At 75.6% G+C, this 45,871-nt stretch carries 38 protein-coding genes; 19 read left to right on the forward strand and 19 right to left on the reverse strand.

The features are described 5' to 3' along the window. The first annotated feature begins 77 nt into the window (after positions 1-77). The 3 genes from ACFWIC_RS33645 (at position 78) to ACFWIC_RS33655 (ending at position 4,095) form a co-directional block, all read left to right on the forward strand. Positions 78-785, forward strand: coding sequence for a response regulator (locus ACFWIC_RS33645; RefSeq protein WP_380520746.1), 708 nt, complete (start codon positions 78-80; stop codon positions 783-785). A 299-nt stretch (positions 786-1,084) separates the two neighbouring features. Then, entirely contained in the window at positions 1,085-2,575 is a 1,491-nt protein-coding gene (locus ACFWIC_RS33650; protein WP_329950477.1) for a diaminobutyrate--2-oxoglutarate transaminase, read from the forward strand. 71 nt (positions 2,576-2,646) lie between these two features. Continuing rightward, complete coding sequence (locus ACFWIC_RS33655; protein WP_380357003.1) at positions 2,647-4,095, forward strand: pyridoxal phosphate-dependent decarboxylase family protein; 1,449 nt, start codon at positions 2,647-2,649, stop codon at positions 4,093-4,095. Positions 4,096-4,138: 43 nt separating this feature from the next. On the opposite strand, the gene ACFWIC_RS33660 is transcribed toward ACFWIC_RS33655, so the two are convergent. From ACFWIC_RS33660 to ACFWIC_RS33680, 5 genes are all read right to left on the reverse strand, one after another. Further along, positions 4,139-4,936, reverse strand: a complete 798-nt coding sequence (locus ACFWIC_RS33660) for an inositol monophosphatase family protein (protein ID WP_329880663.1) — start codon at positions 4,934-4,936, stop codon at positions 4,139-4,141. 194 nt (positions 4,937-5,130) lie between these two features. Next, positions 5,131-6,348, reverse strand: coding sequence for a type III PLP-dependent enzyme (locus tag ACFWIC_RS33665; RefSeq protein WP_380520747.1), 1,218 nt, complete (start codon positions 6,346-6,348; stop codon positions 5,131-5,133). After that, positions 6,345-8,066, reverse strand: coding sequence for an IucA/IucC family protein (locus ACFWIC_RS33670; protein WP_380520748.1), 1,722 nt, complete (start codon positions 8,064-8,066; stop codon positions 6,345-6,347). Before ACFWIC_RS33670 ends, ACFWIC_RS33665 begins: the two co-directional genes overlap by 4 nt. Before the next feature lie 158 nt (positions 8,067-8,224). Continuing rightward, positions 8,225-10,219: an IucA/IucC family protein gene (locus ACFWIC_RS33675; protein ID WP_380520749.1), complete on the reverse strand. Its 1,995-nt coding sequence runs from the start codon at positions 10,217-10,219 to the stop codon at positions 8,225-8,227. Beyond that, on the reverse strand, positions 10,216-11,475 hold the full coding sequence (locus ACFWIC_RS33680; protein ID WP_380520750.1) for an ATP-grasp domain-containing protein: 1,260 nt from the start codon (positions 11,473-11,475) through the stop codon (positions 10,216-10,218). The genes ACFWIC_RS33675 and ACFWIC_RS33680 overlap by 4 nt, the downstream gene beginning before the upstream one ends. A gap of 1,008 nt (positions 11,476-12,483) precedes the next feature. Between ACFWIC_RS33680 and ACFWIC_RS33685 the strand changes: the two genes are divergently transcribed. The 3 genes from ACFWIC_RS33685 (at position 12,484) to ACFWIC_RS33695 (ending at position 14,844) form a co-directional block, all read left to right on the forward strand. After that, on the forward strand, positions 12,484-13,449 hold the full coding sequence (locus tag ACFWIC_RS33685) for a (2Fe-2S)-binding protein (protein ID WP_380520751.1): 966 nt from the start codon (positions 12,484-12,486) through the stop codon (positions 13,447-13,449). A gap of 34 nt (positions 13,450-13,483) precedes the next feature. After that, positions 13,484-13,885: a VOC family protein gene (locus tag ACFWIC_RS33690; protein ID WP_329880582.1), complete on the forward strand. Its 402-nt coding sequence runs from the start codon at positions 13,484-13,486 to the stop codon at positions 13,883-13,885. A gap of 188 nt (positions 13,886-14,073) precedes the next feature. After that, on the forward strand, positions 14,074-14,844 hold the full coding sequence (locus ACFWIC_RS33695; RefSeq protein ID WP_380520752.1) for a dienelactone hydrolase family protein: 771 nt from the start codon (positions 14,074-14,076) through the stop codon (positions 14,842-14,844). A gap of 15 nt (positions 14,845-14,859) precedes the next feature. On the opposite strand, the gene ACFWIC_RS33700 is transcribed toward ACFWIC_RS33695, so the two are convergent. After that, positions 14,860-15,567 (reverse strand): VOC family protein, encoded by a 708-nt coding sequence (locus ACFWIC_RS33700; protein ID WP_329950482.1) that lies wholly within the window; start codon positions 15,565-15,567, stop codon positions 14,860-14,862. A gap of 70 nt (positions 15,568-15,637) precedes the next feature. Then, on the reverse strand, positions 15,638-16,183 hold the full coding sequence (locus tag ACFWIC_RS33705; protein ID WP_380520753.1) for a GNAT family N-acetyltransferase: 546 nt from the start codon (positions 16,181-16,183) through the stop codon (positions 15,638-15,640). 465 nt (positions 16,184-16,648) lie between these two features. Here ACFWIC_RS33705 and ACFWIC_RS33710 point away from each other — a divergent pair, with 465 nt between their 5' ends. Further along, positions 16,649-18,565, forward strand: a complete 1,917-nt coding sequence (locus ACFWIC_RS33710; RefSeq protein ID WP_380520754.1) for an SMI1/KNR4 family protein — start codon at positions 16,649-16,651, stop codon at positions 18,563-18,565. Here ACFWIC_RS33710 and ACFWIC_RS33715 read toward each other — a convergent pair. The 3 genes from ACFWIC_RS33715 to ACFWIC_RS33725 all read right to left on the reverse strand — a co-directional run bounded on the left by ACFWIC_RS33715 (position 18,517) and on the right by ACFWIC_RS33725 (position 21,238). After that, positions 18,517-19,113: a GNAT family protein gene (locus tag ACFWIC_RS33715; protein ID WP_329950484.1), complete on the reverse strand. Its 597-nt coding sequence runs from the start codon at positions 19,111-19,113 to the stop codon at positions 18,517-18,519. The genes ACFWIC_RS33710 and ACFWIC_RS33715 overlap by 49 nt on opposite strands. A 124-nt stretch (positions 19,114-19,237) precedes the next feature. Beyond that, positions 19,238-20,269, reverse strand: a complete 1,032-nt coding sequence (locus ACFWIC_RS33720; protein ID WP_380520755.1) for an ABC transporter substrate-binding protein — start codon at positions 20,267-20,269, stop codon at positions 19,238-19,240. 192 nt (positions 20,270-20,461) lie between these two features. Next, the gene (locus ACFWIC_RS33725; protein ID WP_329880567.1) at positions 20,462-21,238 is read right to left on the reverse strand and encodes a MerR family transcriptional regulator; all 777 of its coding nucleotides are present in this window, start codon (positions 21,236-21,238) and stop codon (positions 20,462-20,464) included. A 216-nt stretch (positions 21,239-21,454) separates the two neighbouring features. Between ACFWIC_RS33725 and ACFWIC_RS33730 the strand changes: the two genes are divergently transcribed. The 3 genes from ACFWIC_RS33730 to ACFWIC_RS33740 are packed head-to-tail and all read left to right on the forward strand — an operon-like array spanning position 21,455 to position 24,989. Beyond that, positions 21,455-23,077 (forward strand): flavin-containing monooxygenase, encoded by a 1,623-nt coding sequence (locus tag ACFWIC_RS33730; protein WP_380520756.1) that lies wholly within the window; start codon positions 21,455-21,457, stop codon positions 23,075-23,077. Beyond that, a complete protein-coding gene (locus ACFWIC_RS33735; RefSeq protein ID WP_380520757.1) occupies positions 23,074-24,099 on the forward strand; it encodes an alpha/beta fold hydrolase in 1,026 nt (341 codons plus the stop codon). The genes ACFWIC_RS33730 and ACFWIC_RS33735 overlap by 4 nt, the downstream gene beginning before the upstream one ends. Beyond that, positions 24,096-24,989, forward strand: coding sequence for an SDR family oxidoreductase (locus ACFWIC_RS33740; protein WP_329950488.1), 894 nt, complete (start codon positions 24,096-24,098; stop codon positions 24,987-24,989). The genes ACFWIC_RS33735 and ACFWIC_RS33740 overlap by 4 nt, the downstream gene beginning before the upstream one ends. A 55-nt stretch (positions 24,990-25,044) precedes the next feature. Here ACFWIC_RS33740 and ACFWIC_RS33745 read toward each other — a convergent pair whose 3' ends face one another. From ACFWIC_RS33745 to ACFWIC_RS33760, 4 genes are all read right to left on the reverse strand, one after another. Further along, positions 25,045-26,244: a serine hydrolase domain-containing protein gene (locus ACFWIC_RS33745; protein ID WP_380520758.1), complete on the reverse strand. Its 1,200-nt coding sequence runs from the start codon at positions 26,242-26,244 to the stop codon at positions 25,045-25,047. Positions 26,245-26,249: 5 nt separating this feature from the next. Next, on the reverse strand, positions 26,250-27,188 hold the full coding sequence (locus tag ACFWIC_RS33750) for a DUF6895 family protein (protein WP_329880562.1): 939 nt from the start codon (positions 27,186-27,188) through the stop codon (positions 26,250-26,252). After that, positions 27,185-28,045: a hypothetical protein gene (locus ACFWIC_RS33755; RefSeq protein ID WP_380520759.1), complete on the reverse strand. Its 861-nt coding sequence runs from the start codon at positions 28,043-28,045 to the stop codon at positions 27,185-27,187. The genes ACFWIC_RS33750 and ACFWIC_RS33755 overlap by 4 nt, the downstream gene beginning before the upstream one ends. Before the next feature lie 225 nt (positions 28,046-28,270). Next, positions 28,271-28,471 carry a hypothetical protein gene (locus ACFWIC_RS33760; RefSeq protein ID WP_329880560.1) on the reverse strand — a complete coding sequence of 67 codons (201 nt, stop codon included), beginning with the start codon at positions 28,469-28,471 and terminating at the stop codon, positions 28,271-28,273. 182 nt (positions 28,472-28,653) lie between these two features. Between ACFWIC_RS33760 and ACFWIC_RS33765 the strand changes: the two genes are divergently transcribed. Together ACFWIC_RS33765 and ACFWIC_RS33770 are read left to right on the forward strand one after the other, a co-directional pair. Beyond that, positions 28,654-29,430 carry an SDR family oxidoreductase gene (locus ACFWIC_RS33765; protein ID WP_329950490.1) on the forward strand — a complete coding sequence of 259 codons (777 nt, stop codon included), beginning with the start codon at positions 28,654-28,656 and terminating at the stop codon, positions 29,428-29,430. Between the two features lie 184 nt (positions 29,431-29,614). Beyond that, a complete protein-coding gene (locus ACFWIC_RS33770) occupies positions 29,615-31,471 on the forward strand; it encodes an ABC transporter ATP-binding protein (RefSeq protein ID WP_329880558.1) in 1,857 nt (618 codons plus the stop codon). Between the two features lie 130 nt (positions 31,472-31,601). On the opposite strand, the gene ACFWIC_RS33775 is transcribed toward ACFWIC_RS33770, so the two are convergent. Continuing rightward, a complete protein-coding gene (locus ACFWIC_RS33775) occupies positions 31,602-32,270 on the reverse strand; it encodes a lysophospholipid acyltransferase family protein (protein ID WP_329880557.1) in 669 nt (222 codons plus the stop codon). Between the two features lie 283 nt (positions 32,271-32,553). Here ACFWIC_RS33775 and ACFWIC_RS33780 point away from each other — a divergent pair, with 283 nt between their 5' ends. Next, the gene (locus ACFWIC_RS33780; protein ID WP_329880556.1) at positions 32,554-32,766 is read left to right on the forward strand and encodes an EF-hand domain-containing protein; all 213 of its coding nucleotides are present in this window, start codon (positions 32,554-32,556) and stop codon (positions 32,764-32,766) included. 100 nt (positions 32,767-32,866) lie between these two features. Here the strand turns inward: ACFWIC_RS33780 and ACFWIC_RS33785 are convergent, their stop codons facing one another. Next, entirely contained in the window at positions 32,867-35,083 is a 2,217-nt protein-coding gene (locus tag ACFWIC_RS33785) for a CDP-glycerol glycerophosphotransferase family protein (protein ID WP_380520760.1), read from the reverse strand. Positions 35,084-35,802: 719 nt separating this feature from the next. Between ACFWIC_RS33785 and ACFWIC_RS33790 the strand changes: the two genes are divergently transcribed. Beyond that, positions 35,803-36,072 carry a hypothetical protein gene (locus ACFWIC_RS33790; RefSeq protein ID WP_329880554.1) on the forward strand — a complete coding sequence of 90 codons (270 nt, stop codon included), beginning with the start codon at positions 35,803-35,805 and terminating at the stop codon, positions 36,070-36,072. A 239-nt stretch (positions 36,073-36,311) separates the two neighbouring features. Then, positions 36,312-36,755, forward strand: coding sequence for a secondary thiamine-phosphate synthase enzyme YjbQ (locus ACFWIC_RS33795; RefSeq protein ID WP_329950492.1), 444 nt, complete (start codon positions 36,312-36,314; stop codon positions 36,753-36,755). Positions 36,756-36,843: 88 nt separating this feature from the next. Here ACFWIC_RS33795 and ACFWIC_RS33800 read toward each other — a convergent pair whose 3' ends face one another. Further along, the gene (locus tag ACFWIC_RS33800) at positions 36,844-37,509 is read right to left on the reverse strand and encodes a DUF1990 family protein (protein ID WP_380356981.1); all 666 of its coding nucleotides are present in this window, start codon (positions 37,507-37,509) and stop codon (positions 36,844-36,846) included. 153 nt (positions 37,510-37,662) lie between these two features. Here ACFWIC_RS33800 and ACFWIC_RS33805 point away from each other — a divergent pair, with 153 nt between their 5' ends. Next, positions 37,663-37,926 carry a hypothetical protein gene (locus ACFWIC_RS33805; RefSeq protein WP_380520761.1) on the forward strand — a complete coding sequence of 88 codons (264 nt, stop codon included), beginning with the start codon at positions 37,663-37,665 and terminating at the stop codon, positions 37,924-37,926. 55 nt (positions 37,927-37,981) lie between these two features. On the opposite strand, the gene ACFWIC_RS33810 is transcribed toward ACFWIC_RS33805, so the two are convergent. After that, positions 37,982-41,098 (reverse strand): AAA family ATPase, encoded by a 3,117-nt coding sequence (locus tag ACFWIC_RS33810; RefSeq protein WP_380520762.1) that lies wholly within the window; start codon positions 41,096-41,098, stop codon positions 37,982-37,984. Continuing rightward, positions 41,095-42,264, reverse strand: coding sequence for an exonuclease SbcCD subunit D (locus ACFWIC_RS33815; protein ID WP_380520763.1), 1,170 nt, complete (start codon positions 42,262-42,264; stop codon positions 41,095-41,097). Before ACFWIC_RS33815 ends, ACFWIC_RS33810 begins: the two co-directional genes overlap by 4 nt. Positions 42,265-42,467: 203 nt before the next feature. On the opposite strand from ACFWIC_RS33815, the gene ACFWIC_RS33820 reads away from it, so the two are divergent. From ACFWIC_RS33820 to ACFWIC_RS33830, 3 genes are all read left to right on the forward strand, one after another. Further along, entirely contained in the window at positions 42,468-43,721 is a 1,254-nt protein-coding gene (locus ACFWIC_RS33820; RefSeq protein ID WP_380520764.1) for a hypothetical protein, read from the forward strand. A 208-nt stretch (positions 43,722-43,929) separates the two neighbouring features. Then, positions 43,930-44,547: a hypothetical protein gene (locus ACFWIC_RS33825; protein WP_329880544.1), complete on the forward strand. Its 618-nt coding sequence runs from the start codon at positions 43,930-43,932 to the stop codon at positions 44,545-44,547. Positions 44,548-44,987: 440 nt separating this feature from the next. Further along, complete coding sequence (locus ACFWIC_RS33830) at positions 44,988-45,788, forward strand: SGNH/GDSL hydrolase family protein (protein WP_380356997.1); 801 nt, start codon at positions 44,988-44,990, stop codon at positions 45,786-45,788. The last annotated feature ends 83 nt before the right edge of the window (positions 45,789-45,871 follow it).

The following is a 45,871-nucleotide window of genomic DNA, read 5'->3' on the forward strand; positions in this document are numbered from 1 at the left end:
GGGGGCGTGGGGGGGGGCGCGGGGCGCCGGCGCGCCCCCGGGGGGCCCCCCCCGCACGGCCCGAGATCACGGTCCTGGTGGTCGAGGACGACCCGGTGGCCGCCGCCGCCCACGCCCTGTACGTCGGGCGCGAACCCGGGTTCCGGGCGGTCGGCACCGTCCACGGCTGCGCCGACGCGCTGCGCTTCCTGGAGCGCGCCCGCGCCGCGGGGAGGCCCGTGGACCTGACCCTGCTCGACCTCTACCTGCCGGACGGGCACGGGCTCCAGCTCTGCGGCACCCTGCGCGCGGCCGGGCACACCACCGACGTCATCGCCGTCACCTCGGCCCGCGACCTCGCGATGGTCCGCCAGGCGGTCTCCGCAGGGGTCGTCCAGTACCTGCTGAAGCCGTTCGGCGCCGCCGCGCTGCACGACCGCCTGGAACGCTACGCCCGCTACCGCGACACCCTCGCCCGGGCCGGCGAGGCCACCGGTCAGGACGAGGTCGACCAGGCCCTCGCGCTGCTCCGCACCCCCGAACGCACCGCGCTGCCCAAGGGGTTGAGCGCCCCGACGCTGGACACCGTCGCCGCCGTCCTGCGCGAGGCCCGCACCGGTCTGTCCGCCGCCGCCGCCGGTGTCGCGGCCGGGGTCTCCCGCATCACCGCCCGCCGTTACCTGGAGCACCTCGTCGACTCCGGGCTCGCCGCCCGCGAACCCCGGTACGGCACCGTCGGCCGCCCGGAGCTCTGCTACCGCTGGACAGGCGGGGGCGGGGAGGGGATCGGGCCGGGATCGGCATGACCCGCTCGTCGCGGGGCGGCCGGGACCGTGCCGTCGCGGTGGCGGCGACTGCCGCGTCGATCGCGCACTCGTGACCGTGCGGCCCGGGGCCGCCGGCGGGCCGGGGGGCTTCGCCCGTCGGGCCCGCACTTCGTCGGGGGGTCCCCGTAACCTCTTGGCGGCCTTGGTCGTTGAGGTCTCGGGCGGTCACCGGCCGAGGGGGATCCGTCACCGGTTCGGGTGGTTCTGACGGCCCCAGGGTGAGGTCGGATCGGCCTCCGTTCTAAAGTTAGGCTTACCTAACTTCCTGGGAGTTCGCCTTGACGCTCGCCGCCGAGCCCGCCACCGGTCCGACCGTCCCCACCGTCCCCGTCCCCACCGTCCCCGTACCCACCGCTCCTGCCGCACCGTCCGCCGTCGCCGCGGCGGACGCCGCACCGGCCGCCGCGGCCGTCCTGCGCCGTCAGCGCGTCCGCGAGTCCGCCGCCCGCACCTACGCCCGGTCGTTCCCGATCGTCCCGGTGCGCGCCAACGGCATGACCGTCGAAGGTGCGGACGGCCGCCGCTACCTGGACTGCCTCTCCGGCGCCGGCACCCTCGCGCTCGGCCACAACCACCCCGTGGTGCTGGAGGCGATCCGCCGCACCCTGGACAGCGGCGCGCCCCTGCACCTGCTCGACCTCGCGACCGCGGAGAAGGACGACTTCACCACCGCCCTCTTCGACAGCCTCCCGCCCGGGTTCGCCGACGGCGCCCGGGTGCACTTCTGCGGGCCGGCCGGAACCGACGCCGTCGAGGCCGCGCTCAAACTGATGCAGACGGCCACCGGCCGCTCCGGCGCCCTCGCCTTCACCGGCGCCTACCACGGCATGACCGCCGGCGCGCTCGCGCTCACCGGCAACGTCGCCGTCAAGGAGCCGCTGCCCAGCGGTGGCGAGGTCGCGCGCCTGCCCTACCCGTACGGCTACCGCTGCCCGTTCGGGGTCGGCGGCGAGGCCGGCGCCGAGCTGTCGGCCACCTACGTCGAGCGACTGCTCGACGACCCCTCCGGCGGGGTCGTCCGGCCCGCCGCCATGGTCCTGGAGGCCGTGCAGGGCGAGGGCGGCGTCGTCCCCGCCCCCGACGGCTGGTTGCGGGCGATGCGCCGGATCACCGCCGAACGCGGCATCCCGCTGATCGTCGACGAGGTCCAGACCGGCGTCGGCCGCACCGGGGCGATGTGGGCGGTCGAGCACAGCGGGATCGTCCCCGACGCGATGGTGCTCTCCAAGGCGATCGGCGGCAGCCTGCCGCTGGCCGTCGTCGTCTACCGCGAGGAGTACGACGGCTGGCGCCCCGGTGCGCACACCGGGACCTTCCGCGGCAACACCCTGGCCATGGCCGCCGGCGCGGCCACCCTGCGGTTCGTCTCCGCCCACGGCCTGGCGGAGCGGGCCGCGGTGGTCGGCGCGCGGATGGTCGAACGGCTGCGCGCGCTCGCCGGGGAGCTGCCGGTGATCGGCGACGTCCGCGGACGCGGGCTGATGATCGGCGTCGAGCTGGTCGACCCCACCGCCGAACCGGACGCCTGCGGGGCCCGCCCGGCCGCGCCCGAGCTGGCGGTCCGGGTCCGCGAGGCGTGCCTGGCGCGCGGACTGATCGTCGAACTCGGCGGGCGGCACGACGCCGTGCTGCGCCTGTTGCCGCCGCTCACCATCACCGACGAGCAGGTGGCGGCCGTGCTCGACCGGCTCGCGGACGCCGTCGCGGCGGCTTCCGCCGCTTCGGCGGCAGGCACCGGTGCGGGACCGCGCGTGGCGGGGTCCGCGTGAACGCGGCCGGAGCGGACGGCGGGCCCGGGGCCGGCGGCGGACCCGTCGCCCCGGGCCCGGCGGCCGACGCCCTGTCCGGCGGCGTCGGCGGCCCGGCCGCGCTCGGCCCGCTGCTGGCCGCCGTCCTGGACGCGCTGGAGACCGGAGCCACCCGGCGGGGCGGGCCGCTGCCCGCCGGCCGCCCCGCCGACACCACCGCCAGGGTCACCGCCGCGCTGGCCGCGGCGCCCGGCCCCGACGCGCTCGCCCGGCTCACCGACCTGCTCGCCCACGGCGCCGCCGACCCCGCGGACCCGTACTGCGCCGCGCACCTGCACTGCCCGCCGCTCGCCGTGGCCGTCGCCGCCGACCTCGCCGTCAGCGCGCTCAACCCCTCCCAGGACTCGTGGGACCAGGCCCCCGCCGCGACCGCGCTGGAGACCGCGCTGCTCGCCGAACTCGCCGCCCTCGTCGGCTACGACCCGGCGCACGCCTCCGGCGTCCTCACCTCCGGCGGCACCGAGTCCAACCTGATGGGCCTGATGCTCGCCCGCGACCAGGGACTCGACGGCATCGTCGAACTGGACGGCCTGCCGCCCGGCGCCACTCCCCGGATCTTCGCCTCCCGGGCCGCGCACTTCTCCGTCCAGCGTGCCGCCGCCCTGCTCGGGCTCGGCGAACGGGCCGTGGTCCCCGTCGCGGTCGACCGCGACCTGCGGATGGACCCGGCCGCGCTGGCGGACGCCCTGGCCGGGGCGAGCTGGGCCGGGCACACCCCGATCGCCGTCGTCGCCACCGCGGGCACCACCGACACCGGCGCCGTCGACCCGCTGCCCGCGCTCGCCGACCTGGCAACCCGCTACGGGGCCTGGCTGCACGTCGACGCCGCGTACGGCGGCGGCGCCCTGCTCTCCGACCGGCTCGCCCCGCTCCTCGACGGCATCGCCCGCGCGGACTCCGTCTCGCTGGACTGGCACAAGCTCGGCTGGCAGCCCGCCGCCGCCGGTGTCTTCCTGGTCCGCCGCGCCGAGTCGTACGTCTCGCTCGCCCGCCGGGCCGAGTACCTCAACCCGGCCGACGACGAACGGGCCGGCTACCCGAGCCTGCTGGGTCAGTCGCTGCGCACCACCCGGCGCGCCGACGCCTTCAAGATCGCCGTCACCCTGCACACCCTCGGCCGGGCCGGCCTCGGTCGCCTGGTCGACGCCTGTCACGACCTCGCGCGGGCCGCCGCGGACACCGTCCGGGCCGAACCCGAGCTGGAGCTGCACGCCGAACCGGTCCTCACGGCCCTGCTGTTCCGCTACCGCCCGCCGGGCGCCGACGGCGAGCCGGCGGCGGTCGACGAGGCCAACGCCGAGCTGCGCCGGGTGCTGCTGCGGGAGGGCCGGGCCGTCGTCGGGCGGACCGAGCTGCCCGGCGAGGGGCCCGGCCGGGTCCGGCTGAAGTTGACGCTGCTCAACCCGCACACCACCCCGGAGGAGGTGGCCGGTCTGCTGCGTGAGGTCGTCTCGGCCGGCCGGGAGGTGTGGCGCGGCTGACCGCGCAGGCCCGGCGCGGGCTCCGCGGTGCCCGCCCCCGGTCCTACCGGGTGAGGAGGATGTCCCGGGTCCGCTCCCAGGTGGCGGGGTCGGCCGCGACGAGGAGGCCGTCCTCGCAACCCGGGGCCTCGGGACGGTAGGGGGAGCCGTCGAGGCGGGCGGAGACCCCGCCGGCCTCGCTGACCAGCAGGGACCCGGGCGCGTGGTCCCAGGGCAGGGTCCGCCAGTAGAGGATGAAGTCCAGCGCGCCGTCGGCGATGTCGGGGTACTCGATGCCGGCGGCGTGGCGCCCGGCGGTGATCTCGCCGAAGGCGATGGTGTTGGCCTCGACCGTGCGGCGGCGGTCCGGGTCCAGGAATCGGCTCTTCACCGAACCGCGCCACTTGGCGGGGTCGGCGGCGGCCGGGGCGCGGGTGAGGCGGTGGCCGTCGCGCCAGGCGCCCGCGCCGAGTTCGGCGGTGTAGGAGGTGGCGGTGGCGGGCTGCCAGATCCAGGCGGCGACGGTCCGGCCGTCACGGACCAGGGAGACCATCACGGCGTACTCGGGGCGGCCGGCGATGAAGTTCGAGGTGCCGTCGACCGGGTCGACGAGCCAGGCCGCGGGCTCGGAGTGCAGGGCGAGGGCGAGGGCGGGGTCGGCGGCGACGGCCTCCTCGCCGACCACGGGGAGGGGCAGCAGTTCGCGCAACCGCCTGGCGATGATCACCTCCGCCTCGCGGTCGGCGACGGTCACCACCTCGCCGGGGGCCTTCTCCATCACTTCTCCGGCGGCCAGCGCCCGGAACCGGGGCTCCACCACCTCGGCCGACGCCTCGACGAGGATCTTCGCCACCTTGTCCATCAGCACGTATCCGCTCCCTTCACCGGCTACCACTTTCGCACGTCAGTACGGTGACGGCCTGCGCCGTCCCCCCGTGGGAAGGCGCGGACGACTTTCGGGTGACGGATTCCGCAGTCTGTCACCTGGAAGTCGCCGGCCCGATCGGTCGCCCGTCACCCGGCGGCCGTCACCCGCCGCCCGGCTGCCGGTGCGCGTCACCCCAGATGGTGGAACCCGGGGCGCGGGTGCATCAGGAACTCGTGGTGGGAGATGTTCCAGGCGTACGCCCCGGCCATGTCGAACAGCACCCGGTCGCCCGTCCGGAGCCGGGCCGCGGCCGGGGCGGCGTGCGCGAGGACGTCCTTCGGGGTGCAGAGCTGACCGGCCAGCGTGGCGCGCCCGCCCGTGACGGCGGGGCGTGGCCAGGCGTGCGGCCAGGCGTCGACCGGCAGGACGGTGAACGGCTGGTCGTGACCCCGGGTGGCGGGGGTGCGCAGGTGATGGGTGCCGCCCCGGACGAGTGCGAAGTCCTCGCCGTGGCTCCGCTTCACGTCCAGCACCTCGGTCGCGTACCAGCCGCAGTACGCGGTGAGCGCCCGGCCGGGCTCGATCCGCAGCGTCAACCCGGGGTGCCGGTCGAGCAGCTTGCCGAGGCCCTCGCCGAACGCCGTCCAGTCGAAGCGGGCGGCCGGGTCGGCGTAGTCGACGGTCATGCCGCCGCCCACGTTGACCTCGTCCAGGGGGAACGCGTGCCGCTCCGCGAGCCGTGCCGACCAGCCGACGATCCGCCCGGCCAGGGCCAGCTGTTCGGCGGCCGCGAGCCCGCTCGCCAGATGGGCGTGCACGCCGCGCAGCCGCAGGCGGCGGCGGACCGGACCGAGCGGGCCGAGCGGGTCGGTGAGGAGGCGGACACAGGCTTCGGCGCGGTCCGGGTCCAGCCCGAACGGTGTCGGGCGGCCACCCATCGCCAGCGCCGCCGAGCCCAGCGAGCCCGCGTCGACCGGCAGGTTCACCCGCAGCAGCACGTCCACCGAGGCGTCCGGCCGGTCGCCGAGCACGACGGCGAGCCGCCGCAGCTCCTGTTCGCTCTCGACGTGCCAGCGGTGCACGCCCGCGTCGACGGCGGCGGCGATCTCGTCGGGCGTCTTGCCAGGCCCGCCGAACGCCAGCGGGGCGTCCGGCACCGAGGCCCGGACATGCGCCAACTCGCCCGCGCTGGAGACCTCGTAGCCGTCCACCGTGGCCCGCAGCGCGGCCAGCACCGGAGCGTCCGGATTGGCCTTGGCCGCGTAGTACAGCTCGACCCGTTCGGGCAGTGCGGCCCGGACTCCGGCGGCGTGCGTCCGCAGCTCCGCCAGGTCGTAGACGTAGCAGGGAAGTCGGTCGGCGGCCAGGTCGGCGACGTGGCGGCGGACGCGCTCGGTGGCGGTCATCGGGTCCTTCCGGCGGGGACGGGCGAGGCCTGGGCGGGGTTCGGGACGCGGGCCGCCTCCGCGAGGACGGAGCGGGCCAGCGGCGAGGGCAGCCGGACGTACCCGGCCTCGCGGTCGCGCCTGCGTTCCCAGCGGGTCAGCAGGTTGGCCTTGGCGGGCAGCGGCACGCCGGCCAGCAGTGCGCGCAGCCGGGGCGGCCGCCCGTGGACGGCGGCGTACTCCTCCAGGACGCGGCGGACGGCGTCCCAGAGCGCTCCCTCCGCCTCCGGGTGCAGATCGGCGAGCGCGGCGAGCAGCTCGGCGACGTGGTTGACCAGCAGGCAGTAGACCACCCGGTCCCAGCCCCGCGAGGCGTCGTACGCCATCGGGCCGGCCACCTCGGGCGGCAGGGCGGCGAGCGGCGCCGCGTGGTGGTCGGGCACGAGCTTGGTGCCCTCCAGGTCGCGGAAGAGCACCTGGACGGGCCGCCCGGCCGGGTCCACGCCGATCAGGACGTTCTGCAGGTGGGGTTCCAGGACCACGCCGTGGTCGAAGTAGGCGGCGAGCACCGGGGGGACGAGCAGCCGCAGGTAGGCCGTCCACCAGTCCAGCGCCCGGCCGGCGTCCGCGGAGCCCCCGAGCAGCCGGGAGACGTGCGCCGAACTGGTCGGGTACTCGTCGGCCACGGCGGCGGCCAGCAGCGGGGTGACGCCGGGGCGCAGCAGTCCGCCGAACCCGTCGCGGACGATCAGGCCGAACCCCTCGTACAGCGACGGGTCGGGCCGGCCGTCGGCGCCGGGCAGGGCGAGCGTGCGGAACGCGGGTTCGCGGAGCATCACCGCGTCCGGGAAGCGGGCGGCGAGGTCGGCCAGGGCCGGGGCCAGCAGCCGGGTCAGGGCGACGGCTCCGGCCAGCTCGTAGGCGGCGTTCTTGCGCAGGCAGTTGGTGATCCGGACGTTGAGGCTGAACTTGAGGAACGCGTCCGCGCCGTAGAGGGTGCGGACCGAGGCGGTGGCGGCGAACGGCGCGCCGCCGGGGCCGAGGTCGAGGACGTCGCCGCGCCGCAGTGCGCCCGACAGCAGCGGGTGGTCGCCGACGAGTCGGTGCTGCCAGGGGTGGGCGGGGAGCAGCCGGTAGCCGTCCGGGGCGTCGCCGAGCCCGTCCAGCAGGGCGGTGGCGGCCGGGTCGGTCGACGACCCGGCGAGCAGTTCCTCCCGGACCGCGAGGTGGCGCAGCCGGAACACCGCCCGGGCCTCCGGCGCGTAGGCCCGCCAGTCACCGCTCTCCGCGGAGCGGGACTTGGGGGCCGGGTGGAAGCGGTGCCCGAAGAGCAGGGCCTGCTCGGACTCCAGGTAGCGGTCCGGTCCGGGGGCGGGTCGCTCGGACAGCCCGGCGGTGACCGCCCGGTGGCTGGAGGTCAGCTGGTCGAGGAACTCGTCGTTGACCGTGCCGGTCCGCAGCTCCAGCTCGTCCTGGACGCACCCGGCGAGGTCGAGCCAGTCCAACGCGCGCCAGCCGTCGGCGTGTTCCTCCTCGACCGGACCGGTGAACCGGTGTGCTCCGAGCAGGGAGGTGCGGCGCAGTGCCACGCGCAGTAACGTGCCGCGCCGGGGCAGGCGGACCAGCAGACGGCCGCCGGCGACGGCGGTCTGGTGTTCCGGCGCGGAGACCTCGCGCAGCAGGCAGTTGAGCAGGGTGTGGGCCACCGCGTGGTCGGCGGTGGGCATTTCGTCGGTCATGGGCGACTCCAACGCTGGCGGAAGGGGAGGGCTGGTGCGGCGGCGGCCACGGCGTCACCCCGGGCAGCGGGATCGAGGGCGCCGGCCGTCCGCCCGGGTGTCCGGCCCCTCCGACCGACCGGCCGGCGCCGCGGCCGGGGCGCCGGGGTGGCGGGCCGTCATCTGCCGCTGTCCCGTGGGGGCGGGAAGCTCTGCGGAAGAAGGTAGTTGGGGCCGGTGGTGTAGTGCTTGTTGATGTCGGCGGCGCCCGACCGCTGCTTGCTGAGCAGGGTGCCCGCGGTGACCATCGCCTTGACCGGAAGCCGCTCGGCGTCCAGCAGGGCGGCGCGCAGCGGTCGGCCCGCGGGGCCGATCCGGTCGATGGCGTCGGTCAGCCGTCGGCGCAGCAGGGCCAGCAGTGAACCGAGTTCGGCGCGACCGTGGGCGGCGAGCCCGAAGGCGAGGGAGCCCGTGCAGAGGTGGGCGGTGATGGTGGTGAACAGGTCGGTGAGCGGCCCGTCGTCGGCGGCCCGGATCCTCGCGTCGTCGAACTCCGCGGCTGCGGATCCGGGTTCGCCGCCGGCGGCGAACCGGGCGGTGAGCCGGCCGGTGTGGACCCGCGGGCCGTCGTCGTCCTTGAAGAGCAGGCGCAGACCGCCGTCCTCGTCGAGGACGAGGGAGATGTTCTGCTGGTGGGATTCGAGGGCGATGCCGTACCCGAAGAGGGTGGTCTGCCAGTCGAGCAGCAGGTCCAGCAGCGCGTCGTAGAGGGCGACGGGGTCGCCGCCGAAGAAGCGGTCCGCGAGGTGGTCGACGACGAGGCGTCCGCCGCGCGGACCGGACGGGGCGCCGGAGGGGTTGCCGGACGGTCTGCCGGCCGGGGCGCCCGGAGCGGGCGCGAGCAGGGCGGCGAGCGGGACGGTCACCGACCGGTCCAGCCCGGCCGGGTAGCGGCGGAGCAGCACGGCGAGCAGTTCGTGGCCGGCGTGCGCCCAGGTCTGTTCGTCCGTGTGCAGGATCCGGTCGGCGAACCGGGGTTCGGCCGCCAGCACGGCCTCGAACAGCCGCTGGCCGGCGGCGCCGTCGAGCAGCGTGCCGGGCTTGATGGTGCGGCGGTTGAGCCGGCCGAGCGTGGCGGTGGCGAGCGGGAGCTTGAGGTGGTGGGCGGGGTCGTCGGCGACGGCGACGGTCCGCATCGAGAGCGTGGGCACGACGGTCAGGTACGGCCGGTCCGCGAGGACGGCACGGTCCGCCAGACCGGTGGCGCGCAGGGCCTCGTCCAGGGAGGCACCGACGGTGAGCGGGTGGACCGGGAGGGTCTCCCAGGCCCGGTCGCCGCCGGGCAGGTCGAGCCCGAGCCAGCTCGGGGTGGGCCACCAGCTGGGCAGCGGTCGGTCGCCGTGCCGGACGAGCGTGCCGGCCGGCAGGGCGAGCCAGCGCAGCTCGAAGGCCGCGTGGAACTCCGGTGCGTGGGCGCGCAGCTGGGCGTCGCCGAGGCCGGCGCGACCGCGTGCGGTCGGGTAGACGGGGTGGTCGAGGTAGGCGGCGAGGGTGTCGTGGCCGAGCGCGGCGGCGGGCCCGGTCCAGTGGGCCGGGTCGGCGCCGTACAGGTCGGTGAGGGCGGTGTGGACGTCGTCCCGGACCCGTTCGTGCAGCTCCATCGTGGCGAGGGTCTGCCGGCACTCCTCGGCGAAGGCGGCCCAGCCGGGCCGGTCCTCGGCGCCGGCGAGGTCGGAGAGCGCGGCCAGGATGTCCGCCAGCCCGTCGATCGGGCGGCCGTCGAGGGAGAGCAGGGGCAGCCTGGCCGCGTACTCGCTCTGGAAGCCCTCGGCGGTGACCGGCACGGCCAGGACGGCCGGAGGCGCCTGTGGGGCTCGTGGGTCTTGTGGGGCCTGTTGGGCTTGAGGCTCGGCGGGCCGGGAGGCCACCAGCCACGGGCCGTCCGCGCGGTGCTCCACCGCGCCGTGGGTGCGGAGCCCGAGCACGTCCTCGCGCAGCAGCGCGGAGAGCACCCGGAGGGCGAGCCGGTCGGCGACCGGCAGGTCGGCGTCCGCGGGACGGGCAGGCCCGGGGCGGTCGGCCGCACGGTGCCCGGTGGAACGGTGCCCGGGCGCGCCGTGGGCGTGCGGGTGGCGTCCGGCTGCGGCGGCCTCGTGCGGGGGGAGCTCGCTCACGGGGTGATCTCCCAGCGGTTGGCGGCCACGAAGCGGGCCACGGCGGTGTCGACGGCGGCCCGGTCGGGGCCGATCGCCCAGATCACGCCCAGGTAGTCCCGGTTGGTGCGGTAGTGCTCGTGCCGCTCGCCGACCGCGCGCAGCGGTCGGTAGGCGAGCCGGACGCCGTCCCGCCGCTCGTCGGACGGCCCGGGCGCGGCGGTGAGGGTGCCGGCGCGATCGGCGCAGACCGGTTCGTTGCGGCCGCGCAGGGCGGAGGCGGCGCACTGCTCACCGAGGTCGGCGGGGAGTTCACGGCCGAGGTGGACGGCGAGGATGTGTTCGAACAGGGGGATGCCGAGGAGCTCGGCCAGCATGAGATCGCAGTGGTCCCCGATGGCACGGTAGTTGACCTCGATGATACGGGCGCGGCCGTCCGGCTGGACGACGAACTCGGTGTGGCAGGCGCCGAGGCCGACACCGAGGGCGTCGAGCTGGGCGAGTACCTGGGCGACCACGGCCGGCGGGTGCGCGGGCACGAACTCCAGCATCTCCTCGACGAAGTGCGGGGGAGGGGAGATCCTCGTCCGGAACCCGCCGAGGACGTGCCGTCGCCGTCCGTCGCCGAGCGTCTCCAGCGTGCACAGCTGCCCGTCCAGGAACTCTTCGACGACCAGGGCCGCGTCCGTCCGGCGGCGCCGGACCTCCTCGCAGCGCCGCACCAGCTCGTCGCCGTCGGCGACCAGCGAGACGTCCTCGCTGGCGACCCCCTCGCGCGGCTTGACGACCAGGGGGAAGGGCAGATCCAACTCACCCAGGCCGGACGGGTCCTGGCCGGGGGCGAGTTCGACCGAACGAACGGTGTCCAGGCCGGCGGCGGCGAGGTGGCGCCGCAGCTCGCCCTTGTTCTTGGCCCGGAGCGTGGCCTTCCAGTCCTTGGCCGGCAGCCCGAAGTACTCGGCGACCAGGGCGGTCTGGGTCTGCAGGTGGTCGCTGTTGCTGAAGACCGCGAACGCCGCGTCCGGGCCGCCGGAGGCGTCGGCCGGGTCGGCCGGGTCGGACGACCGGTGTCGGGAGATCAGCCCCACCACCTCGCGGAAGTCCCGGACCTCGCACTCCAGCACCTCGGTGGCGCACTCCAGGTCTTCGTAGGCGAGCCGGTGGGGTTCGGCCCGGTCCGTGAGCACGGTGACGGGGAGCCCGAGCCGGGCGGCGGCCGGGAGGAATCCCAGGGTCACCGAGTCGGTGGGGTTGAGGGCGAGCAGGTAGAGCCGCATGGCGACGCGGGGTCCTCTCCGGTTGGTGGGGAGCGGGCGGCGGGGTGGGCGCGATGTCGTCCGGCCCCGGCCGGAGGTGCGGTACTCGGTCGAGCCGATGCCGATGCCGATGTCCGTGGCCTCGGGGAGGTCGCCGCGCGCCGCCCCGGCGACCCGGACGCCGCCGCCGGACGTCCTGGCCTCGTCCCGGCATGGTGGACACTTCGCCGTCAGGAGTCCAGGGACTCCCGAGCGGGGTGCCCCGGTTCGGCAGGATCCCGCCGGTCCCGGCCGGGCCGACGGTGACGAGGGCGGCTGCGGCGTCGGGCGGGTCCGCCCTGGCCTCCTGCCTCCTGCCGTATCGAGGTGTCGACGTCTGGGGTACCCGGGTCGGTCGGGTCGGCGTCGTTCAGCACGGCACTGCGGGGCGACACCCCCCGGCGCCGGCCGGCCGGGCCGGCCGCGAGGCGGGCCACCGACGCGGTCGGCATGCTGCCGCCGTTCTTCGCCCCGGTCGTGGAGCCGGGCTCGGCGGCGCGGGTCTCGGGCCCGGCCGGCGCCTTCGCCGCCCCGGGCTCCCCGCCGAGTGTGCGTGCGGCGGGGCGGGCGCGGTACCGGTCGCCGGGTCGAGGGGCGCCCGAGGAGCGCGAAGCACCGTCATGATGCTTGTCCGGCTGCCGTGCTGAGGTCTCGTCACGACGGCGAGCGCCGTGGGGGGAGGAGCGGTCCGTGAGCCGCGTGCGACGCCTGGTGTGACGCCCGGTGCGACGCCCGACAGGAGCGTGCCGAGCCCGGCGGCCGGCGGCAGCGGAAGCCGGGCCGGCAGGGGGCGCGGCGCCGCCGGAGCCTCGCGTGCGGACGCCTGCGGATCGGTGGTGGGCACGGGGCGAGATATTAGGTTAGGTAAGCCTAATCGCGTCAAATCCTGACCAGGTCGGTCCATACCGCGCACCTCGGCCCGGGGTGGCGCGAATGTGCTGCTGAGTGCCTATAAGGTTAGCCTCACCTAAAGCGATCTCGGGAGTGCCGATGATCTTCTCGGGGACATCCGCGCCTGCCGCCATCGCCTGCGCCCGGAACCCGCTGGACGCCGACTACCAAAGGCTGTTGAACCTCTGCCCTGCGCTCCGGGGCCGGCTGCTCGTAGCCGGCGAACCCACCCCGGCCCGCGCCCAGGGCTGGTACTCGGCCGCCGAGCTGGCGACCGATCCGGCCGCCCTCGCCGACGCGCTCGACGGTGAGGCCGCCCGGATCGCCCCGCTCGCCGCCGAGCGCGGCGCCACGGCCCCGCGTCCGCACGTGGTCGCCTCCCGGCTGCTGCACCACTACCTCTGGTCGGTCTGCGTGCTGATCGCCGGGCCCTGGCAGCTGGCCCGCCGGGTGCCGTCGATCGGCGGCACGGACCTCTGGCTGCACGCTCCCACCGGAGACCTGGTCCTCCGGCCGCGCGCCCACGTGACCCTTGAGGGAGAGGACGAGCTCCGCGCGGAACTGCGGGCCGCCGTCGTCGGCCACGTCGAACCGCTGCTCGCCGCCTTCGCCGCTCCCACCCGGCGCGGCACCAGGGCCCTGTGGGGCATGGTCACCGACGACCTCGCCTCGGCGATCTGGTACCTCGGGCGCATGCTCGACGCGGAGCCCCCGACCGGGGTCGTCGCTGAGGATCCCGCCGCTTCCGGGCACTCGCTGTCCGGGCACCCCGCCTCCGAGGCGGGCCCTGCGGCCGCCCCCGCGGACGTCGCCCCTGCGGCCGTCGCCCCCGTGGGCATCGGCCCGGGCGAGGCCACCGCGGTGGCGGCGGCCGGGGCCGTCCTGCCCGGCCGGACCGAACCGCTCCCCGGCGCCGCCGACTTCCGTCTCCTGCGGGGCGCCGACGGTCGGGCCCATCACACCCGCACCCGTCTCGGCTGCTGCCTCTACTACGCGATCGAGCCCGGCAACGCCTGCCTCACCTGCCCCCGCACCTCCGACGAGGAACGGCTGCGCAGACTCTGACGAGCCCTGCCGTGCGGCGGGTACGCTCCCGCACATGATCGACTCCACCACCCACGTCCGCGTCGCCCGCCCGTCCGGGGACCTCGCCGCCGCCGAGCGCTTCTACGTCGAGGGCCTCGGCCTCGCCGTCCTGTGGCGCAGCACCGAGCGGGTTGCCGGTGAGCACGACCTCCTGATGGTCGGGCCGTCCGGTGGCGGCTGGCACTTCGAGCTCACCCGTGACCCCGACCACCCGGTGGAGCCGACCCCCACCGTCGACGACCTGTTCGTCGTCTACCTCGGTGCGCCGGTGGAGCCCGCCCTCCTCGACCGCCTCCGGTCCCACGGCGGCACCGTCGTCCCCGCCCACAACCCCTACTGGGACGAGTTCGGGGTCACCGTCACCGATCCCGACGGATACCGCCTCGTCCTCTGCACCCGCGGCTGGGCGTCCTGACCCGCCTGCTCGTGACCGCGGGGCCGGAGTCCCGCTGCGTGCGCGGGCGGGCACCTGCGGCCCGACGCCGGTGCCCGACGCCGGTGTCCGGTGACGGGTCGGCGACAGGTCGGCAATTGCGTGGACGAATCGTCCCGGGTCCCCGATACTCTGCGGGCCGGACCGCCGAGAGCCGAGGAGAACCGAACGTGACGACGATCGCCGTGCGCAGCAGCTCCGTTGACGTCCCGACCGCCGACGGCGTCGCCGACGCCTACCTCTCCCACCCCGACGACGGGCAGGCCCATCCGGGCGTCCTGCTGTACATGAACGCGTTCGGGCTGCGGCCCGTCCTGGAGACGATGGCGGACCGGCTCGCCGCCGAGGGGTACACCGTGCTGGTGCCCAACGTGTTCTACCGGCTCGGGCGCGCGCCGCTCGTCCGACTGCCCGAGCCGCCCGAGCTGATCAGCACCCGGACCGACCCGACGCTCTTCGAGCGCCTCGGCCCGATGATGGACTCGCTGACCGCGGAACTCTTCGCCCGAGACGCCGACGCCTACCTGCGGTGGCTCGCCGAATCGCCGGCGGCGACGGACGGGCCGGTCGGCATCACGGGCTACTGCCTGGGCGCGAAGCTCGCGCTGCAGACCGCCGCCGCCCGCCCCGAGCGGGTGGCGGCGGCGGCCGGCTTCCACGGGGGCCTGCTCGCCACGGCGGAGCCGGACAGCCCGCACCTGCTCGCCGGACTGGTCCGCGCCGAGCTGTACTTCGGCCACGCCGACCAGGACGAGTCACTGCCGGTGGAGCAGATCGACCTGCTGGCGAAGGCGCTCACCGAAGCCGGTGTCCGCCACACCTGCGAGGTCTACGAGGGCGCGCCGCACGGCTTCACCCAGTCCGACACCGCCTCCTACCGGCCCGAGGCCGACGCCCGGCACTGGGCGGCACTGCTCGCCCTGCTGAAGCGCTCGCTCTGACCGGTTCGCGGAACCTCAGGGAGCGAGCTGTTCGAGGCGCCTGAAGTCGTCGTCGAGCAACTCCTTCTCTTCGTCGGTGAGTTCGGCGGCAGCGGCCCGGGCCCGGGCGGTGAGGCCGGCGGCGGCCGCGGTGTCCGCCGTGCGGTGGGCCAGGTCGGTGCGCAGCACGAGGAGGCGGAACAGCGTGGCGGGCGGGGGCTGTTCGTCCTCCTTCTCCAGGGCCCGGTCCAGGATCCGTGCGGCCGCGGTCAGGTCCTCCTTGGAGTCGGCGAGCAGGGCCGCGTGGTACAGCGCCTTGGCGAACGGCTCTTCGGGGGAGGGGCGGTGGCTCTGGTCGTCATCGATCGGCTGCACGATCCGCAGGCAGTTGCCGCCCGGGTCGGTCATCAGGAACTGCCGGACCCCGTGCGACGTGTCGCCGACCGGGCCGATCCGCGGCAGGCCCCGGATCGGTACCCGGCCGTAGGCGGACTTGAGGCCCGCCCGGAAGGCGCCGTGCAGCTCGTCCACGTCGTCGGTGCAGACCAGGCAGGTGCTGTGGGAGGCGGCCGGGTCGTACCGCTTCATGCCGAAGAAGTGCAGCTGGACGCCGCCGCGCACGACGACGGCATAGGGGTTGGGGCTCTTCTGTTGGAAGGTCACCTCGAAGCCGAGGGCGGTGTAGAACTCCAGCACGGGCGGGAGGGTCTGGCAGGGCAGGATCGGAATTGTCGTCTCAGCCATGGTCGCGGACTCTACGCGGCTCCCGCCTCCGGCGCACATGGCGATCCGCAGGCGCGGCACGGGGGTTGTGCTACGCGGTCCGGAGCCGTTTGGCCATCACGAGCTCCCGGGTGACGCCGTCGGGGAGCAGCCCGCCGGGCGCGCCGGTGGGGGCGAACCCGTGGCGCCGGTACAGCGCGACGGCGGCCTCGTTGCCCGGAATCACGGCGAGGCGCAGGGACGTGGACCCCGCGCGCCGGGCCCACTCCTCGACCGCCGCGATCAGGCGGTCTCCGACCCCCTGTCCCCGCGCCGCAGGTCCGACCCAGACCGACCGCAGCTCGCCGACGCGCTCGTCCGCTCCGTCTCCGCCCGTGCCCGCTCCGTGGTCTCCGCCGTCCGGCCCGGGCAGTCCGCAGGCCAGCCCGACGGGCCGGCCGTCGTCCCGCACGGCCACGACGTGCACGGCGTCCGGCCGGTCGAACCGGGCGCGCCACCGTGCCTCTCCACCGTGGTGCCAGTCGGCGGACCGCACCCGGAAGGCGTGCGGGGCGTCGGCCAGCGCTGCGAGCCGGGCGTCCCGCCAGACCGGCCAGTCGGCAGGGTCGGCGGGGGTGAGGATGCGGAGATCGGCCATGGTGGCAGTCTGACCGCCGGAGGCCGGGCGGTCCACGGTGCGGGGGTGTGTCGAGGGCCGTGGTCGGAGCCGGTCGTGGGGCCCCCGCCGGAGCGCGACGGCCTCGGCCCCGACCGGCCGGTGGTGGGGTCGTGGACGCCGGCCCGACCCGTACGAGGCGGTGACCGAAGGAAGAACTCCTGGTGCGGTAGCGGTGCGGGAGCCTCCGGCCGGTCCTGCGCGGAGCGGCCGGTCACTGCTGCTGAGGGCCCCCGATCCGCGGCGGTCGACGGCGAACCGGACCCGTCGTGCCGGGCGGCACCGGTCGGGGCCGTCGTTGTCGGCGCGCCGGTCGGCCGCCAGGCTCCCGGGGAAGCCGTCGGCCGCGTCGGCGCGGACGGGTGCGGAGGGGCGCGGAGGGCTGCCGGACGGGACCGTTCCCGGCGTCCAAGGGATCTGTCGGTGCTGCGTGCAAGGATCGCGGCCATGACCGAGCAGACCTTCGACTGGCGGCTCTTCCTCACCCGTTGGAGCGAGGAGTGGGCCGACGTGCACACCGACCCGACGGGCCGTCAGCCCGGCGGGGAGGACGCCGGGCGCCCGCACCGGCTGGGCTTCGACCCGGCGCCGGAGGAGCGCATCGCGGCGATGGAGGAGGAGCTGGGCTGCGCGCTGCCGCCGTCGTACCGGGAGTTCCTCGCCGTCAGCGACGGGTGGCGGCACGCGGGGGGCTTCGTCTACCGCCTCGCCGGCACCGACGAGGCGCGCTGGCACCTGGACGGCCACGCGATCAGCGAGTACTGGGGGGAGGACGGGCTGGCGGGGATGTGGGAGCGTGCCCTCCAACTGGACGTCGAGTCCGACCTGGTGCTCGTCCTGCTCGATCCGGAGGACCGGGACGCCGACGGGGAGTGGGCGGCGTACTCCTTCGCCTCGTGGCGGGCGGCCCCGCCGGAGCGGTTCGGCTCGTTCCGCGCGTTCATGGAGGCGATGTACCGGGAGTTCCACCGGTCCGCGACGAGTGACCACGGCGAGGCGTTCCGCAACGCCACCACCCGTGAGCAGGACGCCCGGGTCGAGGCGGCCCGGCTGGACGCGCTGGCCGGGGCGTCCGAACGGGCGGAGGCGGCGCTGGCCGAGGCCGCCGAGTTCGGTCGGCCGCGCGCCGTGGGGCTGTACGGCCAGCTGCGCCGGCTCCGGGGACCGTCGGGCCACGGGGCGTTCGGCGCGCTGCCGCACGATTCCCGGCTCCTCGGTGAGGTGGTGGCGGTCCTCGCGGCCGACCATGTGCGGTCGGGCCGCGACGAGGCGTCCTGGGGGCGCCTGACCGGGATCCTCGCCGAGGGCCTGCGGGGCGAAGCCGACGCGGTGCTCCGGCAGGTCCGGGAGCGCACCTTCCGCTACACCGCGCCCGGTCCGTTCGGCGAGGCCGTCGAGCGAGCGCGGGAACAGGCCCGCTGGGGCGGGACGGAGGCCGCCTGGCGGACGCTGCGCGCGGCACTGCCGCAGTGGACGCCGGTCGCGCCGGACCACCTCGCGCCCGTCGGGCTGCTCGCCGACCCGCTGCTCGGACCGCTGCTCACCCCGGAGCGCGGTCACGAGCTCCTGGGCGTACCGAGGGGCGGCGCAGCCGTACCCCGGCCGACGCCGGTCGCGGCAGCGGACGGGCCGGACGGGGCGGACCTGCCGGAGGAGGCCGACGGGCTCGCCTGGCTGGCGGCGGAGCCGACGTCGGGCGGGCGTCCCGAGCCCTACCGCTTCGTGCTGGTCGAGGGCGTCGCGCCGGACGCGCTGCCCGTCGTCGTCGCCGCGGACGAGGCCGCTCGGCTCGATCCGCCGACGAGCCGCCGGGAGCCCGCCGTCCGTCGACCGGCGGGCGGCGGGTTCGTGGCGTTGGACGGGTCGGAGCCCGCCGTGGTCGGCCGCGCGGGTGACGCCGCCACTCCCTGGAGCTTCGCCTTCGACCTGCGACCGTCCCGGTTCGACGTGGATCGCTTCACCTCCCCGGCCGCAGCCGTCTCGGGCCGGACCGGGGGGCGCGTGGTCGCGGTCTTCGTCGCGCCGCAGGAGCGGTTCTTCCACCTGTCGGTGGCCGGGGGCGGGGAGGAGCGTTACGCGTTCACCGCCCGGGGGACGGCCGTCGACCGCACCGGGCGGGAGGCGGTCCCGGCGGCGCTCGACCCGGACGGGCACTTCGGTCCGGACCGGCACGGGCGGCGGGGCGAGTGCGAGGTCCTCGCGGCGCTCGCCGTCGAGTTCGGTGTGAGCCTGCCCCGGTTCGCCCTCACCGAGGGGCGGCTGCACACCTTCGCCAACCCGTCCTGGGCGCCCCCGCCGCCGGGGCCGGGCGAGCCCTACCTCACGGTGGCGCTCCTCGAACCCCGGTCGTCGGAGGCGCCCTGACGGCGCCGTTCCTCCCACTCGGCCCGGAGCATGCCGAACAGCAGCCGGTCGTACCGCTCGCCGCCCAGCAGCACCGCACCGCGGCGGCGTCCTTCCTCGCGGAAGCCGAGGCGGGTGAACGACCGGGCGGCGCGCTCGTTGCCGCTCCAGGTGTCCAGCTCCATCCGGTGCAGCGGGTAGGCACCGAACAGGTGGTCCACCAGCAGCCCCAGCGCCTCCGAGCCGTACCCGCGTCCCCAGAACTCCTGTTCACCGATGGCGATCCCGACCTCGGCGACCCCCTCGTACGGGTCGAGGCCCCGGTAGTCGACCAGGCCGATGGCACGGCCACCGGCCGTCTCCTCGACGGTGAACATGGCGGCCTCGCGCGGGTTCAGCCGCAGGATCCGGCCGAAGCGGTCCGCCAGCGCCTCGGCGGTGGTCGGCCCGAACAGCGGGTCCCCGGCCGCCGCCCAGCGCACCACCTCCGGGTCGTTGCGCCACCGGAGCTGGTGCTCCGCGTCCTCCGCGCGCAGGGCGCGCAGCCTTACGGCCTTACCTTCGATCATGATCGGATGGTAGGCCCGTAAGGCTGCGCGGACACCCTGGTTTTCGCAGCCGTTCGTCGACCGTCGCAGCCCTGGTCCCACGCCCGGTGCGGGCCCCGGGGCCGCAGCCGCACGGACCGCCTCGTCAGGCCGTCAGGCTCCGGCGGATCTGGTCGAGGACCAGGCCCGCGCCGGTGTAGCCGATGCCGAGCATCCACAGGTTGTCGTCGACCTGGTAGACCTTCCCGTTGCGCACCGCGTCGAGGCCGCTCCAGAGCGAACCCGAGACGATCTTCCCGTGGTCGGACTTGGCCTGGTCCCCGTAGACGGAGTAGAAGATGACGTCGGCCGCCGCCTTGTCGACCTGTTCGGGGCTGATCTCGATCGAGAAGCCGGGCTTGTCCTGGTCGGCGGGGCGGCCGACGCCGATGTCCTTGAACAGGGAGCCGACGAAGGTGTCGTTGAGGTAGAGCCGGGTGGGGGCGCCGGCCAGGAAGCGCGCCATCGCGACCTTGAGCGCGGCTGCCTTCGTCGGGCCGCCGAGCGCGGTGACCAGCTCGCGCACCTTCGTCCGGTAGCTCTCCTCCACGGCGGAGGCCTCCGCCTGCCGGCCGAGTGCCTCGGCGTGCAGCCGGGCGTTCTCCTTCCACGCGGGGCCGGTGGTCGCGCTCAGCACGGTCGGTGCGATCTTGGACAGCTCGTCGTAGCGCTTGTCGTCGCGGACCTGGTTGCTGAGGATGAGGTCGGGCCGCAGGGCGACGATCGCCTCCAGGTTGGGCGCGCCGATGGTGCCGACGGTCCTGACGCCGGTCAGCCGGTCGGCGGGCAGGTAGGCGGAGAGCGGCGCGCCGGCGGCCACGGTGGTGGCGCCGACCGGGGTGAGGCCGAGGGTGACGACCGAGTCGAGGGCGTCGGTGTCCAGCACGACGACGCGGGCGGCACGGGCCGGGACGGTGCTCTCGCCGCGCGCGTGCCGGACGACCCGGGGAGCGCCGCCCGACGGGCCGGAGGCGCTCGGCCCGGCCGGTCCGGGCGACGGGCCGGTTCCGCCCCCGCCGGTTCCGCCCCCGCCGGATCCGCCGCCCCCGCCGGATCCACAGGCCGCGAGGGCGAGTCCGGAGGCGAGGGCGAACAGGGAGCGGCGGGGGAGGGAGCGAGCGGCGGCGGCATCGGGCATCGGGCGACTCCGTTCCGGCAGGCGGCGAGGCGCCCCATCCCTGCCCGGGGAATCGGTTCCCTACGCCTCCGGAGGGTCACGTCCGGTGACGGAGGGCGCACGGCGGGCGCGCTGCGGGAGGATCGAGGGCGGACGGCGCTCGGACGGCGCTCGGGCGGCGGTCGGACGCCGGCGCGCGGAACCCGCAGGCCGTCAGTCGTCCTCCTGCTTCTCCAGCCGCTGCCGCAGCAGCCCCTCGTACTCGGCGTGCACCCGCCGGTCCATCGCGAGCGCGAACTGGGCGTCGGTGACCGTCCGGGCCAGCGGGCGGATCCGGAGGATCTGTTCGGTCAGCCGGGCGGCCTCGCCCGGAGGCAGTGGCGCTTCGTCGGTGAGTGCGCCCAGGAAGTGCTCGCGGACCAGCGAGGTGAAGATCTCGGCTATCGCGGTCACGTGCTCCTGGGTCCGCCGGCTGGACTCCAGGACGACGGAGAGCGGTACGCCCTCCGCGACCAGGGCCGTCGTGGCGTCCATCAGCCGCCGGCTGACGTGGGTGATCCCGTCCTCCCGGACGGTGACGAATCCCTGGGCGACGGCCTCGGCGGTGTTCTCCTCGGTGAGCTGGTCCCCGAAGGCCGCCCCCAGTTCGTCCCAGCCGAGGTGCACCGGCGCCTCGTCCGACCAGGGGGCGACGATGGCCGCCTCCAGGCCGATCAGCTCGGCCACGTCGCGGCCGCTCTCCCCGGCGCCGATCAGTTCGGCGATGCCACCCAGGGTGTGGCCGCGCTCCAGCAGCTCGGCGATCATGCGCAGGCGGGCCAGGTGGGTCTCCCCGTACCAGGCGATCCGGCCCTCCCGGCGCGGCGGCTGGAGGAGCTTGCGCTCCCGGTAGAAGCGCAGGGTGCGGGTGGTGATGCCGGCGGCCTTGGCGAGTTCCTCCACCCGGAACTCGCGTTGTCTGTCCTCGGCGGCTGCGCTGACCTTGTCCACGGCGATCAGCATAGGACGGGCGGTCGCCGAACCGGGACGGTCGCGCTTCTTCCATCAACTGTCAGCAAGGGCTACCCTGCCAATCGTGCCAGTGATTGCTGGCATGGTTGGCTCGATCGGCGCCCGAGGTCCGCGTGGAACGACCGACGCGACCCGGCGCCCCGCCGAGCAGTGGCAGCACGTACCCTCACGGCCCCACTCCCAGGAGGACGCCGCATGGCATCCAGCAGCAAGCGCCCCCGCCCCGGCGCGACCGGCGCGACCGACGAGGCAGGTGTGACCGCCGAGACCGGCGTGACCGACGGGGCCGGCCCGGTCGAGGAGTCCCCCGTCCCCCACGTCCGCGTCGCCGTCATCGGGTCGGGCTTCGGGGGCCTCGGCGCCGGCGTCCGGCTGCGCCGTGCCGGCATCACCGACTTCGTCATCCTGGAGCGCGCCGACTCGGTCGGCGGGACGTGGCGCGACAACAGCTACCCCGGCTGCGCCTGCGACGTCCCGTCCCACCTCTACTCCTTCTCCTTCGCCCCCAACGCCGAATGGCCGCGCAGCTTCTCCGGCCAGCCGGACATCCGCGCGTACCTGGAGAAGGTCACCGACGTCTTCGGTCTCCGCCCGCACCTGCGGTTCGGCACCGAGGTCACCGAAGCCCGCTGGGACGACGAGCGGGCCCACTGGCGGATCGTCACCACGGCCGGCCGGTGGACCGCCGACGCCGTCGTCGCCGCCGCCGGACCGCTCGCCGACCCGCAGATCCCGGACCTGCCCGGCCTGGACACCTTCCCCGGCAAGGTCTTCCACTCCTCCCGCTGGGACCACGACTACCGGCTCGCCGGGCAGCGCGTCGCGATGGTCGGCACCGGGGCCTCCGCCGCACAGATCATCCCCGCGATCCAGCCGCAGGTCGGCAGCCTGACGGTCTTCCAGCGCACCCCGGCCTGGGTCCTGCCGCGCCGCGACCGCGAGATCACCCGGCTGGAGAAGTGGCTGCACGGCCGGCTGCCGGCCACCGCGAAGCTCCGCCGCGGCGTCCTCTTCGCCCTCCGCGAGGTCCAGGTCGACGCCTTCGTCCGGCGGCCCGGCCTGCTCAAGGTGGTCCAGCGGCTCGCCGAGCGGCACCTCGCCGACGGCGTCGCCGACCCCGCCCTGCGCGCCAGGCTCACCCCCGACTACCGGATCGGCTGCAAGCGCATCCTGCTCAGCAACACCTACTACCCGGCGCTCGCCGCGGCCAACACCGAGGTGGTCTCCTCCGGACTCGGCGAGGTGCGCGGATCGACCCTGGTCGCGGCGGACGGCAGCGAGCACGAGGTGGACGCCATCGTCTTCGGCACCGGCTTCCACGTCACCGACATCCCCGTGGCGGCCCGGGTGTTCGGCGCCGCCGGCACCAGCCTGGCCGACGAGTGGAAGGACGGGGCGGAGGCGCTGCGCGGCTCCACCGTCCACGGCTTCCCGAACCTCTTCTTCGTCATCGGCCCCAACACCGGCCTCGGCAACAGCTCGATGATCCTGATGATCGAGTCCCAGCTCAACTACCTGATCGACGCGTTGACCACGCTCCGCTCGACCGGTGCCGCCGCCATGCAGCCGACCGCCCGGGCCCAGCGCCGCTGGAACCTCGAACTCCAGCACCGGATGGACCGCACCGTGTGGACCACCGGCGGCTGCCGCAGCTGGTACCTGGACAAGAGCGGCAGGAACACGGTGCTCTGGCCCGCCTCCACCAGCTCCTTCCGCCGCGCGACCCGCCGGGTCGACCTCACCGAGTACGAGCTGATCCACCGCCGCGACGCCGCCGGCGGCACGACCACCACCGAGGCCGAGGAGGTCCTGGTATGAGCCGCCCGACGATTCCCGCCGACTGCGTGCCGCCCGCCCCGACGGAGGAGGCGGACGTCCGCTCGGCCGACGGCACCCGGCTGCACGTCGAGGTGTACGGACAGCCCGGTGCGCCCACCGTCGTGCTCGCCCACGGCTGGACCTGCTCGACCCGCTTCTGGGCCCCGGTGATCCACCGGCTCGCGGACCGGTACCGGGTCGTCGCCTACGACCAGCGCGGCCACGGCCGCAGCGAGGTCCCGCCCAGCAGGGTCCGCTACTCCACCCGCGCGCTCGCCGAGGACCTCTCCGCCGTGCTCGACCGGACCGTCCCGGCGGGGGAGCGTGCCGTCCTGGCCGGCCACAGCATGGGCGGCATGACCGTGATGGCCGCCGCCGGCCGGCCCGAGGTCGCCGAGCGGACGGCCGCCGCCGTACTGATCTCGACCGGCTCGTCCGACCTGGTCGCCGATCTGCGCGTCGTCCCGGACGCGGTGCGCTCCCCGGGGCTGCGGCGCTTCCTGCACCGCCGGATCCTGCGCTCCCGGCTGCCGCTCGGGCCGCTCGGTCCGGTCACCCGGGCCGGCCTCAAGTACGGCACCATGGGCGCCGGTTCGCCCGCCGACCGGGTCGAGGTGACGGCCCGGATCGTGCACGCCTGCCCGACCGCGGTCCGGGCCAACTGGGCCCTGGTGCTGGACCGGCTGGACGTCCGTGCCGGACTGGCCCGGCTCACCGTGCCGACGGCGGTCGTGGTCGGCACCGACGACCGCCTCACCCCGCCGGTGCACGCGCACCGGATCGTCGCCGCGCTCGCCGACCCGCAGGGGCTGCTCCTGCTGCCCGGCGTCGGTCACATGGCGCCGATCGAGCGGCCGGCCGAGGTGGCCGACGAGATCGACCGGCTCGCCGTCGCCCATCTGCCCGGCGCGGCCGCCGGGCGGGCAACCGGCCTGCCCGCCGGGGCCGCTGCGCCCTCCGGGCCCGCCGGCTCCCCGTCCGTCACCGGTACCGCCACCCCCGAGAGGACCGCCGCCGCATGACCGCCACCCCGCCGCTCTCCGCCCAGGTCGCCGTCGTCACCGGAGCCGCCCGGGGTGTGGGCGCCGCCCTCGCCCGCACGCTCGCCCGGCGCGGGGCGAGGGTCGCGCTGGTCGGCCTGGAGCCGGCCGAACTCAAGGCGGTCGCCGCGCAGTGCGGCCCGTCCGCCACCGCCTGGGAGGCCGACGTCACCGACGTCGACGCGCTCACCGAGGTCGCCGGCCGGATCAAGGAGCACTACGGCCGGATCGACACGGTCGTGGCCAACGCCGGCATCGCCATCGGGGGCCCGCTGCTGGACAGCGACCACCGGGCGTTCAGCCGGGTCATCGAGGTGAACCTGCTCGGCAGCGTGGCCACCGCCCGGGCCTTCCTCCCCGCCCTCACCGAGAGCCGCGGCTACCTGCTGCAGATCGCCTCGCTGGCCGCGCTCACTCCGGCGCCGCTGATGAGCGCGTACTGCGCCAGCAAGTCCGGGGTCGAGGCGTTCGCCCACGCGATCCGTGCCGAGGTCGCCCACCAGGGCGTCAAGGTCGGTGTCGGCTACCTGAGCTGGACCGACACGGACATGGTGCGCGGCGCCGACGAGGACGCCGTCCTGCGGCAGATGCGGGACCGCCTGCCGTGGCCGGCCAACAAGACCTACCCGCTCGACCCGGCCGTGGACCGCCTGGTCGCCGGCATCGCCCGGCGTTCCGCGCACGTCTACGCCCAGGCGTGGCTCCGCGGCATGCAGCCGGTCCGCTGGATGCTGCCGGCCCTGATCGCCGCGGTCGGTTCCCGTGACGTCGCGCGCCTCGCCCCGCAGCTCGCGGCCACCGCCGCCTCCCGTCTGCGCCCCGTCGGGGCCGGTGGCGAGGCCGACACGGCGGCCCGGTCCGAGCAGCAGTGACCCCCGTGCCCGCCGTCCGGCCCGGACGGCGGGCACGCAGCGTCCGCGGCCTCGGTCAACCCGTCGGCTCCGCGAGCTGCTTCAGGCTGTCGTAGGCCGCCTGCACGAAGCGCCCGTCGAGCGACGGACCGGTGTTGGTGAGGGCGGCGACCGCCGTCGCGGTCTGGGGGCAGAAGCCGACCAGTGCGGTGAACCCGCGGGTGGCGCCGGAGTGGAAGAGGAGGTCGCGCCCGTCCGCGGTCGTCCGGCAGTTCCAGACCAGCCCGAGCCGGTCGGCCGAGCGCGGCAGGCGCAGCCGCGGGCGCCGGACCTCGCGCAGGGCGCGCCCCAACGCGTCGGTGTCCGGGGCGAGGTGGGCGCGGAGGTAGTGCAGCAGGTCGGTGCCGCTGGCGCGGACGGCTCCGGCGCCCGGCAGGCCGGGGATGCGCCAGGGCGGCAGCGGGTGGCCGCGCCGGTGGCCGGTGGCGCGGTGCGGGGCGTCGGGGGAGCAGGTGGTGGCGCGCAGGCCGAGGGGGAGGGAGACGCGGTCGGCGAGCAACTCGGCGTAGCCGGTGCGGCCGGTCCCGGCGAGCAGCCGGCCGAGCAGCCCGACGCCGAAGTTGGAGTAGCCGTACCGCTCACCGGGTCGCTGGCGCACGGTGGTTCGGGCCAGACCGGCGCGCAGCAGCCGTTCGTCGTAGCCGGCGTACGGGTTGGCGGTCCAGGCGGGGAGGGCGGTCGCGAGCAGTCCGGGCGGGAGCCTGGGCAGGCCGGAGGTGTGGGTGGCGAGGTGCAACAACCTGATCGGGCCGCCCCGACGGACTTCGGGCGCTTGCCAGTTCGGCGGGAGGTGCCGCTCCATCGGGTCGTCCAGGGCGAGTTCACCGCGCTCGGCCATCACGGCGAGCAGCAGGGCGGTGAACGTCTTGGTGACGGAGCCGAGTTCGAAGACGGTGTCGGGTGTGCAGGGTTCCCCGTCGACGGCGGTCCGGCCGTGGCAGTGCACGGCGGTCCGGTCTCCGCGCGCCACGGCCAGGGTGACGGCGGTGGCGTGCGGCGCGGCGGCCCGGACGAGCGCGGCGGCCTGCGCGGCGCCCGGACCGTCGGAGCTGTCCTCGCCGTCCGCCGCCTCGCGGCCCCGGGCGTCCGTGACGCCACCGCGGCCGTCCACCGCGCCGGTGCCGGCGGACGGGCCCGGACGGCCTGCCGCCCGCCGGGAGGCCGGGTCCGGGCCTGCCGTCGCGTCCGGGCCTGCCACCGCGTCCGGGCCGGGCATCGCGTTCAGGCCGCGACCGCGGCGCCGCCGAGCGCGCGCGACAGCGTGACGGTACCGGCCACCACCGCGACGACGGCGGTGTGCTCGTGGTCGCGGAAGGCCTGTTCGGGGTCGTCCGAGACCGGTTCGGAGTTGTCGCGCGGGATCAGGCCGTCCTCGCGCTGGACGGCGGCGAGCGCCTCCCAGCCCTGTGCCCCGGTGACCGGTTCGCCGATGCAGGAGTCGACCACGAGCAGTTCCCCGACGAGGTCCCACTGGCCGACCTCCAGCCAGATGTCGACCCAGGCGGGCAGCCAGGCGCGGACGTAGTCGCGCATCGGTTCGGGCAGGTTCTCGGGCCGGGCGCCCCAGTCGGTGATGTGGAAGACGGTGTGGGTGATGTCGTACCCGGTCATCCAGTCGACGGCCCACGGTTCGGGGGTGGCGCCGAGCCAGGTCCCGGCTGCGAGCGCGGCCCAGTCGTCGGGCTGGTTGCGCAGGCCCACGACGCGGCGCGCGTTGGCGACCGCGAGCCGCCGGCTGGGCAGGATCTCGGCGACCTGGACGGCGCGGAGCTTGGCGAGCGACTCCAGCAGCTCGTCCATCGGGGGGTGCCGGTAGCCGGACCTGGCGAAGTGGACGTACGTCTCCAGCGGGTCGGTCATCACCAGGTGGCGCAACTGCCGTTCGTACAGCAGGTTGCCTTCCCGGAGCTGGGCCCAGCCGAAGTCGAGCAGCTCGCGCGCGATCCGTGCGTCGTGCGGGCCGGTGACGCCGTCGCGCAGGACGAGCGAGGCGGCCAGCGCACACTCACCGAGCGGCTTGTAGGCGTTGTTGGGGTCGGCGAGGTCGATGGTGATGTTGTCGGAGAGCTTGCCGAACCCGATCTCGTGGGAGGCGTGCAGCCAGGCCATCGCGCGCGAGCCGATCTGCTGCGCGGTGGAGAGGATCCGGTGGTCGGTCATGGGGTGGCTCCGCTCAGCAGGGCGTCCGCGATGGAGAGTTCGAGCGCGGTGCGGGCGCTGCCGTCGCCGACGACCTGGATCCGTTCCAGGACGGGGGCGATCTCCAGCGGCACCGGCCGGCCGTCGGCGGCGGCCCAGGCGAGCCAGCGGGCCAGCCGCGCGGCGACCCGGTGGTCGCGCCGGAGCATCGAGCGGACGGCCCCGCGGGCGAGGGCGAGGGTGTTCGCGCGGGCCGCGTCGTGGACGGGGCCGTCGAGGTCCGGGAGGGCGAGCGACGAGAGCTGGGCCATCCGGACCGACCAGGCCTGCCAGGCGTGGGGTTCCAGCCGCGGGACGCGGTCCGGCTGCGGCGCGGCCAGGTTCACGCCGGGGGCGGCGAGGCGGGCGAGGTCGGCGGTGGACGCCAGGGCCCGGGTGAGCAGGGATCCGGCCGCCCAGTCCCGCCAGGCGGTGACGACCGCCGTGGCGTCGGGGCCGAGCCCGTCCGGTCCGCCGTCGGGACCGTGTCCGTCGGGACCGTGCCGGGGGGAGGCGGCGGTGCCGGACGGAAGGCCGGGGGAGAGGGGCGCCGACGCGGCGCCCGCGGGGAGTGCGGTGGGCGGGAAGGCGAGGAGGGCCTCGGCCAGGAGCAGGACGGCCTCGTCGTCGGGGCCGGCCGCACCGAGCAGTCGTGGGGCGAGCAGGTCCGGCCCGAGCACCCGGGCGGCGGCGAGGACCGGACGCGGCGCGGTGCCGGTACCGGGATCGGCGAGCGCGACCGCACCCTCGACGCCCCGGAGGGCGTCGAGGGTGCGGCCCGCCAGCCGCTCGACCGCTGCGGCGTACTCGTCGCGGAGCGAGAGATCGGCGGTTGGCATGGTGCGTGATTCTCCTTGAGGGGTGTCGCGGTGTCTCAGGGCTGCGGCGGGCCCGCGTGACGGCGGTGCGTCCCCGTGTCGGTGGCGCGTCCGCGTGTCGGAGGTTCCGCCGGGCCCGGGCTCATGGCCTGCGGCCCCTGCCCGTCGGTTCGCGGCTCCGGTCGGGCCGGTGAGCCGTAGGGTCGGGAGACTCCGCGGGTGGCCCGGGGGGCCGGGTGGTTCCGGCTACCGGGTCTTCTCCTTGGGCTGCTTCGGCGACAGCAGGAGTGCGAGTCCCACCAGCAGCAGCGCAGCGGCTTCGGGACGGTACGTGGGCGCGTCGCTCACGACGGCCTCGTCCTCCACCATCAGCGCACCGAGTGCGTCGAGTTCGGCCCGGGTCGCGAGCGGCGCCGGGGCCCTTCCGGTCAGGTGCTGAGCAAGCATCAGATGTGCCTCCTCATCGGATCTTCACCGCCTGGTCCGGCGGCGCCCCCCTCGAAAGACGATACGAGTGCGAACCATCGGCCGCCACCGCAGTACGCTCCGTGACCGTTTCCGGGAGGGGGGATGCTCGCGCGGCCTGCCGTGGTACCGCCGGGTACCCGTGAGTAGGTACGGTCGGGTGCATGACCACCACTGCCTTGATCACCGGCGCGACCGCCGGCATCGGAGCCGCGTTCGCCCGTCGGCTCGCCCGGAGCGGCTACCGACTCGTCCTGGTGGCCCGGGACACCGAGCGACTGGAACGTTCCGCCGCGGACCTGAGGGGGAGGTTCGGCGTCGAGACGGAGGTGCTCACCGCCGACCTCGCCACCGACGACGGCATCGCGGCCGTCGAGGCCAGGCTCGCCGACCGGGTCCGGCCGGTGGACCTCCTGGTGAACAACGCCGGCTTCGGCAACCGCGGCGCGTTCTCGACCGTGCCGCTCCAGGACGAGCTGGACATGCTGAAGGTGCACGTCGAGGCGATCCTGCGGCTGACCACGGCCGCCCTGCCCGGGATGCGCGAGCGCGGTCGCGGCGCGGTCGTCAACGTCGCCTCGGTGGCGGCCTTCCTCCCGCGCGGCACCTACGGGGCGAGCAAGGCGTGGGTGGTGAGCTTCACCCAGGGGGTGATGCGCGACCTCGGGGGCACCGGCGTGCGGCTGATGGCGCTCTGCCCGGGCTTCACCCGCACCGAGTTCCACGAGCGGGCCGGCATGGGGACGGGGAACATCCCGGCCTGGGGCTGGCTCTCCGCCGAGCGGGTCGTCGACGAGGCCATGCGCGACCTGGCGCGGGGGCGGTCGCTCTCGGTGCCGAGCAAGCGGTACAAGCTGGCCGTCGCGATCGCCCGGGTGCTGCCGTCCGGCAGGCTCGGCGGGGTCTCCTCCAAGGCGGCGCGCACCTATCGCACCACCTGACCGGCGGCGGGGGCGGAGCGGTCGGGCCGCACGTGCGCCGGGTGGAGCAGAGGCCATCTCACTATTAGCTTTGCTAACTATGAGCCTCACTCGCTATGCTGGCGGGCGACCGACCGCCCACCCGCCGTCGGCGCGCGCCCCGTGCGCGGCGCCCGCGCGGCGGCCGACCCGGGGAGGAGCGCCCGTGCGCCCCGAACGCACCCAGTGGACCCCGCCCGCCCTCGCCGAGGGCGAACCCCGCCCGCCGACCCAGTGGCGGCGCATCCTCGGCCTGTTCCGCCCGTACTCCGGCCGCCTCACCACCGTCGGCCTGCTCGTGGCGGCCTCCGCCGTGGTCTCGGTGACCACGCCGTTCCTGCTCCGCGCCGTCCTGGACACCGCCATCCCGCAGGGCCGCACCGGGCTGCTCACCCTGCTCGCGCTCGGCATGGTCGCCGCCGCGGTCGTCAACAGCATCTTCAACGTGCTGCAGACGCTGATCTCCACCACCGTCGGCCAGCGCGTCATGCACGACCTGCGCACCGACGTCTACAGCCACCTCCAGCGGATGTCGCTCGCCTTCTTCACCCGGACCCGGACCGGCGAGGTCCAGTCCAGGATCGCCAACGACATCGGCGGCATGCAGTCCACGGTGACCTCCACCGCCACCTCGCTGGTCTCCAACTTCACCGCCGTGATCGCCTCGGTGGTCGCCATGGCCGCGCTGGACTGGCGGCTCACCGTGGTCTCCCTGGTCCTGCTGCCCCTGTTCGTGTGGATCAGCCGCCGGGTCGGCCAGGAGCGCAAGAAGATTACCGGCGACCGGCAGAAGCAGCTGGCCGCGATGAGTTCGGCGGTGCAGGAGTCGCTCTCGGTCAGCGGGATCCTGCTCGGCCGCACCATGGGCCGCTCCGACTCGCTCTCCCGCGAGTTCACCGCCCAGTCGGACCGGCTGGCCGACCTCGAAGTGCGCGCCTCGATGGCGGGCCGCTGGCGGATGAACACCATCCAGATCGTGATGGCGGCCATGCCCGCACTGATCTACTGGGCGGCCGGACTGGCGGCGGCCGGCGGCGCGCCGATCGTCTCGGTCGGCACCCTGGTCGCCTTCGTCTCCCTCCAGCAGGGCCTGTTCCGCCCGACCGTCAGCCTGCTCTCCACCGGCGTCCAGGTGCAGACCTCGCTCGCGCTGTTCCAGCGCATCTTCGAGTACCTCGACCTGCCGGTGGAGATCGCCGAACCCGACCGCCCGGTCACCCTGGAGACCATCCACGGCGAGGTCCGCTTCGAGGGCGTCGACTTCCGCTACGACCCGGACCAGGAGCGGCCCACGCTGGCCGGCCTCGAACTGAAGGTCCCGGCCGGCAGCTCGCTCGCCGTGGTCGGCGAGACCGGCTCCGGCAAGACCACCCTCAGCTACCTGGTGCCCCGGCTCTACGACGTCACCGGAGGCCGGGTCACCATCGACGGCGTCGACGTCCGCGAGCTCTCCTTCGACACCCTGTCCCGGGCGGTCGGCGTGGTCTCCCAGGAGACCTACCTCTTCCACGCCTCGGTCGCCGACAACCTGCGCTTCGCCAAGCCGGACGCCACCGACGAGGAACTGGCCGCCGCCGCGCGGGCCGCACAGATCCACGACACCATCGCCGCCCTGCCCGACGGCTTCGACACCCTGGTCGGCGAACGCGGATACCGCTTCTCGGGCGGCGAGAAGCAGCGGCTCGCGCTGGCCCGCACCATCCTGCGCAACCCGCCCGTGCTGATCCTCGACGAGGCCACCAGCGCCCTCGACAACAGCACCGAGCGTGCCGTTCAGCAGGCGATCGACACCCTGGCGGCGGGCCGCACCACGATCACCATCGCGCACCGCCTCTCCACCGTCCGCGCCGCGGACCAGATCGCCGTCCTCGACCGCGGCGGGATCGCCGAACTGGGCACCCACGACGAGCTCCTGGAGGCGGACGGCCGCTACGCCGCGCTGCTCCGCCGCGAGGTCCCGGCCGCCGCGCCGCAGGCGTCCGGCCACGACCGGACCCCGGCCGCCGTCCCCGGCCGCGCCTGACGGCCCCGCCGACGCGTCCGCGGCGCCCGGCACGCCCGACCGACGCCACCGGGTGCCCGCAGCACGCCGCAGGGCGGCCACCCGGTGGGGTGGCCGCCCTGCGGTCGACACGGGCGCCGGCGGGCCCGGTTCAGGCCGCCTTGGGGATCTCGTTGTAGGTCTCCGCGCGCTCCTGGCCGGAGAGCTTCTGGATCGCCGCCATCACCTCGTCGGTGACCTGCCGGCGGGCCTTGAGCGAGCGGGCCTGGCCGTGCAGGTCGTCGAAGTGCAGCGGCTCCCCGAACCGCACCGTGACCTTCCGGACGCGCGGGACCCGCTTGCCGATCGGCAGGATCTGGTCCGGACCCTCCAGGGCCACCGGAACCACCGGGACACCGGCGGTGAGGGCCAGCCAGGCCACCCCCGTCTTGCCCCGGTAGAGGCGGCCGTCCAGCGAACGGGTGCCCTCCGGGTAGATGCCGAAGGCCTTGCCGTCCTCCAGGATCTCCAGCGCGGACTCCAGCGAGGCCTGCGCCGACCGGTAGGTGCCGCGCTCGACCGGCACCGCGCCGATCGCCTCGAAGAAGCCCTTGGACAGCGAGCCCTTGAGCCCGGTGCCCGTGAAGTACTCGGCCTTGGCCAGGAAGTGGACCCGGCGCGGCGCGGTCAGCGGGATCACCACGCTGTCGATGAAGGAGAGGTGATTGCTGGCCAGGATGACGCCGCCCTTGCGCGGTACGTTCTCCATGCCCTCGATGGTGGGCCGCCAGATCCCCCGGGCGAGCGGTTTCAGCACCAGCCTGGTGACGAGATCGAGCATGGTCCCTCCCTGGACGAGCACGCCCGAGAGGTGCCCGGGCCTGAGATACGACGAGCGGCGGTCGTTCCCCCGGCCGGGCCGGGATCAGACCCGCAGACTACGACACCCACCCCCGAGCCCGTCCACTCCCGCCGACCGTGGCGCTCACCACGGCCGGGTAGGGTACGGCCGTCGGAAACGCACATCAGCAGGTCTTCTGGATCAGCAGATCTGTAGATCAATGGATCAGCAGATCGCGGGCTCGGGGGATCGGCAGTTCATCAGTCCTCAGGAGGGGCCACCCATGGCAGACGTCGACACCATCCGCGCGGCGTTCGACAAGTTCGACGTGAACGGCAACGGCCGTATCACCGCCACCGAGTACGCCAAGGTCGCCCGCGAGCTCGGCGACCTGACCACCTCGATCGCCGTGGCCGAGGCCGTCATCAAGCAGATGGACACCAACCACGACGGCGAGCTGACGTTCGAGGAGTTCCTGGCCGCGCGCCAGGGCTGAGGCCGCTCGGGCGGGGCGCCGGATCCCTCCGGGCCCCGCCCGCCGCCTTCCGGCCCGCCCGCCGCCTTCCGGCCCGCCCGGGCCGGCGGCTCCGCGGGGTTCAGCCGGTCGTCGGGAACACCCGGCGGACCACCCGTTCCGCCGCCCCGCCGTCGTCCCAGGGGCAGAACCGCCGACGGAACGCCGCCCGCGCCTCCGGCTCCGGGTCCCCGGCCAGCAGGGCGCTCGCCAGACCGTCCGGGTCCGTGGTCAGCGCGCCCGGCGGCTGCTCGAACAGGTCGAAGTAGACGCCGCGGTCCCGCCGGTACTCCTCCCAGTCCGGCGCGAAGATCACGACCGGCCGGTCCAGCACGGCGTAGTCGAACATCATCGACGAGTAGTCCGTGACCAGGACGTCCGCCGCCAGGTACAGGTCCTCCACGGTCGGGTGCGCCGACACGTCCAGGATCTCGGCCGCGCCCTCGTCCGCCGCCAGGTCGCCCGGAGCGCCGGTGTGGAAGTAGTGGGTGCGCACCAGCAGCGTGAACCCGGGACCGAGTCGACGCGCCAGGTCCCGCACGTCCAGCAGCGGCACGTACCCGCCGCGCGCCTCCCGGTGGGTCGGCGCGTACAGCACGGCGGTGCGCCCGGGCTCCAGCCCGAAGCGCTCGCGCATCGCGGCCACCTCGGCCGGCGCGGCGACGGCCAGCCGGTCGTTGCGCGGGTAGCCGGTGTCCAGCATCTCGTACCGGCCGGGGAAGGCCCGGGCGAAGTGCTCGCTGGTGTGCGGGTTCGAGGAGACCAGGAAGTCCCAGCGGTCGACGGCCTCCCGGAGCCGGTCGAAGTCCATGCCGTCGGCGGCCACCGGGTGGTCCCTGAGGTCCATGCCCATCGCCTTCAACGGCGTGCCGTGCTGGGTCTGGACGTGTACCGTCCCGGGGCGCTTCGCCATCGTCCGCGGGAAGTTGACGTTGTTCACGAAGTACTTGGCGGTGGCCATCGCCCTCAGGTACGCGGGCGTGTTGACGATCACGTACGGGACGCCGGCCGGCAGGGTCGCCGCCTGCTTGCGGTTCTCCACCACCCAGACCCCGCGGATCCCCGGCGCCAGCTCCTTCGCCTTCTCGTAGATCGCCGCCGGGCTGCACGCGTAACCGCGGTGCCAGTACGCCGCGTACACCGCCAGGTGCCGGTCCAGCGGCAGCCGGCGGAACGCGTTGTACGCGGTGAACCGGGCGCCGCTGCGCACGCCCTTCTTCAGGGCCGGCGCCACCGCTCGGGCCCCGCGTCCGAGTTCGCGCGGCAGCCGGCCGGTGCGGCGCAGCTCGGCGTACGCGCGCCGTGAGCCGCGCGCCGCGAGCCGGTACTGCACGCCGCGCACACCGCCGGGGAACCGGTAGCCCGCCGGGCGGTGGCGGGCGAAGTGCCCGGCGATCCGGCGGAAGAACTCGGGGCGCAGCCCGACCGGCACCAGCCCGGGGGTGTCGTACACGGTGAGCGCCTGCTGGACGGTCCGCTCGAAGACCAGGGTGCGCAGCGACTCGGGGACGGGCGGGCCGGGCCGGGCCTCCGGCTCCCGGTCCAGGAAGTCGAAGATCGCGTCGTACTGGGCGAAGGCGTCGGCGTGCCGGGGGGAGGCCGTGCTGGTGATCGCACCGGCGCGGCCCCGCCGGTAGAAGTAGCAGGGGCGGTCGAGGTAGCGCAGTCGTCCGGCGGCGAGCAGCGCCGGGTAGGTGACCGAGATGTCCTCGTAGTAGCCGCGGCCGAAGGAGACCCCGAGGGCGAGCAGGAACTCGCGCCGGAACACCTTGTTCCAGACCGACATCACGGTCCTGAACAGCGCCGGGTGCTCGGCCAGCGTGCATCCGGCCACCAGCGGCGAGCCGGTCAGCACGTGCCGCCAGGGGTTGGGCTCGGTCCCGCCGTCCGGGTACACGTGCGTGAAGTCGGTCAGCAGGACGTCGGTGGGGGTCTCGCCCCGCTCCTCCCGGGCCGCTTCGCCGGCGAGTTCGTCGAGGAGGGCTGCGACGGTGCCCTCGGGCACCCAGTCGTCGCTGTCGACGAACCAGACGTAGGTGCCGCGGACCTCGGGGAGGGCGGCGGTCCGGGCGCCGCCGAGGCCCTGGTTCTCGGCGAGGTGGAGCACGCGCAGCCGGGGGTCGCGGGCCGCGTACGCGTCCAGGATCGCGCCGCAGCCGTCGGGCGAGCGGTCGTCGACCGCGATCACCTCGAAGCGGGACTCGGACGAGGGGGCGTCCGCCAGGAGGGAGTCGAGGCAGCGGGGCAGGAAGCGCTCCACCCCGTGGACCGGAAGCACGATGCTGAGGAGAACTGGCACGCTGGCCGAGTCTACCGAGCGGCGTGCGCGTACCCGCCGGACGGGGCGGTCCCGGCGGCGCACTGCGGCCGGTCCGAGGGGCGGGGTGCGGGCGGGGACGGGGTGGACGCGGGGACTCCCGGGACCGCCGGTGCCGGACCCGTGCGGGGCGGCACCGGCAGCCTGGTGGCGGCCCGGCCGACCCTCTACGGCCGGCCGCCGGTCCGGGCACCGCCCGAGCCGGGTCGCCGCAGCGTCGAGGCGGCCCGGCAGTGGCTCGGGGGAGCCGGAATCTTCATCAGTCGAACGGGCCTGCGGAAGGGGATCACGCCTGCGCGGTCGTTAGAGATATTGCTTGGAGCCAAGGCTCGCGTCAATCCCTCGTCTGTGTTCACTTCCTAAACGGACAGTCGGACTCCGATTGTGGTCGGCCACCCTCGCTCGACCCTCGCTCCACCGCCCGCCCGGCGGCTACGGGAGGTGAGACGGCGGTGACTCCGTGCGCCCCGGCGCACACCTTCGGGGCGGGCGCCGGGCGCGTGCCCCGAAGGCCCCGCTGACGTGCGGCCGGTCGTGCACCATCATTGATGCCTAGTCGTGACCGGCCGAGCGGCCCCTGGTGCAGTGTCAGTTGACGCCGCACGATACGGTGGCAGCACACTAGGACGGTTGCGCGAAGGCCGTCTCTCACGGATAGTCTTCGCCTCACGGCCCTGGCGCCTCGTAGGGGTGGGAAACTGATGGAACAGATGCAAGTCCGGACTCGGCCCCGCGTGCCGGCGATCCAGTGCGGTGTCGGCGCGACCGGCCGCCGGATCGAGCGTCACCTGGCTGTGCTCGGCGCGCCCGCACTCCCGGCGGTGGACACCGCCGAGGCGCTCGGGTTGATAAGGGAGCTGACGCCGCGCGGCGCCAGTGCCCCGACCGCGCCGCCGCGCCGTCACGCACGGGTCAAGCTGCTGGCGCCGCTGCGCCGGCTGCGACGGGGTCTCTTCGGTGGGCGCGGCTGAGGGCCCCAGGCCCCGGGGTGCCCGTCATCCCTCGCACCCACCAGCACCGGCCCGGCGGATCCTCACAGAACCGTCGGGTCTTCGCCGCGCCCCGCACGCCTCCCGCAGGCGACCTGCGGGACCGGGTGCCCGGGCCTCCGAGAGGTCTGAACCTCTCACTCTACGGTGACTTGCCGCCCCGGCACGGGGAGTCGGCGAGGCTGGCAGCCGCACCCACCGGCGTGAGCCAGGATGACGGCATGGCGGACCACACTTACACCACGTCCACGACCTTCCGGACCACGACCTTCGAGATCACCACCGGCAGCCGCGAGGTCGCGCTCGACATCACCGACCGCTGCACGCGGTTCCTCAACGACCACGCGGTCGGACGCGACGGCCTGCTCAACGTCTTCGTGCCGCACGCCACGGCGGGCATCGCGGTACTGGAGACCGGCTCGGGCAGCGACGACGACCTCCTGGCCACGCTGCGCGAGCTGATTCCGGCCGACGACCGCTGGCGTCACCGGCACGGGAGTCCCGGCCACGGCCGCGACCACGTCGTTCCCGGGCTGGTCGCCCCGCACGCCACCCTGCCGGTGATAGGCGGCCAACTGGCCCTGGGCATCTGGCAGTCCGTGGTCCTGATCGACACCAACGGCGACAACCCCCGGCGGTCCGTCCGGCTCTCGTTCCTGGGCTGATCCGGGCCGGCCCGGGCCCGGCTCGGCCGGGGGCGCCCGGGCGCCCGGCCGCACCGGGCCCGGGCGCCCGGGCCCCGGCGGCTGCCGGCTACGGAGCGGCGACCGTCGGTGGAGTACGCCGCGCGTCCGGCGCGGGCCGGGCGGCCACCTCGGCGGGGCCGGTGTCGTCGGGGCCGGTCCGGGGGCGGCCGACGGCGGCGGAGGCCACGGCGGCGAGGTACCGCTCGATCGCCAGGTACTGGCAGAGCAGCGCGACCGGTCGGCCGATCCGCGCGTACCGGGCGGCGAGCCGGGAGAACGCGGTCACCTCGAACCAGACCTCGCCCGCCGCGTCCATGGACACCAGGAACGCCTCCTCGCCGCACTCCGGGTGGCCGGGCAGCGTTCCGTAGGCGAAGCCGATCCGGTCCGGCTCGTCGACGGTCCACACCACCCGGCACGGGATCACTATCCGGGGGCGGCGCGTGCCGGGCAGGCTGAGGCGCAGCAGGACGGTCGCCCCCGGCTCGGCGGGCGTGTGCGGATACACGGCGAAGCCGGTGCCCAACTGGCTGCCCCAGCCCAGTACGTACCGTCCGGCCCGCTCCAGCACCTCGGGCCCGCGTCCGAGATGGACGCGTCGTCGCAGGTGCGCGTACCCGTCCGGCAGCCTGGCGTCCCGCGTGGCGCCGACCTCCGGGTAGCTGGGCTCGGCGGCCCGGGCGGTCAGCAGCCGTCGGTGCAGGGCGGGGGGCGGCGCAGGGGCGTCGGGCATGCGGTTCACCGTACCCGCCGCCTCCCGGACGTCAGGACGTGCCCTTCGCCCGAGGTCTCGCCGTCCGCGGTGGCCCGGTTCCTCGCGCCGCGCCCCCGGGGCGGTCTCCCCGGCGCCTTGCGGCAGGGCCGGGGTGCGGAGTAGGAAGGCGGCATGAGCGAAGCGGTCACGAACCACGAGGACGCCCCGAACGTCCGGAACGTCCCAGACGCGACGGACGCCACGGACAGCGGGGTCTGTGCCCTGGCGCCCGGTGGCGCAGAGGCGGCGCTGGTGCACGATCCGGAGCTGACCGGTCCGCGCGCCGACTGCGTCCTGTGCGGCGACCCGACCGAGCTGCCCGCCGACCACCCGGGCACCACGCTCTGCCCGGTGTGCGCCTGGCAGCAGGCGCAGCGGATCGCCTGCTCCGGCTGACCGCGCCGGGCCCTGCGCTCCCCGGCGTTCCGAACGCCCGCCGCCGGTCCCCCGGTCAGGCGTCCTCCCGCCCCGCCAGGGCCAGCGTGGAGCCGTGCCGGCCCTTGCGGACCAGCAGCTGGGTCGGGATGCGGCTCCGCAGGTCGGCGACATGGCTGACGATGCCGACGGCGCGGTCCCGCTCGCGCAGACCGTCGAGGACGTCCATCACCTCCTCCAGGGTGTGTTCGTCGAGGCTGCCGAACCCCTCGTCGATGAACAGGGTGTCCAGCGGCATGCCGCCGGCCTCGTCGGTGACCACGTCGGCCAGGCCCAGGGCCAGCGCGAGCGAGGCGAAGAAGCTCTCGCCGCCGGAGAGGGTCACGGTGTCGCGCTCCGTGCCGGTCCAGGCGTCCACCACCCGCAGGGCCAGCCCCGAACGCTTGGTGCCGGTGCCCCGGTCGTCACTGTGGACCAGGGTGTAGCGACCGCCGGACATCCGGACCAGGCGGTCGCTCGCCGCCGCGGCCACCTGCTCCAGCCGGGCCGCCAGGACGTACGACTCCATCCGCATCCGCAGCCGGTTCTCGGCGGACGTGCCGGCGGCGAGCGCGGCCAGCCGGTTGATCCGGCCGTACCGGGCCAGCGCCGGGGCGAGCGAGCCGGCCAGCTCGGCGAGCTGCCGTCCGATCCCGGCGAGCGCGTCGCAGCGGGCGCGCGCCGCGTCCCGGGCGGCGTGCGCCGCCCGCAGGCGGTCGGTGGCGGCGTGGAGCCGGGCCCGGGTGCCGGGCAGATCCGCCGGCGGGCAGGCCGCCGCCGAGGCGAGCTCCGGTTCGGCGAGCCGCCGCTCGGCCGCCGCCAGCTCGGCGCGGTGGCGTTCCAGCCGCAGCTCCAGCCGCTCGCGCTCCTCCCGGCGCAGCAGGACGGCGACGGCGTCCTCCGCGCTCGGGAACCCGGCCGCGACGGCGGCCCGCGCCAGCTCGCCCTCGGCCTCCTTCAGCCGGTACGCCGCCTCGGCCGCCGTCCGGGCCGCGCCCGCCAGGGCGGACACGGCCGACGCGAGGCGGGCCAGGCCGGCCGCGCGGGCGGCGACCGACGGCGCGCCGCCCCGGGCCGCCGCCACCCGGCCGCCCCGCTCCTCCCGCTCGGCGTGCAGGGTGCGGATCCGGGCGCCGAGCTCGGCACTCCGCTCACGCGCGTCGCCGAGGGCCGTGAGCCGGGCGGCCTGCTCCCGGGTGGTCTGCTCGATCCGTCGCCCGATCGCGCCGAGCCCCTCCGCGACCCGGACCCCCGTGCGGTGCTCCCGCTCCAGCCCACCGAGGGCCTCGGCCAGGGCGTCGGTGCTCTCCGCGCCGGCGGCCCCGGCGGCGGCGGCCTGGCGCACCTGGAGGTCGGCGAGCTCCCGTTCGGCGGTGTCGGCCGCCTGCTCGGCGGCCGTCTGGGCGGCCTGGGCGCGGTCCTCGTCGGCCGCGCGGACCTGCTCGCCGGACGGTCGGGCGGGCGCCGGGTGTTCGGGGGAGCCGCAGACCCGGCAGGGCGCCCCGGCCCGCAGCTGTGCCGCGAGTTCGGCGGCCATGCCGGCGAGCCGGAGCTCGCGCAGGTCCTGGCTGTGCCGGCGGGCGTCCAGCGCGTCGGAGCGCAGCGCGAGTGCCTGCGGCCGGGCCCGGTCGATCTCCCGCTGCAGCGCGTCCCGGCCGCGTGCGGCGGTCAGGCGGCCGGTCAGCTCGCTGCGCCGGACGTCCAGCCGGTCGACCTGCGCGGCCGCGTCCCGCGCGACGGACTGCTCCTCCTGGAGGGCGGCGAACCGCGCCTCGAAGCCGGACAGCCAGTCGGCCGCCTCCTCGGCGAGGTCGTCGGCGCGCTGCCGGTCGGCGGCCAGCGACGCCTGTGCGCCGTCCAGCTCGGCGCAGCGCCGCTCGTCCGCCGCCGCCGCCTCCAGCCGGACCAGCTCGGCGCGCAGCCCGCGTTCGGCCTCGGCCAGCTCCTCGGCCTCGGCGTGCGCCAGGGCGCGGCCCTCGCCGTCCGGGCCGCCGGCGGCTGCCAGGGCCGCGCGGTGCCGTCGTTCCTCCTCGCGGGCCGTCCGGTGGGCGACCGCGGCGGAGTCGCGCAGGTGCAGCACCGACTCGACCCCGACCGCCGCCAGGGCCGCGGTCAGCCGGCGGCGGTCGGCCGTCCGGGCCGGCTCGTCCCCGGCCAGGCGGGCGGCCTCGGCCACCGCCTGCCGGTGCCGCTGCTGCCGGTCGGCGAGCTGTTCGGCGGCGGCCCCCGCCCGCTGGGCCTCCAGGTGGGCCTCCTCCGCGCCGGCCAGCGCGGCCTCGGTCACGGCGAGCTGTTCGGCCGCGCCGCCGCGCAGCACGGCGGCCCAGCCGAGCACCCCGGTGGTGAGCTCGGTGCCGGCCTGCACGCCGGTCGCCGGGACCGGCTCGTCCTCGGCCGGCACCCAGCCCTCGACGGGTTCGGCGTCCGGGCCGGCCGCCTGTTCGGCCTTGCTGGCCAAGTCCCGCAGCCGGCGGCGGCCGGTCTGGACGGCCGCCTCCTGGGCCCGGCGCTGCTCGGCCAGCCAGGACTCGACGGACTGGAAGCGCTCGGTGTCGAACAGCCGCCGCAGCAGCTTGCCGCGCTCCTCCGAGTCGGCCCTCAGGAACCGCGCGAAGTCACCCTGCGGCAGCAGCACCACCTGGCAGAACTGGTCCCTGCTCATCCCGATCAGCCGGTGGATCTCCTCGCCGGCCTCCTGGTGCGACTTGCTGACCGCCCGCCAGCCCGGCCCGCCGCTCCCGTCGCCGTCTCCGTTCCCCCCGGACCCGGCCCCGGTAGCGTCGCCGCCGTCCGTCGACCACTCGCGGAGCAGGGTCTGGGCACGCTCGACCGTCGTGCCCTTGCCGACCTTCTTCGGCCGCGGCTGCTCGGGCAGCCGGGTGATCTCCAGCCGCCGCCCGCCGAGCGTCAGCTCCAGCCGGACCGAGGTCAGCCGCTTCGGATCGGCGTGGTCGCTGCGCAGCCGGTTGGCCCGCCGGGTGCCGGGGACCTCGCCGTACAGGGCGTAGCAGACGGCGTCGAGCACGCTGCTCTTGCCCGCGCCGGTGGCTCCCCGCAGCAGGAAGAGCCCGCCGGCGGCCAGCGCGTCGAAGTCGACCGTCTCGCTGCCCGCGAACGGGCCGAAGGCGGTGACGGTCAGCCGGTGCAGTCTCATCGGGGCAGCTCGGCCTTCCGGTCGGTGGTCTGCCGGACGCGTTCGAAGCCCTCGCGCAGCCAGCCCAGCTCGTCGGCGTCCGGATCGGCACCGGGGCGGACGTGCCGCAGGAAGCCCTCGGCGATCTCCAGGTCGGTCCGTCCGCTGACCCTGGCCGCATAGGACGGGGAGGCGTCCGCCGTCGTCGCCTCGGGCTCGAAGAGCAGCTGGAGGGTGTGCGGGAAGCGGCGTCGCAGCCGTTCCATCGGTTCGGTCGGACGGCTCGGGTCGGTGAGCGTCGCCTGCACCCACGCCTGCTCGGCGGCGGCGTGCCCCTCGTCGGTCAGCAGCTCGTCGAGCCGGCCGCGCAGCCGCGCCAGCGGCCGGGGCTGCGGGCAGTCGACCCGCTCGGCGGCGACCGAGCCGTCCGCCGCGAGGTCGACCAGCCACATCGTCTTGCGGTGGTCGGTCTCGGAGAAGGAGTAGGCGAGCGGGGAACCGCTGTAGCGCAGGTGCGGGGCGAGGGTCTGGCAGCCGTGCAGATGACCGAGGGCCGCGTAGTGCACGCCGTCGAAGACGGACGCGGGCACCGCCGCGACGCCGCCGACCGCGATGTCCCGCTCGCTGTCGCTGGGCTCGCCCCCGGTGACGAAGGCATGCGCCAGGACGACCGCCCGGGTGCCCGCCGGGCGGCCCGCCAGGTCGGCCCTGACCTGGTCCATCGCGGCGCCGAGCACCGCGGCGTGACCGCCGCGGGCCAGCCCGAACCGCTCCCGCACCAGCGTCGGTTCCAGGTACGGAAGCCCGTAGACGGCGACCGGTCCGTCCGCGTCCGCGAGCACGACGGGCGCGGCGCACTCGCCCGGGTCGGTCCGCAGGTGGACGCCGGCCCGGCCGATGAGGCCCGCGCCGACGCCCAGCCGGCGGGCCGAGTCGTGGTTGCCGCTGATGAACACCGTCGGCACGCCCAGGTCGGCGAGCCGGTGCAGGACGTCGTCGAAGAGGGCGACCGCCTCCAGTCCGGGCAGCGCCCGGTCGTACACGTCGCCGGCGACCAGCACGGCGTCCACGCGTTCGGACCGGACCACCGCCACCAGGTGGTCCAGGAACGCGCGCTGGGCGTCGTGCAGGCTCTCCCGGTGGAACGAGCGTCCGAGATGCCAGTCGGAGGTATGCAGCAGTCGCATGGTCCCCGACCATAACGGGCGTCACCGACAACGCGGTCCGGAACGGGGACGGCGGCCCGTCCGCCGTGACCTGCCCCGGTCCGGCGGAGGTCGCTCTCGGTCGATTGTCAGTGACGGTGTGTATGTTCGCGGTCGCCGGGAGCCCGCAGGTGCGGGGCGGTCCGGCGGCGACCGCGAGAACGACCGAACGGAAGGACACGGCCATGACCGGGCAGTTCCGCTTCCCCTTCCCCGACGATCTCCTCGATCTCCTCGACCACCTCGATCCCCCGGGCCTGCGGGACCGCCCCGGCCCCGGTCGGCGGGCCCGGGCCGGTGCTGCCGCGCGGCGGGCGGTGCGGCTTCGGGCGGCCGGTCCGGCCCGGCGCCGCCCCGGACCGGGGGGACCGGCCGCCGGTGGCGTGCCGGCCGGTCCCCCCGGTGGGCGTCCCCCGGGCGGGGGAGCGAGCGGCCCCGGGTCGGCCGGTCCGGCCGGGCCCGGTACCGGGGACCGGCGCCGGTGGCGACCGCGCGGTGCGCCGCCGCCGCAGCCGGTGGCGCTCGCGCTGGTCGTCCGCGCCGCCGACTTCGCCGACCTGTCCCGGCACGGCCTCTTCGGCGACCTGCCCTTCCGGGCCTACCTGAGGCGTGCGGCGGTCCAGCTCCGGGCGCTGTACGGCCAGGGTCTGGAGGTGCACCTGAGGGTCTTCGACCCGGCCGACTTCGAGGACTACTGCGAAGCACTCGGCTTCGACCCGGCGGACGCGGCGGCCCGGGTCGCGTACGCGGCCGATCCCGAGCTGGCGGGGGAGCCGTTCGTCTACGCGGGCCAGCGGCTGGTGGCGCTCCTCCCCGAACTGGCCGACGACCACCGGGCCAGGGTGCGGATCTCGGTCGCCATGGCCGCGCTGCTGTCGGCGGTCGGCGAGGGGCCGCCGGCGGAGCGGCGGTCGGCGGCGGTGACGAGGTACGCCGTCGGCGTCCTCCTCGCGCTGGCCGGGGGTGCGGGCGAGGGCGTCCACCTCGTGACGATCCGCTGCCACGGCCCCGAGGACGGCGAGGAGCTGTCCTCGGCGGCGGACGTCCGGGTGGAGCGCGGACGCCTCCGCGCGGGCGGGCGGGACACCGAGGCGTTCTGCGTGACGCTGGCGGCGGGTGTGGCCGGCGGCGGCGCGGGCGCGATGGTGCTGCACGGTGACCCGGCGGCGCCCGGAGGCCAGACGGTGCGCGGCTGGGCGCTCGACGGGGGCCGGCTGCGGCCGATGACCGTCCGGGAGGTGCTCGACTCGCTCGCGGACGACGTCGGCCGGGGCATGCCCTTCCCGCCGGCGGCGGTCCCGCTGCCGGGGTTCCCGCTCCCGCAGGCGCCGCCGGAGGGCCCGGATTCCTCCGCCGACCCGCCGCCGGGCGGTCCGGGCGCGCCCGGCGGACGGCCTACCGGCGCGCGGCCCGGGGAGGACGGTGGGCCCTCGGGCTGACCTGCCCTTTCGGTCCGGCGCGTCCACCGAGCGGCGCTGGGGACTGTTCATCGACCGCCTGTTCGGGGAAGATTTCGGGGAAGATCAACAGTGGGAACGGCCGGTGCCCCACGCCGCCGACCCCGCCGCTCAGCCCCGAACCGCGCGCACTGCGGGTCCACCCCGCGCCCCGTCGGTCCGGCGAGCCCGAGACCGAAAGGGGGGGCGCATGGGCCGGATCGAGTTCAGCGCGGAGGTCGCCGAACTGCTCGGGAAGGTGCGCCGTCGCCCCACCGCGGGGTGGCCGTGGCGGCCGGGCGAGCGGGTGCCCGCCGGGCTCCCGGTCAAGCAGTCCTGGGGGTGGCTGTTCGCCCCCGACGGCCGGGTACTGACCCTGGTCAACCCCAAGGACGGCATCGTCTCGCTCCCCGGCGGGTCGCTGGAACCGGAGGACGCCGGCGACCCGGGCTCCGCGCTGGCCCGGGAGGCGGCCGAGGAGGCCCAGGCACTGATCGGCACGCCGTACTACCTCGGCTACCTCTACGACCGGGTCGGTTCGGCCAACGGCGGGCACGAGTGCGCCCGCGTCCGGATGGCCGCCGCGCTGCGGGCGGTCGGCCCCAGCGCCCCGGACCCGGCCTCGGGGCGGCACTACCGGCGGCTGCTGGTCGCGCCCGGTCTCGCGGTCGAACTCCTCGGCTGGGGTGCGCCCGGGCTGCGCCAGGCCCGGGCGGCCGTGGCGACCGCCGTCCGGAGGCTGGGGGTGCCGGCCGCTGCCAACGAGGCCATCGAGGAGCTCCCGGTGGAGGGCTGCGAGGTGTTCCCCGGGGTGAATCCGGGGGCGTGAATCCGGGGGGCTCGGGCCTGGGGCTCGGGGCCGGGGCGCGGGACCGCTCCGCGCCACCGAGCCCGGGTCGGACCGAAGGATCGCTGACCGACCGTACGGGCACTGGTGGCCGCCGCGCCTGATCGTCCGTCGGCCGGTCGAACGGAGACCGCCCACAGGGGTGCGGTGACCTGACGTCGGGTCGCCACACCGCCGTCGTCCCCCCGTCGTCCCCGGCACCGCGCGTCGACGACCCGGGGCGCCGTGCCCCGGAGCTGCCCTCGTGTCCCCCGAACGGGTTGTCCGTCGCACCGGCGTGCACGTCGCACTTTCCGTCGCCGGCACGGCAGTTCACTCCATCGTTGTCAGACCGACTGTCAATTGCCTTGGCATGACCGCTTCCCGCGATACCTACCGCCTGGTATCAAATGATGTGACGCACGTCACTCCCAGGAGGTGTCATGCTACGTCCTGCCCGTGCCATGTCCGTCGCCACCCTCGCGGCGTTCCTCTCCCTGACCACCCTCTTCACGGCTTCCTCGGCCCAGGCCGCCGGCGTCAACTACGTCGCGCTCGGCGACTCGTACGCGTCCGGCCTCGGGGCCGGCAGCTACACCGGCGAGAGCGGCAACTGCAAGCGGAGCACCAACGCCTACCCGTACCTCTGGAAGAACGCGCACGCGCCGTCCTCCTTCGCCTTCGTCGCCTGCTCGGGCGCCAAGACCGGTGACGTGCTCAACAGCCAGCTCTCGGCGCTGAACTCGGGCACCACGCTGGTCAGCATCAGCGTCGGCGGCAACGACGCGGGCTTCGCCGGCACCATGCAGACCTGCGTGCTGGACTCCGAGAGCGCGTGCCTCAACGCCGTCGCCACCGCGAAGAACTACGCCACCACCACGCTTCCCGGCAAGCTCGACCAGGTCTACGCGGCCATCCACGCCAAGGCGCCCAACGCCAGGGTGGTCGTCCTGGGCTACCCGCACCTCTACAAGGTCGGCGGCAACTGCATCTTCGGCATCGGCGACACCAAGCGGGCCGCCATCAACAGCGCCGCCGACGTCCTCGCCGACGTGCTCGCCAAGCGCGCCGCCAACGCGGGCTTCGCCTTCGGTGACGTCCGCTCGGCCTTCCGGGAGCACGAGATCTGCGGCTCCTCCACCACCTGGCTGAACAGCACCACCCTGCCGGTGGAGGAGAGCTACCACCCGAAGGCCTCCGGCCACTCGGGCGGCTACCTGCCGGTCTTCTCCGCCCAGGCCTGACCGCCCGTCCGGCCGACCGCCCACCGCGCGGCGCTCACCCGCCCACCGCGCGGCGCCCGCCGGTCCTGCCCACGGGGCAGGAC

Origin of the sequence: Kitasatospora sp. NPDC127035 (genome assembly GCF_042726075.1) — a bacterium.
GTDB lineage: Bacteria > Actinomycetota > Actinomycetes > Streptomycetales > Streptomycetaceae > Kitasatospora.

What these genes read in the sequence shown, in the direction of transcription:
- ACFWIC_RS33665 (WP_380520747.1), bottom strand. Translation starts at nt 6,348, where the DNA reads ATGACCGCCACCGAGCGCGTCCGCCGCCACGTCGCCGACCTGGCCGCC.
- ACFWIC_RS33790 (WP_329880554.1), top strand. Translation starts at nt 35,803, where the DNA reads ATGGAACAGATGCAAGTCCGGACTCGGCCCCGCGTGCCGGCGATCCAG.
- ACFWIC_RS33735 (WP_380520757.1), top strand. Translation starts at nt 23,074, where the DNA reads ATGAGCCGCCCGACGATTCCCGCCGACTGCGTGCCGCCCGCCCCGACG.
- ACFWIC_RS33825 (WP_329880544.1), top strand. Translation starts at nt 43,930, where the DNA reads ATGGGCCGGATCGAGTTCAGCGCGGAGGTCGCCGAACTGCTCGGGAAG.
- ACFWIC_RS33815 (WP_380520763.1), bottom strand. Translation starts at nt 42,264, where the DNA reads ATGCGACTGCTGCATACCTCCGACTGGCATCTCGGACGCTCGTTCCAC.
- ACFWIC_RS33810 (WP_380520762.1), bottom strand. Translation starts at nt 41,098, where the DNA reads ATGAGACTGCACCGGCTGACCGTCACCGCCTTCGGCCCGTTCGCGGGC.
- ACFWIC_RS33820 (WP_380520764.1), top strand. Translation starts at nt 42,468, where the DNA reads ATGACCGGGCAGTTCCGCTTCCCCTTCCCCGACGATCTCCTCGATCTC.
- ACFWIC_RS33700 (WP_329950482.1), bottom strand. Translation starts at nt 15,567, where the DNA reads ATGGCTGAGACGACAATTCCGATCCTGCCCTGCCAGACCCTCCCGCCC.
- ACFWIC_RS33750 (WP_329880562.1), bottom strand. Translation starts at nt 27,188, where the DNA reads ATGACCGACCACCGGATCCTCTCCACCGCGCAGCAGATCGGCTCGCGC.
- ACFWIC_RS33805 (WP_380520761.1), top strand. Translation starts at nt 37,663, where the DNA reads ATGAGCGAAGCGGTCACGAACCACGAGGACGCCCCGAACGTCCGGAAC.
- ACFWIC_RS33690 (WP_329880582.1), top strand. Translation starts at nt 13,484, where the DNA reads ATGATCGACTCCACCACCCACGTCCGCGTCGCCCGCCCGTCCGGGGAC.
- ACFWIC_RS33685 (WP_380520751.1), top strand. Translation starts at nt 12,484, where the DNA reads ATGATCTTCTCGGGGACATCCGCGCCTGCCGCCATCGCCTGCGCCCGG.
- ACFWIC_RS33780 (WP_329880556.1), top strand. Translation starts at nt 32,554, where the DNA reads ATGGCAGACGTCGACACCATCCGCGCGGCGTTCGACAAGTTCGACGTG.
- ACFWIC_RS33760 (WP_329880560.1), bottom strand. Translation starts at nt 28,471, where the DNA reads ATGCTTGCTCAGCACCTGACCGGAAGGGCCCCGGCGCCGCTCGCGACC.
- ACFWIC_RS33795 (WP_329950492.1), top strand. Translation starts at nt 36,312, where the DNA reads ATGGCGGACCACACTTACACCACGTCCACGACCTTCCGGACCACGACC.
- ACFWIC_RS33660 (WP_329880663.1), bottom strand. Translation starts at nt 4,936, where the DNA reads ATGGACAAGGTGGCGAAGATCCTCGTCGAGGCGTCGGCCGAGGTGGTG.
- ACFWIC_RS33720 (WP_380520755.1), bottom strand. Translation starts at nt 20,269, where the DNA reads ATGCCCGATGCCGCCGCCGCTCGCTCCCTCCCCCGCCGCTCCCTGTTC.
- ACFWIC_RS33715 (WP_329950484.1), bottom strand. Translation starts at nt 19,113, where the DNA reads ATGATCGAAGGTAAGGCCGTAAGGCTGCGCGCCCTGCGCGCGGAGGAC.
- ACFWIC_RS33830 (WP_380356997.1), top strand. Translation starts at nt 44,988, where the DNA reads ATGCTACGTCCTGCCCGTGCCATGTCCGTCGCCACCCTCGCGGCGTTC.
- ACFWIC_RS33755 (WP_380520759.1), bottom strand. Translation starts at nt 28,045, where the DNA reads ATGCCAACCGCCGATCTCTCGCTCCGCGACGAGTACGCCGCAGCGGTC.
- ACFWIC_RS33710 (WP_380520754.1), top strand. Translation starts at nt 16,649, where the DNA reads ATGACCGAGCAGACCTTCGACTGGCGGCTCTTCCTCACCCGTTGGAGC.
- ACFWIC_RS33730 (WP_380520756.1), top strand. Translation starts at nt 21,455, where the DNA reads ATGGCATCCAGCAGCAAGCGCCCCCGCCCCGGCGCGACCGGCGCGACC.
- ACFWIC_RS33680 (WP_380520750.1), bottom strand. Translation starts at nt 11,475, where the DNA reads ATGCGGCTCTACCTGCTCGCCCTCAACCCCACCGACTCGGTGACCCTG.
- ACFWIC_RS33670 (WP_380520748.1), bottom strand. Translation starts at nt 8,066, where the DNA reads ATGACCGACGAAATGCCCACCGCCGACCACGCGGTGGCCCACACCCTG.
- ACFWIC_RS33745 (WP_380520758.1), bottom strand. Translation starts at nt 26,244, where the DNA reads ATGCCCGGCCCGGACGCGGTGGCAGGCCCGGACGCGACGGCAGGCCCG.
- ACFWIC_RS33775 (WP_329880557.1), bottom strand. Translation starts at nt 32,270, where the DNA reads ATGCTCGATCTCGTCACCAGGCTGGTGCTGAAACCGCTCGCCCGGGGG.
- ACFWIC_RS33765 (WP_329950490.1), top strand. Translation starts at nt 28,654, where the DNA reads ATGACCACCACTGCCTTGATCACCGGCGCGACCGCCGGCATCGGAGCC.
- ACFWIC_RS33705 (WP_380520753.1), bottom strand. Translation starts at nt 16,183, where the DNA reads ATGGCCGATCTCCGCATCCTCACCCCCGCCGACCCTGCCGACTGGCCG.
- ACFWIC_RS33800 (WP_380356981.1), bottom strand. Translation starts at nt 37,509, where the DNA reads ATGCCCGACGCCCCTGCGCCGCCCCCCGCCCTGCACCGACGGCTGCTG.
- ACFWIC_RS33740 (WP_329950488.1), top strand. Translation starts at nt 24,096, where the DNA reads ATGACCGCCACCCCGCCGCTCTCCGCCCAGGTCGCCGTCGTCACCGGA.